56 protein-coding genes (2 of these 56 running past the window's edge) are annotated in these 57252 nt (G+C 57.8%); 46 read left to right on the forward strand and 10 right to left on the reverse strand.

Features of this window, described 5'->3' with window-relative positions; translation table 11 throughout:
* The 3 genes from secD to QN399_RS05350 form a co-directional block, all read left to right on the forward strand.
* Positions 1-746, forward strand: partial view of a protein translocase subunit SecD gene (gene secD, locus QN399_RS05340; RefSeq protein ID WP_322178123.1) — the 3' end only. The gene continues 1123 nt to the left of window position 1, outside the view; only the last 746 of its 1869 coding nucleotides appear in the window; the start codon falls outside the window, past its left edge; its stop codon occupies positions 744-746.
* Between the two features lie 9 nt (positions 747-755).
* A complete protein-coding gene (gene secF / locus QN399_RS05345; RefSeq protein ID WP_322178124.1) occupies positions 756-1667 on the forward strand; it encodes a protein translocase subunit SecF in 912 nt (303 codons plus the stop codon).
* A gap of 121 nt (positions 1668-1788) precedes the next feature.
* A complete protein-coding gene (locus QN399_RS05350) occupies positions 1789-2331 on the forward strand; it encodes a glycine zipper 2TM domain-containing protein (RefSeq protein WP_219061119.1) in 543 nt (180 codons plus the stop codon).
* A gap of 107 nt (positions 2332-2438) precedes the next feature.
* Here QN399_RS05350 and suhB read toward each other — a convergent pair whose 3' ends face one another.
* Positions 2439-3254: an inositol-phosphate phosphatase gene (gene suhB / locus QN399_RS05355; protein WP_322178125.1), complete on the reverse strand. Its 816-nt coding sequence runs from the start codon at positions 3252-3254 to the stop codon at positions 2439-2441.
* Between the two features lie 143 nt (positions 3255-3397).
* Between suhB and trmJ the strand changes: the two genes are divergently transcribed.
* The 21 genes from trmJ (at position 3398) to QN399_RS05460 (ending at position 22063) form a co-directional block, all read left to right on the forward strand.
* Positions 3398-4171 carry a tRNA (cytosine(32)/uridine(32)-2'-O)-methyltransferase TrmJ gene (gene trmJ / locus QN399_RS05360; RefSeq protein ID WP_322178126.1) on the forward strand — a complete coding sequence of 258 codons (774 nt, stop codon included), beginning with the start codon at positions 3398-3400 and terminating at the stop codon, positions 4169-4171.
* Positions 4171-4947 carry a serine O-acetyltransferase gene (gene cysE / locus QN399_RS05365; RefSeq protein ID WP_322178127.1) on the forward strand — a complete coding sequence of 259 codons (777 nt, stop codon included), beginning with the start codon at positions 4171-4173 and terminating at the stop codon, positions 4945-4947. Before trmJ ends, cysE begins: the two co-directional genes overlap by 1 nt.
* 177 nt (positions 4948-5124) lie before the next feature.
* The gene (gene iscR, locus QN399_RS05370; protein ID WP_322178128.1) at positions 5125-5616 is read left to right on the forward strand and encodes a Fe-S cluster assembly transcriptional regulator IscR; all 492 of its coding nucleotides are present in this window, start codon (positions 5125-5127) and stop codon (positions 5614-5616) included.
* A gap of 44 nt (positions 5617-5660) precedes the next feature.
* The gene (locus QN399_RS05375) at positions 5661-6875 is read left to right on the forward strand and encodes an IscS subfamily cysteine desulfurase (RefSeq protein ID WP_322178129.1); all 1215 of its coding nucleotides are present in this window, start codon (positions 5661-5663) and stop codon (positions 6873-6875) included.
* Positions 6876-6922: 47 nt separating this feature from the next.
* Complete coding sequence (iscU, locus tag QN399_RS05380; protein ID WP_219061125.1) at positions 6923-7309, forward strand: Fe-S cluster assembly scaffold IscU; 387 nt, start codon at positions 6923-6925, stop codon at positions 7307-7309.
* A gap of 44 nt (positions 7310-7353) precedes the next feature.
* Entirely contained in the window at positions 7354-7677 is a 324-nt protein-coding gene (iscA, locus tag QN399_RS05385) for an iron-sulfur cluster assembly protein IscA (RefSeq protein ID WP_322178130.1), read from the forward strand.
* 8 nt (positions 7678-7685) lie between these two features.
* Entirely contained in the window at positions 7686-8207 is a 522-nt protein-coding gene (hscB, locus tag QN399_RS05390) for a co-chaperone HscB (protein ID WP_330200665.1), read from the forward strand.
* A 42-nt stretch (positions 8208-8249) separates the two neighbouring features.
* Positions 8250-10112: a Fe-S protein assembly chaperone HscA gene (gene hscA, locus QN399_RS05395; protein ID WP_330200666.1), complete on the forward strand. Its 1863-nt coding sequence runs from the start codon at positions 8250-8252 to the stop codon at positions 10110-10112.
* A gap of 3 nt (positions 10113-10115) precedes the next feature.
* Positions 10116-10457 (forward strand): ISC system 2Fe-2S type ferredoxin, encoded by a 342-nt coding sequence (gene fdx / locus QN399_RS05400; RefSeq protein WP_219061129.1) that lies wholly within the window; start codon positions 10116-10118, stop codon positions 10455-10457.
* A 14-nt stretch (positions 10458-10471) separates the two neighbouring features.
* The gene (gene iscX / locus QN399_RS05405) at positions 10472-10672 is read left to right on the forward strand and encodes a Fe-S cluster assembly protein IscX (RefSeq protein ID WP_219061130.1); all 201 of its coding nucleotides are present in this window, start codon (positions 10472-10474) and stop codon (positions 10670-10672) included.
* Positions 10673-10760: 88 nt separating this feature from the next.
* Entirely contained in the window at positions 10761-11192 is a 432-nt protein-coding gene (ndk, locus tag QN399_RS05410) for a nucleoside-diphosphate kinase (RefSeq protein ID WP_219061131.1), read from the forward strand.
* Between the two features lie 23 nt (positions 11193-11215).
* Complete coding sequence (gene rlmN / locus QN399_RS05415; RefSeq protein ID WP_322178133.1) at positions 11216-12364, forward strand: 23S rRNA (adenine(2503)-C(2))-methyltransferase RlmN; 1149 nt, start codon at positions 11216-11218, stop codon at positions 12362-12364.
* Between the two features lie 14 nt (positions 12365-12378).
* Positions 12379-13137, forward strand: a complete 759-nt coding sequence (gene pilW, locus QN399_RS05420) for a type IV pilus biogenesis/stability protein PilW (protein ID WP_322178134.1) — start codon at positions 12379-12381, stop codon at positions 13135-13137.
* A complete protein-coding gene (locus tag QN399_RS05425; RefSeq protein ID WP_322178135.1) occupies positions 13137-14132 on the forward strand; it encodes a RodZ family helix-turn-helix domain-containing protein in 996 nt (331 codons plus the stop codon). The genes pilW and QN399_RS05425 overlap by 1 nt, the downstream gene beginning before the upstream one ends.
* Positions 14133-14135: 3 nt before the next feature.
* The gene (ispG, locus tag QN399_RS05430) at positions 14136-15245 is read left to right on the forward strand and encodes a flavodoxin-dependent (E)-4-hydroxy-3-methylbut-2-enyl-diphosphate synthase (protein ID WP_219061135.1); all 1110 of its coding nucleotides are present in this window, start codon (positions 14136-14138) and stop codon (positions 15243-15245) included.
* Between the two features lie 32 nt (positions 15246-15277).
* Complete coding sequence (gene hisS / locus QN399_RS05435) at positions 15278-16567, forward strand: histidine--tRNA ligase (RefSeq protein WP_219061136.1); 1290 nt, start codon at positions 15278-15280, stop codon at positions 16565-16567.
* A gap of 39 nt (positions 16568-16606) precedes the next feature.
* Entirely contained in the window at positions 16607-17248 is a 642-nt protein-coding gene (locus QN399_RS05440; RefSeq protein WP_322215218.1) for a tetratricopeptide repeat protein, read from the forward strand.
* On the forward strand, positions 17241-18392 hold the full coding sequence (bamB, locus tag QN399_RS05445) for an outer membrane protein assembly factor BamB (protein ID WP_322178137.1): 1152 nt from the start codon (positions 17241-17243) through the stop codon (positions 18390-18392). The genes QN399_RS05440 and bamB overlap by 8 nt, the downstream gene beginning before the upstream one ends.
* A 159-nt stretch (positions 18393-18551) precedes the next feature.
* Complete coding sequence (gene der, locus QN399_RS05450) at positions 18552-20015, forward strand: ribosome biogenesis GTPase Der (protein ID WP_219061138.1); 1464 nt, start codon at positions 18552-18554, stop codon at positions 20013-20015.
* Between the two features lie 120 nt (positions 20016-20135).
* Positions 20136-21284 carry a pyridoxal phosphate-dependent aminotransferase gene (locus QN399_RS05455; RefSeq protein ID WP_322178138.1) on the forward strand — a complete coding sequence of 383 codons (1149 nt, stop codon included), beginning with the start codon at positions 20136-20138 and terminating at the stop codon, positions 21282-21284.
* Positions 21272-22063: an amidohydrolase gene (locus tag QN399_RS05460; RefSeq protein WP_322178139.1), complete on the forward strand. Its 792-nt coding sequence runs from the start codon at positions 21272-21274 to the stop codon at positions 22061-22063. Before QN399_RS05455 ends, QN399_RS05460 begins: the two co-directional genes overlap by 13 nt.
* 261 nt (positions 22064-22324) lie before the next feature.
* Here QN399_RS05460 and leuA read toward each other — a convergent pair whose 3' ends face one another.
* The 3 genes from leuA to xseA form a co-directional block, all read right to left on the reverse strand.
* Complete coding sequence (gene leuA / locus QN399_RS05465; RefSeq protein WP_322178140.1) at positions 22325-23995, reverse strand: 2-isopropylmalate synthase; 1671 nt, start codon at positions 23993-23995, stop codon at positions 22325-22327.
* 304 nt (positions 23996-24299) lie between these two features.
* The gene (locus tag QN399_RS05470) at positions 24300-25142 is read right to left on the reverse strand and encodes a peptidoglycan DD-metalloendopeptidase family protein (protein ID WP_330200667.1); all 843 of its coding nucleotides are present in this window, start codon (positions 25140-25142) and stop codon (positions 24300-24302) included.
* A gap of 7 nt (positions 25143-25149) precedes the next feature.
* Positions 25150-26529 (reverse strand): exodeoxyribonuclease VII large subunit, encoded by a 1380-nt coding sequence (gene xseA, locus QN399_RS05475; protein WP_322217719.1) that lies wholly within the window; start codon positions 26527-26529, stop codon positions 25150-25152.
* Positions 26530-26643: 114 nt separating this feature from the next.
* Here xseA and QN399_RS05480 point away from each other — a divergent pair, with 114 nt between their 5' ends.
* The 6 genes from QN399_RS05480 (at position 26644) to tadA (ending at position 33292) form a co-directional block, all read left to right on the forward strand.
* Positions 26644-27423, forward strand: coding sequence for a sulfite exporter TauE/SafE family protein (locus QN399_RS05480; protein ID WP_322178142.1), 780 nt, complete (start codon positions 26644-26646; stop codon positions 27421-27423).
* A gap of 68 nt (positions 27424-27491) precedes the next feature.
* Positions 27492-28049, forward strand: coding sequence for a sugar ABC transporter ATPase (locus tag QN399_RS05485; RefSeq protein ID WP_322178143.1), 558 nt, complete (start codon positions 27492-27494; stop codon positions 28047-28049).
* Positions 28050-28133: 84 nt separating this feature from the next.
* Positions 28134-29603, forward strand: a complete 1470-nt coding sequence (gene guaB / locus QN399_RS05490) for an IMP dehydrogenase (RefSeq protein ID WP_219061145.1) — start codon at positions 28134-28136, stop codon at positions 29601-29603.
* Positions 29604-29684: 81 nt separating this feature from the next.
* Positions 29685-31262, forward strand: coding sequence for a glutamine-hydrolyzing GMP synthase (guaA, locus tag QN399_RS05495; protein ID WP_322178144.1), 1578 nt, complete (start codon positions 29685-29687; stop codon positions 31260-31262).
* A gap of 174 nt (positions 31263-31436) precedes the next feature.
* Entirely contained in the window at positions 31437-32810 is a 1374-nt protein-coding gene (locus tag QN399_RS05500) for a multicopper oxidase family protein (protein ID WP_330200668.1), read from the forward strand.
* Positions 32810-33292: a tRNA adenosine(34) deaminase TadA gene (gene tadA / locus QN399_RS05505; protein WP_322178146.1), complete on the forward strand. Its 483-nt coding sequence runs from the start codon at positions 32810-32812 to the stop codon at positions 33290-33292. The genes QN399_RS05500 and tadA overlap by 1 nt, the downstream gene beginning before the upstream one ends.
* A gap of 31 nt (positions 33293-33323) precedes the next feature.
* On the opposite strand, the gene mltF is transcribed toward tadA, so the two are convergent.
* The gene (mltF, locus tag QN399_RS05510; RefSeq protein WP_322178147.1) at positions 33324-34784 is read right to left on the reverse strand and encodes a membrane-bound lytic murein transglycosylase MltF; all 1461 of its coding nucleotides are present in this window, start codon (positions 34782-34784) and stop codon (positions 33324-33326) included.
* Positions 34785-34974: 190 nt separating this feature from the next.
* On the opposite strand from mltF, the gene purL reads away from it, so the two are divergent.
* The gene (gene purL / locus QN399_RS05515) at positions 34975-38871 is read left to right on the forward strand and encodes a phosphoribosylformylglycinamidine synthase (protein WP_330200669.1); all 3897 of its coding nucleotides are present in this window, start codon (positions 34975-34977) and stop codon (positions 38869-38871) included.
* A gap of 17 nt (positions 38872-38888) precedes the next feature.
* Positions 38889-39200, forward strand: a complete 312-nt coding sequence (locus QN399_RS05520) for a YqfO family protein (RefSeq protein ID WP_322183052.1) — start codon at positions 38889-38891, stop codon at positions 39198-39200.
* A 152-nt stretch (positions 39201-39352) separates the two neighbouring features.
* Here QN399_RS05520 and QN399_RS05525 read toward each other — a convergent pair whose 3' ends face one another.
* Positions 39353-39916, reverse strand: coding sequence for a L,D-transpeptidase family protein (locus tag QN399_RS05525; RefSeq protein WP_322178149.1), 564 nt, complete (start codon positions 39914-39916; stop codon positions 39353-39355).
* Between the two features lie 58 nt (positions 39917-39974).
* Entirely contained in the window at positions 39975-40526 is a 552-nt protein-coding gene (locus tag QN399_RS05530; protein WP_330200670.1) for an NUDIX hydrolase, read from the reverse strand.
* Between the two features lie 169 nt (positions 40527-40695).
* Between QN399_RS05530 and QN399_RS05535 the strand changes: the two genes are divergently transcribed.
* The 4 genes from QN399_RS05535 (at position 40696) to purT (ending at position 43382) form a co-directional block, all read left to right on the forward strand.
* A complete protein-coding gene (locus tag QN399_RS05535) occupies positions 40696-41295 on the forward strand; it encodes a CoA pyrophosphatase (protein ID WP_322178151.1) in 600 nt (199 codons plus the stop codon).
* Between the two features lie 37 nt (positions 41296-41332).
* Positions 41333-41857, forward strand: a complete 525-nt coding sequence (locus tag QN399_RS05540) for a gamma carbonic anhydrase family protein (protein ID WP_322178152.1) — start codon at positions 41333-41335, stop codon at positions 41855-41857.
* Entirely contained in the window at positions 41854-42069 is a 216-nt protein-coding gene (locus QN399_RS05545; protein WP_322183053.1) for a DUF1289 domain-containing protein, read from the forward strand. Before QN399_RS05540 ends, QN399_RS05545 begins: the two co-directional genes overlap by 4 nt.
* 131 nt (positions 42070-42200) lie before the next feature.
* Positions 42201-43382 carry a formate-dependent phosphoribosylglycinamide formyltransferase gene (purT, locus tag QN399_RS05550; RefSeq protein WP_322178153.1) on the forward strand — a complete coding sequence of 394 codons (1182 nt, stop codon included), beginning with the start codon at positions 42201-42203 and terminating at the stop codon, positions 43380-43382.
* Positions 43383-43430: 48 nt separating this feature from the next.
* Here purT and QN399_RS05555 read toward each other — a convergent pair whose 3' ends face one another.
* From QN399_RS05555 to QN399_RS05565, 3 genes are all read right to left on the reverse strand, one after another.
* Positions 43431-44750: an MFS transporter gene (locus QN399_RS05555; protein WP_322215225.1), complete on the reverse strand. Its 1320-nt coding sequence runs from the start codon at positions 44748-44750 to the stop codon at positions 43431-43433.
* Positions 44751-44853: 103 nt separating this feature from the next.
* A complete protein-coding gene (locus tag QN399_RS05560; RefSeq protein WP_330200671.1) occupies positions 44854-46101 on the reverse strand; it encodes a transporter associated domain-containing protein in 1248 nt (415 codons plus the stop codon).
* A 12-nt stretch (positions 46102-46113) separates the two neighbouring features.
* Positions 46114-46926: a cytochrome c biogenesis protein CcsA gene (locus tag QN399_RS05565; RefSeq protein ID WP_322178156.1), complete on the reverse strand. Its 813-nt coding sequence runs from the start codon at positions 46924-46926 to the stop codon at positions 46114-46116.
* Between the two features lie 234 nt (positions 46927-47160).
* Here QN399_RS05565 and ffh point away from each other — a divergent pair, with 234 nt between their 5' ends.
* The 10 genes from ffh to QN399_RS05615 all read left to right on the forward strand — a co-directional run.
* The gene (ffh, locus tag QN399_RS05570; protein WP_322178157.1) at positions 47161-48537 is read left to right on the forward strand and encodes a signal recognition particle protein; all 1377 of its coding nucleotides are present in this window, start codon (positions 47161-47163) and stop codon (positions 48535-48537) included.
* Positions 48538-48787: 250 nt separating this feature from the next.
* Positions 48788-49039, forward strand: a complete 252-nt coding sequence (rpsP, locus tag QN399_RS05575; protein ID WP_219061317.1) for a 30S ribosomal protein S16 — start codon at positions 48788-48790, stop codon at positions 49037-49039.
* Positions 49040-49044: 5 nt separating this feature from the next.
* Positions 49045-49581, forward strand: a complete 537-nt coding sequence (gene rimM, locus QN399_RS05580; RefSeq protein ID WP_219061159.1) for a ribosome maturation factor RimM — start codon at positions 49045-49047, stop codon at positions 49579-49581.
* 5 nt (positions 49582-49586) lie between these two features.
* Positions 49587-50339, forward strand: a complete 753-nt coding sequence (trmD, locus tag QN399_RS05585; protein WP_322178158.1) for a tRNA (guanosine(37)-N1)-methyltransferase TrmD — start codon at positions 49587-49589, stop codon at positions 50337-50339.
* Between the two features lie 43 nt (positions 50340-50382).
* On the forward strand, positions 50383-50733 hold the full coding sequence (gene rplS / locus QN399_RS05590) for a 50S ribosomal protein L19 (RefSeq protein ID WP_296248607.1): 351 nt from the start codon (positions 50383-50385) through the stop codon (positions 50731-50733).
* 144 nt (positions 50734-50877) lie between these two features.
* On the forward strand, positions 50878-51774 hold the full coding sequence (gene xerD / locus QN399_RS05595) for a site-specific tyrosine recombinase XerD (protein ID WP_322178159.1): 897 nt from the start codon (positions 50878-50880) through the stop codon (positions 51772-51774).
* A 166-nt stretch (positions 51775-51940) separates the two neighbouring features.
* A complete protein-coding gene (locus QN399_RS05600) occupies positions 51941-52681 on the forward strand; it encodes a DsbC family protein (RefSeq protein WP_322183055.1) in 741 nt (246 codons plus the stop codon).
* A gap of 139 nt (positions 52682-52820) precedes the next feature.
* On the forward strand, positions 52821-54125 hold the full coding sequence (locus QN399_RS05605) for a homoserine dehydrogenase (RefSeq protein ID WP_322178160.1): 1305 nt from the start codon (positions 52821-52823) through the stop codon (positions 54123-54125).
* Positions 54126-54171: 46 nt separating this feature from the next.
* Complete coding sequence (gene thrC / locus QN399_RS05610; protein ID WP_322178161.1) at positions 54172-55596, forward strand: threonine synthase; 1425 nt, start codon at positions 54172-54174, stop codon at positions 55594-55596.
* Positions 55597-55760: 164 nt separating this feature from the next.
* Positions 55761-57252, forward strand: partial view of a transporter substrate-binding domain-containing protein gene (locus tag QN399_RS05615; RefSeq protein ID WP_330200686.1) — the start only. It continues 2057 nt past the right edge of the window; the window shows 1492 of its 3549 coding nt (coding positions 1-1492); the start codon lies at positions 55761-55763; its stop codon lies beyond the right edge, outside the window.

Consider the following 57252-nt stretch of genomic DNA (forward strand, 5'->3'; position numbering starts at 1 on the left):
CGACCTACGTCAAGCAGATGGTCAACGGTGTCGAGAAAGACGTGCCGGTCCAGACCTTCAAGGAAGAGAAGAAGATCATCAGCCTGGCGACCATCCAGTCGCCGCTGGGTAGCCAGTTCCGTATCACTGGCCTGAACGGTCAGGGTGAGGCGTCCGAGCTTGCGCTGCTGTTGCGTGCCGGTGGTCTGGCTGCGCCGATGTACTTCGCTGAAGAACGTACCATCGGTCCGAGCCTGGGTGCTGACAACATCACCAAGGGTATCGATGCATCGCTGTGGGGCATGTTGTTTGTGTCGCTGTTCATCATGGCGATCTACCGTTTCTTCGGCGTCATCGCCACCGTCGCACTGGCCGTGAACATGGTCATGCTGCTGGCACTGATGTCCTTGCTGGGTGCAACGCTGACCCTGCCGGGTATCGCCGGTATCGTTCTGACGATGGGTATGGCGGTCGACGCCAACGTACTGATCTTCTCGCGGATACGTGAAGAGATCGCTGCGGGCATGACGGTGCAGCGGGCAATCAATGAAGGCTTCGGCCGGGCATTCACCGCGATCCTCGACGCCAACCTGACAACACTGTTGGTCGGCGGCATTCTCTTTGCGATGGGCACAGGCCCTGTCAAAGGCTTTGCGGTGACCATGTCGCTCGGGATCTTTACCTCGATGTTCACGGCCATCATGGTGACCCGCGCAATGGTCAACCTGATCTTCGGCGGACGTGACTTCAAGAAGTTGTGGATTTAAGGGGCTGCCATGTTACGTACGATTAACTTTATGGGCGTTCGCAATGTTGCGTTCGCCTTTACCATGTTCCTTACCGCGCTGGCGTTGTTTAGCTGCTTCCACAAAGGGCTTAACTACGGTCTGGACTTCACCGGCGGTACGCTCATCGAGCTGACTTACGAGCATCCGGCTGATCTTGGCAAGGTGCGTGAGGAACTGGTTACTGCCGGTTACCACGATGCCGTTGTGCAGAGCTTCGGTGCTACCACCGATTTGCTGGTGCGTATGCCGGGCGAAGATCCGCAGTTGGGTACTCAGGTTGCGGAAGCCTTGCGCAAAGGCGGCGCGGATAACCCGGTCACCGTCAAGCGCGTCGAGTTCGTTGGCCCGCAAGTCGGTGAAGAACTGCGCGATCAGGGCGGCCTCGGCATGCTGATGGCGCTGGGCGGGGTATTGATTTACCTGGCCTTTCGCTTCCAGTGGAAATTCGCGGTCGGTGCAATCGTCTCCCTGATTCACGACGTGATCGTCACCATCGGGATCCTGTCGTTCTTCCAGGTGACCTTTGACCTCACGGTGCTTGCGGCTGTGTTGGCGATCATCGGTTACTCGTTGAACGATACGATTGTGGTCTTCGACCGGGTCCGGGAAAACTTCCGGATACTGCGCAAGGCGTCGTTGATTGAAAACATCAACATCTCCACTACGCAAACCCTGTTGCGGACCATGGCGACCTCGATTTCCACCTTGCTGGCAATCGTGGCGTTGTGGGTTTTCGGTGGCGACAGCCTGCACGGGTTCTCCGTCGCATTGTTCATTGGTGTACTGGCGGGTACTTACTCCTCCATCTACATCGCTAACGTGGTGTTGATCTGGCTGAACCTGAGCACTGAGGATCTGATTCCTCCTGTTGTGGCTGACAAGGTTGATGAGCGTCCGTAAAGCCTGAATGCTTTACCGGTTTGGACCCAGAAGGGCGTGAGTGTTGAACTCACGCCCTTTTTCGTACTCCAAGGCTGGGAGTAGCGTGGGAAATTTCGCGCGAGGTTACCAGGAGGTTCAAGTGAACAAGTCGTTGCTAATTGGTGCGGTGTTGGGGGCTGTCGGCGTGACCGCTGGCGGTGCTGTCGCCACGTATAACTTGGTGAAAAGCGGCCCTGAGTATGCAGAGGTGTTGGGTGTGCAACCCATCAAGGAGCAGGTCAAGACCCCGCGTGAAGTGTGCAAAGACGTAGCGGTCACCCGTCAGGCGCCCGTCAAGGATCAGCATCAGATCATGGGTAGCGTGCTGGGTGCCGTGGCCGGTGGCTTGCTTGGCAATCAGGTGGGTGGCGGTAACGGCAAAAAAATCGCGACGGTCGCCGGTGCGGTGGGCGGTGGTTACGCGGGCAACAAAGTTCAGGAAGGTATGCAGAACAGAGATACATACACCACGACTCAGACCCGCTGCAATACGGTCAATGACATCAGCGACAAGGTCGTGGGTTATGACGTGAAATACAAACTGAACGACAAGGTCGGTCAGGTGCGTATGGACCGTGATCCGGGTAACCAGATTCCGGTCAACAAAGAAGGTCAGCTGGTATTGGGTCAAGGCGCTCAGTAAGACGCGTCAGAATCGGCATCAAAGAAAAGCACCTTCGGGTGCTTTTTTTGTTTGTGCGGGGCATAAAAAAACCGGCGAACGCCGGTTTTTATTGTCGACCCTGAGGCTTAGCGCTTCAGCGAGGCCGGCAGGTGCGGTGCGATCGAGGTCAGTACCGCTTTGAAGCACTTGGTGTTGCCTGCAACGATATGACCTTTTTCAAGGAACTCGTGACCGCCGGTGAAATCGCTCACCAGGCCGCCAGCTTCTTGAATCAGTAGTGCGCCCGCTGCCATGTCCCACTCGGACAGGCCCGACTCCCAGTACGCATCGAAACGACCGGCAGCTACATAGGCGAGGTCGAGGCTGGCGGCGCCTGCACGGCGAATGCCGGCGGTCTGACCGACCAGGCTGCGGAACATGCCCAGGTAGTTTTCCAGGTTGTCCATTTGCCCTTCGCGGAACGGAAAGCCGGTACCCAGCAGGGCGCCTTCGAGGCTTTTACGCTGGCTTACGCGCAGACGGCGACCGTTAAGCGCGGCACCACGGCCACGGCTGGCGGTGAATTCTTCCTGACGGACCGGGTCGAGAACCACGGCATGTTCAAGACGGCCGCGGTATTTGCAGGCGATGCTGACAGCGAAGTGTGGAACACCGCGTACGAAGTTGGTGGTGCCATCAAGCGGGTCGATGATCCACAGGTATTCTGTGCCTTCGCCGCTGCCTTCGTGCATGCCGCTTTCTTCGCCAAGGATGCCGTGGGTCGGATAAGCTTTGCGCAGGGCGGCAATGATGTTGTGCTCGGCAGCCCGATCGATTTCAGTGACGTAATCCTTCGCGTCTTTTTCGTCGACCTTGATGGTATCCAAGCGCTCGATGGAGCGGAAAATCAATTCACTGGCGCTGCGGGCGGCGCGCAGCGCGATATTCAGCATGGGCTGCATGGACGTTTCACCTAGGTCGTTAAAGAAAGCCGAACATTGTAGGGCGTAGCATCAATTATTTCCAGCCTGCATAGCGTCCATAGCGTTAATGGGGGTGGTTCTGTAAGATTTGCTCCCCTTTCTCCCGTCTGTGAGAACTTGCATTGCTGCAAAATATTCGTGTTGTCCTGGTCGGTACCAGTCACCCCGGTAATATCGGTGGAGCTGCTCGTGCCATGAAAAACATGGGGCTTTCACGCCTGGTGCTGGTCGATCCACTGGTTTTCCCTAACCATGAGGCTGATGCGCGGGCCTCTGGCGCAAGCGATATCCTGGAAAACGCGCAGGTCGTCGCGACCCTGGAAGACGCGCTGGTCGGCTGCAATCTGGTGCTGGGCACCAGTGCGCGTGATCGGCGAATCCCCTGGCCGCTGCTTGATCCGCGTGAGTGTGGGGTGATGGCGTCCGAGCAGGCGGCGCAGGGCGCGGAAGTGGCGCTGGTGTTCGGTCGTGAATATGCCGGCCTGACCAACGAAGAGCTGCAGCGATGTCACTATCACATCCACATCCCCTCGGACCCTGAGTTCAGTTCGCTCAATCTGGCGGCAGCGGTGCAGGTGCTGGCCTATGAGGTGCGGATGTCCTGGCTCGCAGCGCAAGGGCAGCCGACCAAGGTCGAAAAGGTCGAAGTGGCCTCTGCGCGCAGTGTGGAAGAAGTCACCATGGATGAGATGGAGCTGTTTTACGGCCATCTCCAGTCCACGCTGGTCGATATCGGTTTTCTCGACACGGAAAACCCGCGTCACCTGATGGCACGCTTGCGTCGCCTGTTCGGTCGTCGCGCGGTGTACCGGTCAGAGATGAATATTTTGCGGGGCATTCTTACCGAGACGCAGAAAGTGGCGCGCGGCGAGCCTCATAAACTGAAGGATCAATGATGTTCGAGCGTTTGCGAGAAGATATTCAAAGTGTGTTCCATCGCGATCCGGCTGCGCGCAACGCCTTTGAGGTGCTGACCTGCTATCCCGGCATGCACGCAATCTGGCTGCATCGTTTGTCGCATTACCTGTGGACCCTTGACTGGAAGTGGCTGGCGCGCGTGGTGTCCAATTTCGGTCGCTGGTTGACCGGCATTGAGATTCATCCGGGGGCAACGATTGGGCGGCGCTTCTTCATCGATCACGGAATGGGCATCGTGATCGGCGAAACCGCGGAAATCGGCGACGACGTGACGCTCTATCAGGGTGTCACCCTGGGTGGAACCAGCTGGAATAAAGGCAAGCGCCATCCGACGCTCGAGTCGGGCGTGGTTGTTGGGGCGGGTGCCAAGGTGTTGGGGCCGTTCACGGTCGGTGCGGGTGCCAAGGTTGGCTCCAATGCGGTGGTCACCAAGGCGGTGCCGGCCGGTGCCACTGTCGTGGGTATTCCAGGGCGGATCATCATAAAGTCCGACGGCGACGTGGAAGCCAAACGTAAAGCCATCGCCGAAAAGCTCGGTTTCGATGCCTATGGGGTCAGCGAAGATATGCCTGATCCGGTGGCGCGGGCGATCGGTCAGCTGCTCGACCATCTGCAAGCGGTCGATGCCAGGCTGGAAGGTATGTGCGGTGCCCTTAACGCGTTGGGCAGTGATTACTGCGCCAAAGAGCTGCCAGCGTTGCGCGACGAGGTGTTTGATTGTGTGAAAGATGGCGGCGAAACCAAGGCCGGCTGACGGGTGGGCCGGACTCGCCGGTACTAGACCTAAGGGGTGTGCCAATGCACCCCGGCGTTTGTTATGATGTCGCCGTTGTTTGCGGGTAATCCCGACTGATTTACTCGGTCTTATAGTTGACTTAAATACTCGGGAATAGCATACTCGCACTCATTCCGAACCTCCGTGGTACATGCCATGCGACTGACTACAAAAGGCCGATACGCTGTAACCGCCATGCTTGACCTGGCATTACATGCGCAGCACGGGCCAGTGTCTCTGGCCGATATCTCCGAGCGGCAAGGCATCTCCCTGTCTTATCTCGAGCAACTGTTCGCCAAGCTGCGTCGCAGTAATCTGGTGTCGAGCGTGCGGGGGCCTGGTGGTGGTTACCAACTGGCCCGTGACATGCAGGGCATTCAGGTCGCGCAGGTGATCGACGCGGTCAACGAGTCGGTCGATGCAACACGTTGCCAGGGTCTGGGTGATTGCCATGCGGGCGATACCTGCCTGACTCACCACTTGTGGTGTGACCTGAGTTCGCAGATTCACGATTTTCTTAGCGGTATAAGCCTGGCTGACCTTGTAACTCGCCGTGAGGTACAAGAGGTCGCTCAGCGCCAGGATTTGCGTCGAAATACATGCAGAACGCCCCAGCTGGATAAGATTGAAACGTCCGCCGTCGAATGAACGCAGATGAATGCGCGGCGCGCCTGCCTGATAGGAGATATTCAATGAAATTGCCGATTTACCTCGATTACTCCGCGACTACCCCGGTCGATCCGCGCGTCGCGCAGAAAATGAGTGAATGCCTGCTGGTTGACGGAAACTTCGGTAACCCGGCATCGCGTTCCCACGTCTTTGGCTGGAAAGCTGAAGAGGCAGTGGAGAACGCTCGCCGTCAGGTCGCTGATCTGGTGAACGCTGATCCGCGTGAAATCGTCTGGACCTCTGGTGCTACCGAGTCCGACAACCTTGCGATCAAAGGCGCTGCGCATTTTTACGCCAGCAAGGGTAAGCACCTGATCACCAACAAGATCGAACACAAAGCGGTCCTGGACACCATGCGCCAATTGGAGCGTGAAGGTTTCGAAGTGACGTATATCGAGCCTGGTGAAGACGGTCTGATCACGCCTGCAATGGTTGAAGCGGCTTTGCGCGAAGACACTATTCTGGTCTCGATCATGCACGTCAACAACGAAATCGGCACTATCAACGACATCGCAGCCATCGGTGAGCTGACCCGTTCGCGTGGTGTGTTGTTCCACGTCGATGCGGCCCAGTCCACAGGTAAAGTCGAGATCGACCTGGCCAACCTCAAGGTTGACCTGATGTCTTTCTCGGCCCACAAAACCTATGGTCCTAAAGGTATTGGTGCGCTCTACGTGAGCCGCAAACCGCGCGTTCGCATTGAAGCGACCATGCACGGTGGCGGACATGAGCGTGGCATGCGTTCGGGGACATTGGCGACTCACCAGATCGTTGGTATGGGCGAAGCGTTCCGTGTTGCCAAAGAAGACATGGCGTCTGAAAACGTACGCATCAAGGCCCTGAGCGCTCGCTTCCTCAAGCAGGTTGAAGGTCTGGAAGAGCTGTACATCAACGGCAGCATGATTTCCCGTGTACCGCACAACCTGAACCTGAGCTTCAACTACGTCGAAGGCGAGTCGTTGATCATGGCGCTCAAGGATCTGGCGGTTTCGTCCGGTTCCGCTTGCACCTCGGCTTCGCTGGAGCCGTCCTACGTCCTGCGCGCCCTGGGCCGCAACGATGAATTGGCGCACAGCTCGATTCGCTTCACCTTCGGCCGTTTCACCACCGAAGAAGAAATCGATTACGCCGCGCAGAAAGTCTGCGAGGCCGTTACCAAGCTGCGCGCTTTGTCGCCGCTGTGGGATATGTACAAAGACGGTATCGATATCTCCAAGATCGAGTGGGCTGCGCACTAATTAAGTCGCCTGCAAGAGCGGCTACCTGATGAGAGAGGATTAGCACCATGGCATACAGCGAAAAGGTCATTGACCACTACGAAAACCCGCGTAACGTCGGCAAAATGGACGCGGAAGATCCTGATGTTGGCACCGGTATGGTCGGCGCGCCGGCATGCGGCGACGTAATGCGCCTGCAAATCAAGGTCAACGAACACGGCATCATCGAAGACGCCAAGTTCAAGACCTACGGTTGCGGTTCGGCTATCGCCTCCAGCTCCCTGGCGACCGAGTGGATGAAAGGCAAGACTCTGGATGAAGCAGAGACCATCAAGAACACTCAACTGGCTGAAGAGCTGGCGTTGCCTCCAGTGAAGATCCACTGCTCGGTACTCGCAGAAGACGCTATCAAGGCGGCTGTTCGCGATTACAAGCAAAAGAAAGGCTTGCTCTGAACAGAGCCTTTTTTAACGAAGCTTGATTCAAGTAAGGAGTTTCGATGGCTATCAGCATGACAGAAGCTGCTGCTCAACACGTACGTCGCTCCCTCGAAGGTCGCGGCAAAGGTGACGGTGTTCGCCTAGGTGTTCGCACCACGGGCTGTTCCGGTCTGGCCTACGTGCTGGAGTTCGTCGATGAGGCGGGCAGCGAAGACACGGTGTTCGAGTTGCACGGCGTCAAAGTGATCATCGATCCGAAAAGCATGGTCTACCTCGACGGTACAGAGCTCGATTTCGTCAAGGAAGGGTTGAACGAAGGCTTCAAGTTCAACAACCCGAACGCGCGCGGTGAATGTGGCTGCGGCGAAAGCTTCAATATCTGAGGCTAATCGTGGGTATTCCTTGTCATTTCGCCTTATTCGAGCTCAAGCCAAGTTTCCGTTTGGATCTCGATCAGTTGGCGACGCGCTACCGTGAGTTGGCGCGTAGCGTACATCCAGACCGTTTTGCTGACGCTTCCGAGCGTGAGCAGCGGCTGGCGCTAGAACACTCTGCCAGTCTCAACGAGGCCTATCAGACGCTCAAGAACGCTCCGAAACGGGCGCGTTACTTGTTAACGCTGGGAGGCAACGAGTTGCCGTTGGAAGTCACCGTGCAAGACCCCGAGTTCCTCATGCAGCAGATGCAATGGCGTGAAGAGCTTGAGGATTTGCAGGAGGATGCCGACCTGGCGGGTGTTGCGGTATTCAAGCGCCGGCTCAAAGTCGCTCAGGATGAACTGAACGAAAGCTTCGCCGCCTGTTGGGATGATGCTGCACAACGTGAATTGGCCGAACGGCTGATGCGGCGTATGCAGTTCCTCGACAAGCTCACCTACGAAGTGCGCCAGCTTGAAGAGCGCCTCGACGATTAACCCCGTGCTGCCCTGGCCGCACGCCTGTGAATTTCGATAAGTATGGCCCTACTGCAGATCGCCGAACCCGGCCAAAGTCCCCAACCACATCAGCGCCGTCTGGCGGTTGGGATCGACTTGGGCACTACCAATTCGCTGGTCGCTGCATTGCGCAGTGGACTTTCCGAGCCGCTGGCCGATGGCGAAGGGCAGGTCATCTTGCCGTCCGTCGTTCGCTACCACGCTGATCGGGTCGAAGTAGGGCAGAGCGCCAAAAGCGCCGCCGCTATCGATCCGTTCAATACCGTGTTGTCCGTCAAACGACTGATGGGTCGTGGTCTGTCGGACGTCAAACAACTCGGTGAACAGCTGCCTTATCGGTTTGTGGGTGGCGAGTCGCACATGCCGTTCATCGACACCGTTCAGGGGCCTAAAAGCCCGGTGCAGGTGTCGGCTGAAATTCTCAAGGTCTTGCGTCAGCGGGCTGAAGAGACTTTGGGTGGCGAGTTGGTGGGGGCGGTTATTACCGTTCCGGCCTATTTCGACGACGCCCAGCGCCAGGCCACCAAGGATGCGGCTCGGTTGGCGGGGCTTAATGTTCTGCGTTTGCTCAATGAGCCTACCGCTGCGGCGGTGGCTTATGGTCTGGATCAACACGCTGAAGGCGTGGTTGCTATTTATGACCTGGGCGGCGGTACGTTCGATATTTCCATATTGCGTCTGACGGGCGGCGTTTTTGAGGTTTTGGCAACTGGTGGCGATACGGCACTGGGTGGTGATGACTTCGATCATGCGATCGCCAGTTGGATCGTGAGCGAAGCCGGTCTTTCTGCCGACCTCGATCCGTCTGCGCAGCGCAGCCTGCTGCAAACCGCTTGCGCGGCCAAAGAAGCGTTGACTGAAGTCGATTCGGTCGAAGTCGTGCATGGCGATTGGCATTCTGTGCTGACCCGGCAAGCTTTCGATGCGCTGCTTGAGCCCATGCTGGCGCGCAGCCTTAAAGCCTGCCGGCGCGCGGTCCGTGATGCCGGCATCGAGATTGAAGAAGTTGAAGCCGTGGTTATGGTCGGCGGTTCGACCCGTGTGCCGCGAGTGCGAGAGGCTGTCGCCGAACTGTTCGGTCGTCAACCACTGACCAAGATCGACCCGGATCAAGTGGTGGCCATTGGCGCTGCGATCCAGGCTGATACGCTGGCAGGCAACAAGCGTGACGGTGAAGAACTGTTGCTGCTTGATGTGATTCCGCTGTCTCTGGGTTTGGAAACCATGGGTGGTTTGATGGAGAAGGTGATTCCGCGAAACACCACCATTCCCGTCGCTCGCGCTCAGGATTTCACCACCTATAAAGACGGCCAGTCAGCCATGATGATTCATGTGCTGCAGGGCGAGCGGGAACTGATCAGCGATTGCCGCTCCCTGGCTCGGTTCGAGTTGCGAGGCATTCCACCGATGGTTGCTGGTGCCGCGAAAATTCGCGTCACGTTCCAGGTCGATGCGGATGGCTTGCTCAACGTTGCGGCCCGTGAACTGGGTTCGGGCATCGAGTCGAGTATCCAGGTCAAGCCATCCTATGGCCTGACCGACGGCGAAATTGCACGCATGCTCAAGGATTCGTTCCAGCATGCCAGTGATGACAAAGTCGCTCGTGTACTGCGCGAACAGCAAGTCGACGCCCAGCGTCTGCTTGAAGCGGTGCAGGGTGCGCTGGATGTGGACGGTGAGCGCTTGCTCGACGCTGAAGAGCGGATGGTGATCGAGTTGCAGATGAAAGAATTGAGTGAATTGATGCAGGGCACTGATGGTCCTGCCATCGAGCTGCAGACCAAGCGTCTGTCGCAGGTGACCGATGCATTTGCTGCCCGACGCCTGGATTCGACGGTGAAAGCCGCGCTGGCGGGACGCAACCTGAATGAAATTGAGGGATAACTGATGCCGCAGATCATTTTTCTGCCACATGCCGTGCTGTGCCCGGAAGGTCTGGTTGTCGAGGTCGCGCCCGGTACCTCCATTCTCGACGTGGCCCATGATAACCATATCGAGATCGAGAGCGCCTGTGGCGGCGTCTGCGCCTGCACCACGTGTCATTGCATCATTCGTGAGGGCTTTGACTCGCTGAATGAGGCTGACGAACTGGAGGAGGATTTGCTCGACAAGGCCTGGGGGCTGGAGGCGCAATCGCGCTTGTCCTGCCAGGCGATTGTCGGCAATGAAGACCTGACCATCGAAATACCTAAATACACGATCAACCATGCGGCTGAAGCGCCGCACTGATTCAAGGGGTTCTTATGAGTCTGAAATGGGTTGATGTGCAGGAAATCGCAATCCAGCTGGCTGAAAGCAAGCCGGATGTTGATCCAAGATCGCTTAACTTCGTCGATCTGCGTAAATGGGTGATGGAATTGCCCGAGTTCGACGATGCGCCGGATCGCAGTGGCGAAAAGGTTCTGGAGGCCATTCAGGCTCTCTGGATCGAAGAGCTCGACTGAGCCGCGCTGCAGGTTAGGCAATACCAAAGAACCCGCGTATAATTCGCGGGTTTAATTTTTCGAAAATTACCGTTTCTGGAGTTACACCATGGCTGTTCAACGTACTTTCTCCATCATCAAGCCTGACGCCGTTGCAAAAAACGTAATCGGCGAGATCGTCACTCGTTTTGAAAAAGCCGGCCTGCAAGTCGTTGCTTCGAAAATGAAGCAGCTGTCCAAGGCTGAAGCTGAAGGTTTCTACGCTGAGCACAGCGCTCGTGGTTTCTTCGGCGACCTGGTTGCGTTCATGATCTCTGGCCCGGTTGTGGTTCAGGTTCTGGAAGGCGAAAACGCCATCGCTAAAAACCGCGAACTGATGGGCGCTACCAACCCTAAAGAAGCAGCTGCCGGCACCATCCGTGCTGATTTCGCTGATTCCATCGACGCCAACGCTGTACACGGTTCCGATTCCGAAGCTGCTGCTGCACGTGAAATCGCTTACTTCTTCGCCGCTACCGAAGTAACCGCTCGTAAGGCCTAAGGCCATTGAGTGAGGGTGAAAACATGACAACATCGACTGGCAAAACAAACCTGTTGGGTCTGACTCAACCGGAAATGGAGAAGTTCTTCGACTCGATCGGGGAGAAGCGTTTCCGTGCCGGTCAGGTGATGAAGTGGATTCACCACCTTGGCGTCGATGATTTCGACGCCATGACGAATGTCAGCAAGGCCTTGCGCGAAAAGCTCAAGGTCTGCGCTGAAATTCGCGGTCCTGAAGTCGTCAGCGAGGACATCTCCACCGATGGCACCCGTAAATGGGTGGTGCGTGTGGCGTCCGGCAGCTGTGTCGAGACCGTTTACATCCCTCAAGGCAAACGCGGCACGTTGTGCGTTTCGTCCCAGGCGGGTTGTGCCCTGGATTGCAGTTTCTGCTCCACCGGCAAACAAGGTTTCAATAGCAACCTCACCGCCGCCGAAGTGATCGGTCAGGTGTGGATTGCCAACAAATCCTTTGGCAGCGTCCCGGCAACCGTCGACCGTGCCATCACCAACGTGGTGATGATGGGCATGGGTGAGCCGCTGCTGAACTTCGATAACGTAGTAGCCGCCATGCATCTGATGATGGATGACCTGGGCTATGGCATTTCCAAGCGCCGGGTGACGCTGTCCACCTCGGGCGTGGTACCGATGATCGACGAGCTGTCCAAGCACATCGACGTCTCACTGGCATTGTCGCTGCATGCACCCAACGATGCACTGCGCAACCAATTGGTACCGATCAACAAGAAGTACCCGCTCAAGGTCCTGCTCGAATCCTGCCAGCGTTATATGTCGACCCTGGGCGAAAAACGCGTACTGACCGTTGAGTACACGTTGCTCAAGGACATCAACGACAAGGTCGAGCACGCGGTCGAAATGGCTGAGCTGCTCAAGGACACGCCTTGCAAGATCAACCTGATCCCGTTCAACCCGTTTCCTCACTCGGGTTACGAGCGCCCAAGCAATAACGCGATCCGTCGTTTTCAGGATCAGTTGCATCAGGCCGGTTACAACGTCACTGTGCGCACCACGCGCGGCGAAGATATCGATGCAGCATGCGGTCAGTTGGTTGGCCAGGTTCTGGATCGCACTCGACGCAGTGAGCGTTATATTGCTGTGCGCGAGTTGAGTGCCGAGGCCGACCAGGCCCAAAGCGCTACGACTCGAACCTGACTGAGAGGACCTCTATGACCCTGCGCGCCGCGCTATTGCTGTGTTTCGTCAACGTGCTGGCTGGCTGCGTTTCGTCGGGCAGTGTCGATCCGATGAGCACCAGCAAGGGTCGTGACCAGGCGCGCGCCGCGTACGTGCAGCTGGGGCTTGGTTATCTGCAGCAGGGTTCCACCGAGCGCGCCAAGGTTCCTTTGAAAAAAGCCCTCGACCTGGACAGCTCCGATCCTGACGCGAATGCTGCGCTGGCATTGATCTTTCAGGCTGAAATGGAGCCGGAGCTGGCGGACAAGCAATACCTCAAGGCACTTTCGGCGCGTTCCAACGATGCGCGAATCCTGAATAATTACGGCAGTTTCCTGTACGAGCAAAAGCGTTACAAAGAAGCTTACGAGCGTTTTCAACAGGCCGCCGCTGATACCCTCTACCCGGAACGTTCACGGGTTTTCGAGAGTTTGGGGATGACCGCACTGAGGCTCAATCAGCGTGACGAAGCCACCGGCTACTTCACCAAAGCCCTGCGTCTGGATCGCCAACAGCCACGCGCATTGCTGGAAATGGCTGAGTTGTCGTTCGAAGACAGGCATTATGTGCCCTCGCGTGAGTATTACGACCGTTTTAGCCAACTGAGCGATCAAAATGCACGTAGTCTATTACTCGGTACGCGGTTGGCAAAAATCTACGATGATCGCGATAAAGCAGCCAGTTTTGGGCTGCAACTAAAAAGACTCTATCCCGGTAGCCCGGAATATCAGCAATACCTGTCGGAGCAATGATGAAAGCGGCGCATCCCGAAGTTGTAGCAGCCACTCGCGTGAACCCTGGCGAGACCTTGCGTCAGGGCCGAGAGAGCAAAAACTGGTCGCTGCCTGATGTGGCCTCGAGGCTGAACCTCACCGTCGCGTCCTTGGGCAACCTTGAAACTGGCGATTTTGAAAAGTTGCCTGGGCATACCTTCGCCCGGGGCTATATCCGTGCCTACGCGAAACTTCTTGGGCTCGATCAAAGTGCGTTGGTTCAGCAGTTCGATCAATACACCGGCACCGATGCCCATGGCAGTAATGTGCACAGCCTGGGTCGCATTGAAGAGCCGGTGCGGCTGTCGCACAATATTTTGCGCATTGTCAGCTTGCTGTTGCTCGTGGTTCTGGTCGGTGCCGGTTTCTTCTGGTGGCAGGATCAGACGTCGATGCGCGGCAAAGAGTCGACAGGGATCAGCCTTGAGCACGTCGAAGTCGAAAGTGCTGATGGCACGACCCAGATTCATCCTCTGGATGAACCTGAAGATCAAGCCGTGACCGAGTCTCAAGGGACGTCGTTACCTCTCGCCGCAGGTGAGCCTGCGGCTGAAACCGCAGCGACGACGCCTGCTGCTCCGTCCGCTCCGGCCGTTGGCACGCCTTCGGCCAACGTCCCGGTTACACCGCCTGCGGTGCCGGTGCGCACAACTCCGATGACACCAGTGGCGCCATCGACCGTTGCAGTAACGCCTGTTACGACACAAGCGGACCCTGCAGCTGTGGTAGCGGGTTCTGGTCACATCAAGCTGCAATACGTCTCCGATTGCTGGACGCAAGTGACCGATGCCAACGGCAAAGTGTTACTCAGCGGTGTGAAGCGCAAGGGCGAGAATCTGGATGTCACCGGCAAGCCGCCGCTCACGTTACGCCTGGGCTTTGCTCGCGGTGTTCAAGTGAGCTATAACGGCCAGCCTGTGGACATGGCACCTTTTACCAGTGGCGAAACCGCTCGCCTGAAGCTAGGGCAATAAGTCATGCACGGCGAATCACCGATCAAACGTCGCGAATCTCGTAAAATTTGGGTCGGCTCCGTCCCGGTGGGCGGTGATGCGCCCATCGCGGTGCAGAGCATGACCAACAGCGACACCAACGATGTCGCTGCCACGGTTGCGCAGATCAATCGTCTGGAAGCGGCTGGCGTCGATATCGTGCGGATTTCGGTTCCGGACATGGATGCTGCCGAGGCGTTTGGCCGGATCAAGCAATTGGTCAAGGTCCCCTTGGTTGCCGACATCCACTTCGACTACAAAATTGCATTGCGCGTCGCCGAGCTGGGCGTTGACTGCCTGCGGATCAACCCGGGCAACATCGGCCGCGAAGACCGTGTGCGCGCGGTGGTGAGTGCCGCCCGTGACCGTGGGATTTCGATCCGTATCGGGGTCAACGCGGGGTCGCTGGAAAAAGACCTGCAGAAAAAATATGGCGAGCCGACACCGGCTGCGCTGGTCGAGTCCGCGTTGCGGCATGTCGAGCATCTGGATCGTCTGGATTTCCAGGATTTCAAGGTGAGTGTCAAAGCCAGCGACGTGTTCATGGCGGTGGAAGCCTATCGCTTGCTCGCCAAGCAAATCATTCAGCCGTTGCACCTGGGCATTACCGAAGCCGGTGGCCTGCGTTCAGGCACGGTAAAATCAGCTGTTGGCCTCGGTATGCTGCTTGCCGAGGGGATTGGCGATACTATCCGCATCTCGTTGGCTGCTGACCCGGTCGAAGAGGTGAAAGTCGGTTACGACATTCTCAAATCGCTGCACCTTCGTTCCCGTGGCATTAACTTCATTGCCTGCCCGAGCTGTTCCCGGCAGAACTTCGATGTGGTCAAGACCATGAACGAACTGGAAGTGCGCCTTGAAGATTTGTTGGTACCGCTGGATGTCGCGGTGATCGGTTGTGTGGTCAACGGTCCTGGCGAAGCCAAGGAGGCGCATATCGGCCTCACTGGGGGAACGCCTAACCTGATTTACATCGACGGCAAGCCAGCGCAGAAGCTGACCAATGACAATCTGGTCGATGAGCTTGAACGCTTGATCCGTCAGAGAGCGGCCGAAAAGGTCGAAGCCGACGCAGCGCTCATCGCGCGCGGTTGATAGGCCAATACAGATTTCGCTAAGGATTTTTCGTGAGTAAGTCTCTGCAAGCCATTCGTGGCATGAACGACATCCTGCCCGACCAGACGCCCCTGTGGCGCTATTTCGAGGGCACGGTGTCGCGTCTGCTGGATAACTACGGTTATCGCCAGATTCGTATGCCAATCGTTGAGTTCACCGAGCTGTTCAAGCGCTCTATCGGTGAAGTGACCGACATCGTCGAAAAAGAGATGTACACCTTTGCCGATCGAAACGGTGACTCTCTGACCCTGCGCCCTGAAGGCACCGCAGCATGTGTGCGTGCAGTGCTTGAACACGGTATTACCGGTGGCGGCCAGGTTCAGAAGCTTTGGTACATCGGCCCTATGTTCCGCCACGAGCGGCCACAGAAAGGCCGTTATCGCCAGTTTCATCAAATCGGGGTGGAAGTCTTCAATCTTGATGGCCCGGACATTGACGCCGAGCTGATTGTTCTGACCTGGCGTCTATGGGGCCTGCTGGGCATTCGCGGCGCGGTCAAACTTGAGCTCAACAGCCTGGGCACCAGCGAAGCGCGCGGGCGTTATCGCGAGGCGCTGGTCGAGTTTCTGTCGGCACGCCTGAGCGAACTTGACGAAGACAGCCAGCGTCGTCTGAAAACCAACCCGCTTCGCGTTCTCGACACCAAGAGCCCTGAAACCCAGGCCGTTCTGGTGGACGCGCCGAAGCTGGCGGATTACCTCGACGACGAGTCGCGTATCCACTTCGACGGGCTCAAGGCACGTCTGGACGCAGCCGGTATTCCGTATGTGATCAATCCCAAGCTGGTGCGCGGGCTCGATTACTACAGCAAAACCGTTTTCGAATGGGTCACCGATCAGTTGGGCGCCCAAGGCACTGTGTGTGCCGGTGGTCGTTATGATGGCCTGGTCGAGCAAATGGGCGGCAAGCCTACGAGCGGCGTCGGTTTTGCCATGGGCATCGAGCGTCTGGTCCTGCTGCTGGAAACCCTGGAGCAGATCCCGGAAGAAATCTCGCGTCAGGTCGACGTCTATCTGTGTGCCTTCGGTGAAGCTGCCGAACTGGCTGCATTGACCCTGACCGAACGTTTGCGTGACCAGTTGCCGAACCTGCGTTTGCAGGTCAATGCCGGCGCTGGCAGTTTTAAAAGCCAGTTCAAAAAAGCCGACAAGAGCGGTGCACTGTACGCGCTGATCCTGGGCGACGATGAACTGGCCCAGCAAGTGGTAGGTTTCAAACCCCTGCGTGGCCAGGGCGAACAACAAAATATTGCCTGGGATGCTCTGTCTGAGCACCTGGCCGCCTGCGTTGTGCAGGGTTGAAGCTGATAAACAGCCGTTTTAGCGAATAGGAGTATTGGGGTGTCGCGTACCGAAGATGAAGAACTGGCCGTGATGAAGGACTGGTGGCAACGCAACGGCAAACCCCTGGTTACTGGCGGTTTGCTGGCGTTGATCGTGGTATTTGGCTGGCAAGCCTGGCACAGATATCAGGGCAACCAGTCGCAAGGCGCCTCGATGCTCTATCAGCAATTGCTGGAAACGGCCTTGACCCCGAGCGGTCAGCCTGACACGGCACGGGTCGCGGATATCGCGGGCAAGTTGAAAAGCGAATTCGGTGGCTCGGCTTACGCTCAATACGGCAGCCTGTTCGTGGCTAAAGTGGCGGTTGATACCGGCAAGCTCGATGATGCTGCCGCTGAACTCAACGCCATTACCGCCAAGCCGTTCAACGACACGCTGGGTGAAATTGCGCGTCAGCGTCTGGCTCGGGTGTTGGCTGCTCAGAACAAGACTGACGAAGCACTGAAACTGCTCGACGGTGATGCCGACAAAGCATTCCTGGCCAGCCGTGAAGAACTCAAGGGCGACCTGCTGGTACAGCTGGGCCGTGCCGACGAGGCGCATGCGGCCTATCAAAAAGCCAAATCTGCGCTGTCTGAAGAAGCGGCAGTGGGTGGCTTACAAATGAAACTCGACGACTTGGCGAAAGGGGATGCGTGACGTGATGCGTTGGAAACATGCAGCATTGCTGGCCCTGGCCATATTGGCCGCGGGTTGCAGTAGCAACAGCAAAAAGGAATTACCACCGGCCGAGCTGACCGACTTCAAAGAAGAAGTGGTTCTGCAAAAGCAATGGAGTCGCTCCATCGGTGATGGCCAGGGCAAGAACTACAGCATGTTGGTTCCAGCTGTCGAAGGTGAGAATATCTTCGCTGCGGACGTCACCGGTATTGTGATGTCTCTGGATCGCACGACGGGCGACGTGATCTGGAAGAAGGACCTTGAACTGCCTGTTTCCGGTGCCGTTGGCGTAGGCTCCGGTCTGGTGATGGTCGGTACGCTCAAAGGCGCAGTCATCGTTCTTGACGCTGCCACCGGCGAAGAAAAGTGGCGCGCTCGCGTGACCAGTGAAGTGCTGGCACCGCCTGCGACCAACGGTGACGTGGTCGTGGTTCAGACGCAGGATGACCGTGTGTTCGGCTTCGATGCTGCCACCGGCAACCAGCGCTGGATCTACGAAAGCACCCCTGCGGTCCTGACATTGCGCGGTACTGGCGCGCCGATCGTGACCAGCCACCTTGCCTTGGCCGGTCTGTCGACGGGTAAAGTCATTGCATTGAATACCTCGAACGGCGTGCCGATCTGGGAGCAACGCGTTGCTATTCCACAAGGTCGCTCGGAACTGGATCGTGTTGTCGATATCGACGGTGGTCTGCTGTTGTCTGGCAGTACGTTGTATGTCGCCACCTATCAGGGTCGTGTCGCCGGTCTGGATGTAGAGAGCGGTCGTGTGCTTTGGCAGCGTGATGCGTCAAGCTATGCCGGTGTCGCCCAAGGTTTTGGCAGCGTCTACGTGAGTCTGGCCAGTGGCACTGTCGAAGGCGTCGATGAGCGCTCCTCGACAGCGCTTTGGAGCAACGATGCATTGGCTCGTCGCCAGCTGGGTGCGCCGGAAGTGTTTTCCAGCTACGTAGCGGTCGGCGATATGGAAGGCTATCTGCACCTGCTGAGCCAGGTCGATGGCCGTTTCGTTGGTCGTGAGAAAATTGACGGCGATGGCCTGCGTGCCCGTCCGTTGGTTGTTGGCGACACGATTTATGTGTTTGGCAACAGCGGCAAGCTGGAAGCCCTGAAGATCAAGTAATGGTTGTCTACGCGTGAGGCCGCTCTCTATGTTTGAAACATAGGGCCTCTTGCAGCCTTGCCCCGGCAAGGCCTGCGGCACTTCTGGTGCCGCTCCGAACTCCGGCCGCTGCCATGCAGCGGCTTTTGTATTTTCTGAAATAACGAAGTGGAGAGCCGCATGGTTCCCGTAATCGCCCTGGTGGGTCGACCGAACGTCGGCAAGTCCACCTTATTCAACCGCCTGACCAGGACTCGCGACGCTATTGTCGGCGATTTGTCCGGTCTGACCCGTGATCGCCAGTACGGTGAGGCAAAGTGGCAAGGGCGTTCCTACATTCTGATCGACACCGGCGGTATCTCTGGTGATGAACACGGCATGGACGAAAAGATGGCCGAGCAGTCGCTGCTGGCCATCGAAGAAGCCGATGTTGTGTTGTTCCTGGTAGATGCCCGTGCCGGTTTCACGGCTGCTGACCAAATGATCGGCGAGCACTTGCGCAAGCGTGGCAAGCGTTCCTACGTGGTAGCCAACAAGGTCGACAACATCGATCCTGAAATGGCCCGCGCTGAATTCAGCCCGTTGGGTATGGGTGATGCGATCCCGGTTGCTGGTGCTCACGGTCGTGGCATCACTCAGATGCTGGAAATCGCCCTCAGCGAATTCCCGAAAGACCCTGAAGAAGAGATTGAGGCCGAAGATGTCGCCGAAGGCCAGGAAGCCAAGCGCATTCCAGGTCCTAGTGAAAAAGACGGGATCAAGATCGCGATCATCGGCCGTCCGAACGTTGGCAAATCGACGTTGGTCAACCGCATGCTCGGTGAAGACCGGGTTATCGTCTATGACGAGCCTGGCACCACCCGTGACAGCATCTACATTCCCTTCGAGCGTAACGACGAGAAGTACACGCTGATCGACACCGCGGGTGTGCGCAAGCGCGGCAAGGTCCACGAGGAAGTCGAAAAGTTCTCGGTGGTGAAAACCCTGCAGGCGATCAAAGACGCCAACGTGGTGATCTTCGTGATGGACGCCCGCGAAGGCGTGGTCGATCACGACCTCAACCTGCTGGGCTTTGTCCTGGAATCCGGTCGTGCGCTGGTTATCGCATTGAACAAGTGGGATGGCATGGATCCGAGCGAGCGCGAGTTCGTTAAGATTGAGCTGCAACGTCGCTTGTTCTTCGTCGACTTCGCCGATATCCACTTCATCTCGGCCTTGCATGGCACGGGTGTGGGTAACCTCTACCAATCGGTTCAGAACTCGTTCAAGTCCGCAGTCACCCGCTGGCCGACTAACCGCCTGACTCAGATTCTTGAAGACGCGGTCAGTGAACATGCACCGCCGATGGTTGGCAGCCGCCGCATCAAGCTTCGCTATGCTCACTTGGGCGGTGCTAACCCGCCGTTGATCGTGATTCACGGCAACCAAGTCGAGAAAGTACCCAAGTCCTATGTCCGTTATCTGGAAAACACCTACCGCCGCGTGTTGAAGCTGGTCGGTACGCCAATCCGGATCGAGTTCAAAGGCGGGGAGAACCCATACGAAGGCAACAAGAACACGCTGACAGACCGTCAGGTCAACAAGAAGCGTCGAATGATGTCTCACCACAAGAAAGCTGACAAAAAACGCAAAGATAAGCGTTGATCCGGTAACGGATATTCTTGAAAAGGGCGCCAATGGCGCCTTTTTTTATGCGCGTGGTATGGGCTATCCTGTTTGTTTCCCGTGCCGCCGTAGAGCCGGGTGTAAGCAAGGGAATGGCCCATGATCATCAGTAAGCTGCCGAATGTCGGCACGACCATTTTTACCGTGATGTCCCAGCTTGCCGCGCAGACCGGTGCAATTAACCTGTCCCAAGGTTTTCCGGATTTCGACGGCCCGCAAGCGCTTCGAGATGCTGTGAGCCGGCACATCGCTGATGGCCACAACCAATACGCGCCGATGACCGGCTTGCCTGCCCTGCGCCAGCAAGTGGCGGCCAAAATTGCCCGTAGCTATGGCCGTCAGGTGGATGCCGACACTGAAGTCACCATCACCCCCGGCGCGACCCAGGCCATTTTTTGCGCGATCCAGACGGTGATTCAGCCCGGCGACGAAGTGATCGTGTTCGACCCGTGCTACGACAGCTATGAACCTTCGGTCGAGCTGGCTGGCGGTCGCTGCGTGCATGTGCAGCTCGGTTTGGACGATTTCGCCATTGATTGGCAGAAGCTCGGTGAAGCCCTGACCCCGCGCACGCGGATGATCATCCTCAACAGCCCGCACAACCCGAGCGGCGCGTTGATCACCCGCGATGAGCTCGATCGGTTGGCGGCGTTGATCGCCAATCGCGATATTTATCTGGTCAGCGATGAAGTGTACGAGCACCTGGTGTTTGACGGCGTGCCGCACGCCAGCGTGCTGGCCCATGAAGAACTGTACCAGCGGGCGTTCGTGGTCAGTTCGTTCGGCAAGACCTATCACGTTACCGGTTGGAAAACCGGTTATGTGGTCGCGCCTCCGGCCTTGACTGCCGAGTTGCGCAAGATCCACCAGTACGTGAGCTTCTGTGGCGTAACGCCGCTGCAATACGCCTTGGCTGACTTCATGGCCGAGCACCCTGAGCATGTCGAGGAGCTGCCCGCGTTCTATCAGGCCAAGCGCGATCTGTTCTGCGACCAGCTTGAACCCTCACGCTTTAACTTCAGCCGCGTAGCGGGCACCTATTTTCAGCTGGTGGATTACTCGAACATTCGTCCGGATTTGAATGACGTCGATATGTCACTGTGGATGACCCGCGAGCATGGTGTGGCTTCTATTCCTATCTCGGTCTTCTACCAAAGCCCACCATCAGGGCAACGCCTGATTCGTTTGTGCTTTGCCAAACGCGAGGAGACGTTGCGTCAGGCAGCGGAAAAACTATGCGCGATTTAAGCGAACTGCCCAATCTCAATATAGCGTTGGTCCAGACCACTCTGGTGTGGCACGACCGCGAGGCCAACCATGAGCATTTCGAGCTGTTGCTGGATCAGGCTCGGGGCGCGGACCTGATTATCCTGCCAGAGATGTTCACCACCGGCTTCTCGATGCAGTCCGAAACCCTGTCCGAGCCGGAAAATGGCCCCACCGCCAAGTGGATGCTGGCCCAGGCCAAGCGACTGGATGCGGTCGTGACGGGCAGCCTGATCGTTCAGGCTGCTGACGGCAGCCATCGCAATCGCCTGCTATGGGCGCGCCCAGACGGTGAGCTGTTGCATTACGACAAGCGCCATCTGTTTCGCATGGCGGGCGAGCACAACCACTTCACTCCGGGTGAGCGTCAGGTTCAGTTTGAATTGAAAGGCTGGCGGATTCGGCCACTGATTTGCTACGACCTGCGTTTCCCGGTCTGGAGCCGTGATGCGCAAGACACTGATCTGCTGCTGTATGTCGCCAACTGGCCCGGCGCACGACGTCTGCACTGGAATCGCCTGCTACCGGCCCGCGCCATCGAAAACCTCTGCTACGTCGCCGCAGTCAATCGAGTCGGCACCGACGGTAAGGGCTTTACTTACACGGGTGATAGCCACGTTTTCGACTTTCAGGGTGAAAGCCTGTTTAGCGCCGGTGAGGCCGATGGGGTGTTTCAGGTCTGCCTGAGCGCTGCCGACCTGGCCGCCTACCGCAAACGCTTTCCGGCGAATCTGGATGCGGACACTTTCGAGCTGCATTGAATAATAATGTTTTTATTTGATGCGGTTTCCAGCCAAACGCTGATCTCCGCAGGAGCTGACTTGTCTGTGAAAGTCGCAACGCGGTGTGTCTGACAGGCCTCGTTGAATGGTCTTCGCAGACAGTTGCTCTTACAGTTTGAACTGCGCGATAGCGCGGCGTTGCAGGCGGGGCGACATCTCTCACAGGAAATGCGGGAAGCAGACACAAAAACGGCCCCGAAGCGTTCGCTTCGGGGCCGTTTTTTGTTTCAGGCGTTCAGATCAAGCCGCTTTGGCTTGGGCCTGGCTCAATGAGCGATTCAGTGCACTGAACAGTGCGCGGAAGCTGGCAGTGGTGATGTTCTCATCAATGCCAACACCGTGGACCGCACGATCACCGTTCACTCGCAGTTCGATGTAAGCCGCTGCCTTGGCCGTGGTCCCGGCGCCAATGGCGTGTTCGCTGTAGTCCATGATTTCCACGGAGTCCGGCAGGCTGGCGACCAGTGCTTCCAGAGCGCCTTTGCCCTTGCCACGCCAGTGCTGGGTCTCGCCATCGCAATGGACTTCGGCATCCACTGAGCTGTTGCCGTTTTCTTCCTGCAGCTTATGGCTGAGCAGGGCGTACGGCACGTTGGCTTGCAGGTATTCGCGGTGCAGCAAGCTGTAAATCTGCTGCGCGCTCATTTCCAGGCCCAGACGATCGGTTTCACCCTGAACTACCTGGCTGAACTCGATCTGCATCCGGCGTGGCAGGCAGATGCCATATTCCTGTTCCAGCAGGTAAGCGATGCCGCCTTTGCCGGATTGGCTGTTGACCCGAATCACCGCCTCGTAACTGCGACCGATATCGGCCGGGTCGATTGGCAGGTAAGGCACTTCCCACAACGCATCAGGCTTTTGCTGGCTGAAACCTTTGCGGATGGCGTCCTGGTGCGAGCCGGAGAACGCGGTGTGCACCAGATCGCCCACATACGGATGGCGTGGGTGAACCGGAATCTGGTTGCACTCCTCAACGACTTTGCGCACGCCGTCGATGTCAGAGAAGTCCAACTGAGGGTTGATGCCCTGGGTATAGAGGTTGAGTGCCACGGTGACCAGATCGACGTTACCGGTGCGCTCGCCGTTACCGAACAGGCAACCTTCAACGCGATCGGCGCCAGCCATCAAGCCCAGCTCAGTGGCCGCAACCCCGGTACCACGGTCGTTGTGGGTATGCAGGCTGATCAGCACGCTGTCACGGCGATTGATATTGCGGCCAAACCACTCGATCTGGTCGGCGTATATGTTTGGCGTAGCCACTTCAACGGTTGCTGGCAGGTTGAGGATGACTTTGTGCTCAGGTGTCGGGTTCCAGACCTCGATGACCGCGTCGCACACTTCCTTGGCGAACTCGAGTTCGGTCGCGCTGAAAGTCTCCGGCGAATATTCGAACGTCCACTGGGTTTCAGGCTGCTGGGCTGCGAACTTGACGAACAGCTTGGCTGCGCTGACCGCGATCTCTTTCACGCCGGCTTTGTCTTGGTTGAAGACGATGCGGCGGAACGAAGGCGAGGTCGCGTTATACAGGTGAACAATGGCTTTCTTTGCCCCGCGCAGGGATTCGAACGTGCGCGCGATCAAGTCTTCACGACCCTGGGTCAGCACCTGAATGGTGGTGTCATCCGGGATGTGGTTGCCTTCAATCAGAGTACGGACGAAGTCAAAGTCGGTTTGCGAGGCGGCCGGGAACGACGCTTCGATTTCTTTGACGCCGACGCTGACCAGGGTCTTCCAGAAACGCAGTTTCTTGACCGCATCCATCGGCTCGATCAGCGATTGGTTGCCGTCGCGAAGGTCAGAGCTGCACCAGATCGGCGCTGTTGTAATGGTCTTTGAAGGCCAGGTACGGTCAGGCAGGTCAATGGTTGGAAACGCGCGGTACTTGGTCGAGGGATCGTTGAGCATTGCCATGGGAGAAATCCTTATTGTGCTGGCCGGATAGAGGCGGCCTACCGTTGAAACGAAAGAAAGGGGCGAGGCACCGCGATCTAGCTTGGCAGTCGTGCACTGACCAGGCAAAGGCAGCGATGTTGGCGCAATAGAATGAGGGTGTGTGAGGTTTTCATGCCGTCAACCGTAACCATTGGGGTGAAAGTTGGCAAGCACTCGATAAAAATTGATATAAATCATCTGATTTAGCGTTTTTACGGGTTTTTATGGCTGAATCTTAAGTAAAAGACCGCGCAAATTGCGCGGTCTTCCACAGGGGCGCAACTCAGGGTTGAAATGCACCAATAAAAATCGCTGGATCAACCCGTGCATCGTTCAGGCTGACGTTCCAATGCATATGCGGCCCGGTGGCGCGGCCGGTTGAGCCGACTCTGCCTACCACGCCACCACGGCTTACTGCCTGACCAACCTTCACGTCGATTTTCGACATGTGGCAGAACATGCTGATGAAACCCTGGCCGTGGTCGACGAACACGGTATTGCCGTTAAAGAAGTAATTGCCGATCAGGATCACCTTGCCAGCGGCTGGCGATTTGATCGGGGTGCCCGCCGGTACAGCGAAATCCAGACCCGCGTGGGGATTGCGTTCCTCGCCATTAAAGAAACGGCGAACGCCGAACTTGCTCGAAAGGGGTCCACTCACCGGCTTTTCCAGCAGCAAGTTGCTCGGCGTCCCCGGCGTGAAGCTGCGGTAAGCGCGAATCTGCTCGGCCAGTTCGCCATCGATACGTTTCAGGTCGGCGGGGTTGGGATTGACCTGGCGCTGGTTTTTCAGGGTGATGCGTTGTTCTGGGTATTGCTTGTTGCCGACGGTGAAGTTCAGGGTGCGTGTGCTATTCGCGGTTTTGGCGGTGATCTGTTGGCTGCCGGGCTTGATCGTCAACGGCACACCCACAATCGCCAGCCAGCGCGCATCCTGTTCTTTGACCACCAACACCGACCTGCCTTGATAACTGGCTTGCGGCGCCTGAGCGCTGGTACCCAGATCGACGACCGCAACACCGCCCGGTACCGGCTTGTTCAGCAGGCGGGCGATGTAACTGTCGTTGCTGGCATGGGCGGGCAGGGCAAGACACAGTGCAAATAGTGGCGCAATAAAACGCAGCATCAATAGATCAATCCAGAAGAGAGAGGGTGACAGGCGCCAGATGGTTGTCTTCGACGCGCACCTGCAATTCACCTTCGCCAAGCCGGGCTTTCAAACGCTGGCCGTTATGGGTTTGTTCCGCGCTACGAATCGCATGACCACGTTCATCGAGCAGGATGCTGTAGCCACGGCTCAGCGTTGCCAGCGGGCTGACCACGTGCAGCGTCTGCATGTGGCTTTGCAGCTGCAGACGTCGGGTCTTGAGGATCTCGCGAATCGCTCGAGGCAAGCGTTGGGACAAGCTGTCCAGCCGTTGTTTCAACAGCGCAAGGGTACGACCTGGATGCTGGGCGGCGAGGCGGGCCTGCAGATGGGCCAGACGCGCAGCGCGTTTTTGCGTGTGCTGTTCGAAGGCGCGACGCAGGCGCATGTCCAGATCGTCCAGGCGTTGTGCTTGCTGGCGCAGGCGCTCGCCAGGATGACGCAAGCGTCGGGAAATGCCTTCCAGGCGCAGGCGCTCGCGCATCAAGCGATCCTGGATGCGGGTGACTAACCGCCGCTTCAGGTTATCGACCCGTCGATGCAGGTCACTGGCGTCCGGTGCGAGCAGCTCTGCCGCAGCCGATGGCGTCGGTGCCCGCACGTCGGCCACGAAATCGCTGATCGAGACGTCGGTCTCATGCCCGACCGCGCTGACAATCGGCGTCACACAGGCATCGATTGCCCGGGCCACCGCTTCTTCGTTGAAGCACCACAAGTCTTCCAGCGAGCCGCCGCCACGGGCCAGGATCAAGGCATCAAAACCTCGAGAGTCGGCCAGTTTCAAGGCGCGGACAATTTGCGCGATAGCATCACGACCTTGTACTGCGGTAGGGATCAACGTTAGTTGCACCTGCGGTGCACGACGGCGGAACACGCTGATGATGTCGCGAATCACTGCGCCGGTAGGCGAGCTGATGATGCCGATGCGACGCGGATGCAAAGGCAACGGCACTTTGCGTTCGGCGCTGAACAGGCCTTCGACGCTGAGTTTGTCTTTCAGTGCATCGAAGGCCAGACGCAGGGCACCTTCACCTGCGGGTTCGACGGTGTCGAGGATCAGCTGATAGTCGCCACGGCCTTCGAACAGCGAAACTTTGCCGCGCACTTTCACCGCCAGACCGTCTTTCAACACCTGACGAACCCGTGCGGCGCTTTGCCGGAACAGTGCGCAACGCACTTGGGCGCCACTGTCCTTGAGGGTGAAATACACATGGCCGGACGCCGGGCGGGACAGATTGGAGATTTCGCCTTCAACCCAGATATTACTGAACACATCCTCCAGCAGCACGCGTGCGCGGCCGTTGAGCTGGCTGACGGTGAGGACTTCCCGGTCGAGGCCGAGTCTTGCGAAGGGGTCTTTGATCATGGCGAGCATGATAAAGGCATGCCTTTATATAGGATAGGTAGTGGTGGTTTTATCTAGTCGAGCATACCGCTCGCTGGTTACAGTCGGCACGGATAACTTCATGGATGAATCTCGATGACCTTTGCCGATTTAACCGGGTTGTTCAATCAATTGGCGTTCACGCCCCTCGACTGGGTGCTGATCGAGCTGGGCGTGATAGGCGCGTACATCGTATTTGGTATCGCCGGGTTTGGTACGGCGTTGGTTGCTGGACCGGTGCTGATCAATTTCATGGCGTTGTCGCGGATCATTCCGTTGTTGGTATTGCTGGATTTCATCGCTGCGTTCGGCAATCTGCTGCCTTCGCGCCGATCGGTGGTCAAGGCTGAGCTCCTGCGCCTGCTGCCCTGCATGGCGGTGGGCTGCACCTTGGGCGTGGTGTTTCTGCTCAACCTTAAATCCGATGTCTTGCTGTTGCTGATGGGATTGTTCATTACCGCTTACGCGCTTTATAGCCTGGGGGTAAAAGTTCGTCCGACACAGCTCGCGGCGGGCTGGGCAATACCGATGGGCACCATTGGCGGCCTGTTCGGTGCGCTATTTGGCAGTGGTGGCTTTCTTTACGCGATTTACCTTAACAGCCGTTTGCCTTCCAAGGTGCAGGCGCGGGCGACCCAGGCCGCGTTGATCAGTTGCAGCACCATCGTCCGGTTGAGCCTGTTTATGCTGGCGGGGGTGTACGCCGAAATGCCGTTGCTGATGCTGGCCGCGTGTTTGTTTCCGGCGATGGTCGTGGGTTCGTGGATTGGCCGCTCACTGATCATGAAATTGTCGCGTGAGGCCTTTGTGCGTCTGGTCACGTGGCTGGTGCTGGCCAGTGGTATTGCATTGATCGGTCGCTACCTCTCCACATGAGCCAGCACTTGACCTGAAAGGGGGGGGGATTAAGCTGCCTTATTAAGTAGCAGCAATAGGCGTCATCCATGAATACCCAGAGCATCATCGTCCCGCAGATTTCCGACTTTCCGGCTCACGAGGCCCGAGCCCGGCTGATCCTGCGCTGGCTGATGAACAAGAACATCATCGAGCAAGAATTGACCACCTGCGGCCGCAGTTTCAGCAAGATGGCCTATGCCGTTGCGCCCGGTGCCCGTGATGTCGTCGAGAATCCTGATGCCCTGCCATTCGGGCAAGCGATCAACGGTCTGGAGATCGTCACCAAGCGTTGCATCTTTACTCCGCTGACCGATTTCGCTGAAGAGGCTGGCTGCCCTGAATGCAGAAAAGAAGTGGGTGAAGCACTGTTCGACAGTCTGGAAGAGTGGATGCCGGGGCACACCGATAACTTCATCTGCCCGGAATGCGGGCATGAAGACGACATCAATGGCTTTCTGTTCCTGCAAGCCTGCGGTTTTTCCAACCTGGGTTTTATCTTCAATAACTGGCTGGACGCCTCGTTCAAGCAGAGCTTTCTCGATGAATTCGCCGAGCGTCTGGATCGTCCGGTTTCGTTAGTCAACGTGCATTTGGACGCTGATTGATAATAGGCTGAGGTTTACATTGAGCAGGCAGGTCCGTATGGGTATAATGGCGCGCTTCCAATTTCCCGCTCGGGAGCCCCCGCGATGCTGCGTATCAGCCAAGAAGCTCTAACCTTCGACGACATTCTCCTAGTGCCCGGTTATTCCGAGGTGCTTCCTAACGAAGTTAGTTTGAAGACACGTTTGACACGTGGCATCGAGCTTAATATTCCGCTGGTCTCTGCCGCGATGGATACCGTGACTGAAGCCCGTCTGGCAATTGCCATGGCTCAGGAAGGTGGTATCGGTATTATCCACAAGAACATGACCATCGAGCAGCAAGCTGCCGAAGTGCGTAAGGTCAAGAAGTTCGAAGCCGGTGTAGTCAAGGACCCCATTACCATCGAGGCAGATGCCACGGTACGTGATCTGTTCGAACTGACGCATCTGCACAATATTTCCGGCGTACCGGTGATGCACAATGGCGACCTGGTCGGCATCGTGACGTCTCGGGATGTGCGCTTCGAAAACCGTCTGGATGTTCCTGTTCGGGAAGTGATGACGCCTAAAGAGCGTCTCGTCACTGTTCGTGAAGGCGCCGACAAGAACGAAGTGCGTGAGCTGCTGCACAGGCATCGTCTGGAAAAAGTCCTGATCGTCGACGACAAGTTCGCGCTCAAGGGCATGATGACCGTCAAGGACATCGAAAAAGCCAAGGCCTACCCATTGGCGAGCAAGGACGATCAAGGTCGTCTGCGTGTCGGCGCTGCGGTTGGTACCGGCAAGGACACTGCCGAACGCGTTGCAGCCCTGGTTTCCGCCGGCGTTGACGTGGTGGTGGTCGACACCGCTCACGGCCACTCCAAGGGCGTGATCGATCGCGTCCGTTGGGTCAAACAGAATTTCCCTGAAGTGCAGGTCATCGGCGGCAACATCGCTACCGGCGCTGCTGCCAAGGCGTTGGCTGAAGCGGGTGCCGATGCGGTCAAGGTCGGTATCGGTCCTGGCTCCATCTGCACCACGCGCATCGTTGCCGGTGTCGGCGTGCCGCAAATCAGCGCCATCGCCAACGTCGCCGCGGCCCTTGAAGGCACGGGCGTTCCGTTGATCGCCGATGGCGGCATCCGTTATTCGGGTGACCTGTCCAAAGCCATCGTGGCCGGTGCTTCCTGCGTGATGATGGGCTCGATGTTTGCCGGTACCGAAGAGGCGCCAGGTGAAATCGAACTGTTCCAGGGTCGCTCCTACAAGGCTTACCGCGGTATGGGTTCGTTGGGTGCGATGTCTCAGGCGCAGGGCTCATCTGACCGTTACTTCCAGGACTCTTCCGAGGGTGCCGAGAAGCTGGTGCCGGAAGGCATCGAAGGCCGGGTCGCTTACAAAGGCTCGCTGAGCGCTATCGTTCACCAATTGATGGGCGGCCTGCGTTCATCCATGGGTTACACCGGCAGCGCCACGATCGAAGAGATGCGCACCAAGCCAGAATTCGTGCGTATCACCGGTGCCGGCATGGCTGAGTCCCACGTCCACGACGTGCAGATCACCAAAGAAGCGCCGAACTACCGCGTAGGTTAAAAGCGCTATCCAGTGTCATCTAAATAATCGGGGCTGCTAGCAGCCCCGTGTTGTTTCCGAATTCCACCGAGAGAATGAGTCATGGCCCTCGACATTCACGCCCACCGCATCCTGATCCTCGACTTCGGTTCCCAGTACACCCAACTGATTGCCCGCCGCGTGCGTGAGATCGGCGTGTATTGCGAGCTGCATCCGTTCGACATGGACGACGAAGCGATTCGCGCATTCAACCCACGCGGGATCATTCTCGCCGGTGGCCCTGAGTCCGTACACGAAGCTGATAGCCCGCGTGCGCCAAAGGCCGTGTTTGACCTGAACGTGCCAGTCTTCGGAATTTGCTACGGCATGCAGACCATGGCTGAACAGCTGGGCGGTCGGGTGGAAGGTTCCGAGCTGCGCGAATTCGGTTACGCCCGAGTCGATGTGGTTGGCAAGAGCCGCCTCCTCGATGGTATTGAAGATCACGTTGATCCAGACGGTCTTTACGGCCTTGACGTGTGGATGAGCCACGGCGACAAAGTGACTGAAATCCCTGAAGGCTTTCACGTGCTGGCAAGCACCCCGAGTTGCTCGATTGCCGGCATGGCCGACGACTCGCGCGGCTACTACGGTGTGCAGTTCCACCCGGAAGTAACCCATACCAAGCAGGGCGGTCGCATCCTGTCGCGCTTCATTCTCGACATCTGCGGCTGCGAAGCGTTGTGGACGCCGTCGCACATCGCTGAAGACGCCATCGCGCATGTCCGTGCCCTGGTTGGCACCGATAACGTGCTGCTCGGTCTGTCCGGCGGTGTCGATTCTTCGGTGGTTGCGGCATTGCTGCACAAAGCCATCGGCGATCAACTGACCTGCGTATTCGTCGACAACGGCCTGCTGCGTCTGCACGAAGGCGAGCAAGTGATGGCCATGTTCGCCGAGAACATGGGTGTCAAAGTGATCCGCGCCAACGCTGCCGATCAGTTCCTCGACAATCTGGCGGGCGAGAGCGATCCAGAGAAGAAGCGCAAAATCATTGGTCGTACCTTCATCGATGTGTTCGATGCCGAATCCTGCAAGCTGGACAACATCAAGTACCTGGCTCAGGGCACCATCTACCCGGACGTGATCGAGTCGGCTGGCGCGAAAAGCGGCAAGGCTCATGTGATCAAGTCGCACCACAACGTGGGTGGCTTGCCGGACGAGATGAACCTGAAACTGGTCGAGCCGTTGCGCGAACTGTTCAAGGATGAAGTTCGCCGCCTGGGTCTCGAACTCGGCCTGCCGTACGACATGGTTTACCGTCACCCATTCCCGGGCCCGGGTCTCGGTGTACGGATTCTCGGTGAAGTGAAAAGGGAATACGCCGACCTGTTGCGTCGCGCTGACCACATTTTCATCGAAGAGCTGCGCAAGGCTGACTGGTATCACAAGGTCAGCCAGGCATTCGTGGTGTTCCAGCCGGTTAAATCGGTCGGTGTGGTGGGCGATGCCCGTCGTTACGCTTGGGTTGTCGCCCTGCGTGCAGTGGAAACCGTCGACTTCATGACCGCACGTTGGGCGCACCTGCCTTACGAGCTGCTGGAAACCGTCAGCGGCCGCATCATCAATGAAATCGAAGGCATCTCCCGCGTCACGTACGACGTGTCGAGCAAGCCGCCAGCGACTATTGAGTGGGAATGATCTGATCGCGGCGGCAGCTTTGCAGCGCTGAAATGATTCAATCTATAAGGGCAGCCTAGGCTGCCCTTATTTTTTTTCAAATGCAGGTGTATCGTATTCGCCCTTGGCATCTGTTCTCAGGTGTGTGCGGGCCATCCGGCTCCACTCTGTTTTATTCTTGAGGTGCTTGCGCTTATGTCCTTTACCCGTCGACAAATACTCGGAGGTCTGGCCGGTCTTGCCGTGGTTGGTTTGGGCGCAGGTGGCGCTTCGCGCTATTGGCTGGGGCGCAGGAATTCCGAGGCGGGCCACGACTACGAGCTGATTGCCGCGCCATTGGATCTGGAGCTGGTGTCTGGCCATCAGACGCCGGCCTGGGCATTCGGTGGCTCTGCGCCGGGCACTGAGTTGCGGGTGCGTCAGGGCGAGTGGCTGCGAGTACGGTTCATCAACAAGCTGCCGGTGCCGACCACGATTCACTGGCACGGGATCCGTTTGCCGCTGGAAATGGACGGCGTGCCGTACGTTTCGCAGCTGCCTGTGTTGCCGGGGGAGTATTTCGATTACAGGTTTCGCGTGCCGGACGCTGGCAGCTACTGGTATCACCCACATGTGAATAGCAGTGAAGAGTTGGGTCGCGGGCTGGTCGGGCCGTTGATCGTCGAAGAGCGTGAGCCGACCGGTTTCCTGCATGAGCGGACCCTGAGCCTGAAAAGCTGGCATGTTGACGAAGAGGGGGCGTTCACCGCTTTCAGTGTGCCTCGTGAAGCCGCGCGCGGCGGTACGGCGGGGCGATTATCGACTATTAATGGCGTGCCGCAGGCCGTCATTGACTTGCCTGCCGGGCAGATTGTCCGGGTCAGGCTACTCAATCTCGACAATACCCTGACTTATCGCCTGAACATGCCCGGTGTCGAGGCGCAGATCTACGCGCTGGACGGTAATCCGGTCAAGCCACGGCCGTTGGGTAAGGAATATTGGCTGGGGCCGGGCATGCGCATTTGTCTGGCGATCAAGGCGCCAGCGGCGGGTGAAGAGATTTCGCTGCGCAATGGTCCGGTACGTCTGGGAACCTTTCGTTCGGTTGCCAACAGCGACGCAGCTGGCGAATGGCCTCCGGCGTTGCCGGTCAATCCGGTTTCCGAACCTGACATGGCTAACGCCGAGAAGCTCAACTTCAATTTCGAATGGGTGGGCTCCGTGTCGGTGAACGTCGACAATGGTGCACCACCGAGCTTGTGGCAGATCAATGGCAAGGCATGGGATATCACCGACAAGACCTGCGCCGACCGGCCCATCGCCAAGCTGCAAAAGGGTAGAAGCTACATCTTCGAGTTGAAGAACATGACGCAGTATCAGCACCCGATCCACTTGCACGGCATGAGTTTCAAGGTCATCGGGTCGAACCGCAGGACGATCATTCCGTACTTCACCGACACCTACCTGCTCGGTAAAAACGAGCGGGCACGTGTCGCGCTGGTAGCCGATAATCCGGGCGTGTGGATGTTCCACTGCCATGTGATCGACCACATGGAAACCGGGCTAATGGCCGCAATAGAGGTGTCCTGATGAGGCAGTCGCAGATTATTGATCGCAGTCAGGATCAACATTTCATGCGTGAGGCAATGGCGCTGGCCTCGCAGGGCGCAGCTTTGGGTGAAGTGCCCGTGGGCGCAATAGTGGTGCAGAACGGCGAAATTATCGGACGCGGGTTCAATTGCCCTATCAGCGGCAGCGACCCCAGCGCCCACGCCGAGATGGTCGCCATTCGCTCCGCAGCTCAGGCGCTCAGTAATTATCGGCTACCGGGCAGCACCCTCTACGTCACCCTCGAACCGTGCAGCATGTGCGCGGGCCTGATTGTGCATTCACGCATCGCTCGTGTGGTGTACGGTGCGCTTGAACCCAAGGCCGGTATTGTTCAGAGTCAGGGGCAGTTTTTCAGTCAGGCCTTTCTCAACCATCGGGTGTTGTTCGAAGGGGGGGTGCTGGCGGAGGAATGCGGGAGGATGCTGAGTGAGTTCTTCAAGATGCGCCGGGCGAAGGGTTGAGTTCGCTGGCGCGATAGGCCTGAGCCGACGCTTAAAGCGTCGGGTTTTCTTCAGTCGGTTTGGTCTTGTCCACGCCCGGCACATGCAGGTTGCCGTCGGCGACCTGACTGCCTTCAAGCTGCGGCTGGGTGACCCATGTGAGGATGTCGTAATAGCGACGGATGTTGGCGACAAAGTGCACGGGTTCGCCGCCTCGGGCATAACCGTAACGGGTTTTGCTGAACCATTTTTTTTGCGCCAGACGCGGTAACATTTTTTTTACGTCCAGCCATTTATTTGGATTCAGGCCTTCGTTCTCGGCCAATTTGCGCGCATCGTCCAGATGACCGCTACCGACGTTATAGGCCGCAAGTGCTAACCATGTACGGTCAGGTTCCTGAATCTTGTCGTCCAACTGATCCTTCATGTAGGCAAAGTACTTTGAGCCGCCGTCGATGCTTTGCTTGGCATCCAACCGGTTGGACACACCCATGGCCTGCGCCGTGTTTTGGGTCAGCATCATCAAACCCCGTACGCCGGTTTTTGACGTGACGCTGGGCTGCCATAACGATTCCTGATAACCGATGGCAGCCAGCAATCGCCAATCCACCTGCTCTTCCTTGCCTGCCGACCGGAAATGTTTTTCATAGTGCGGCAAACGCTGCTGAAGGTGTTGGGCGAAGGTGTAGGCCCCCATGTATCCAAGGACGTCGACATGCCCGTAATAGCGATCTTTCAAGCGCTGTAGCGTGCCGTTCTTCTCGACTTTGTCGAGGAAGTTGTTGATCTCGTTCAGCAGGCTGTTGTCTTCGCCCAGCGCGACGGCCCAGCGCTGATCACGGCTATCGCCCAGGTCGAAGGCAACGCGCACGTTCGGGAAGTACACCTGATTCATTGCCAATTCATTGGAGTCGACCAGGGTCAGGTCAATTTGGCCCTCATCCACCATGCGCAGCAGATCGACCACTTCCACTGCGTCGGACTCTTCGTACTCCAGTGTCGGCATTTTCAGTTTCAGTGCGGCCAGCTGTTCGGCATGGCTGCTGCCCTTGAGCACCATGATCTTCTTTCCGATCAAATCGCCAGCGTCGGTCGGGCGCGACTGGCCGTTGCGGTAGATGATCTGGGGGGTGACTTGCAGGTACGGATGGGAAAAACGGGCTTGCAGCTTGCGTGTGTCGGTAGCGACCAGGCCCGCAGCAGCCAGCACTGGGCCTCCGGGCTTCTGCAACTGATCGAATAAATCATCAAGATTGTCGGCGGTTTCGATCTTCAGTTCGACCCCAAGATCCTTGGCGAAGCGCTTGACCAGCTCGTATTCGAAACCGGTTTCACCGTTGCGATCCTGGAAATAAGTGGCCGGGCTGTTACGAGTGACCACGCGCAGAATGCCGTCCTCCTTGACTCGCTCCAGTGTGTTGGGTTTATCAACACAGGCGCCGAGCATTAGGAAGAGTCCGGTTGCGATGAGCCATTTGGCACAGCGCGGGCGGAAAGCGGATTGGGAAAACATAGGTGCAGTATACGCAAAGGACCCCGACCGCCATATCTCGACAGTGAGGGCCTTGTCTGATAGAGCGGAGTCGTTCTCGGGTCACCGACATCAGGCGATGCTGGAAACCACCGTTCTGGGTGCTGAAAGGGGCGGTTTAGGCTAGAATGTATGGCCTCAAAGCACACCCCTTCCCGAGGCTGTCCCGAAGATGTTGATCCTGCGCGGTGCTCCTGCCCTTTCTGCCTTCCGCCACAGCAAATTACTTGAGCAGCTGAAACAAAAAGTTTCAGCTGTCAGTGGCTTGTACGCTGAATTCGCCCACTTCGCTGAGGTCACTGGCGTTCTGACCGATGAAGAACAGCAGGTCCTTGCCCGCCTTCTGAAATACGGCCCGAGTGTGCCGGTTCAAGAGCCGAGCGGCCGGCTGTTTCTGGTGTTGCCGCGTTTTGGCACTATCTCACCCTGGTCGAGCAAGGCCAGCGATATTGCCCGCAACTGCGGTCTGGCAAAAATTCAGCGCCTTGAGCGCGGTATCGCTTTCTATGTAGAAGGCCAGTTCAGCGACGTCGAGGCCGAGCTGATTGCTGGCGCTCTGCATGACCGCATGACGCAGCTGGTGTTGGGCACGCTGGAACAGGCCGCCGGTCTGTTCCGCCATGCCGAACCCAAGCCGCTGACGGCCATCGATGTTCTGGGTGGCGGTCGCGTGGCGCTGGAAAAAGCCAACATCGAGCTGGGCCTGGCCCTGGCCGATGATGAAATCGATTATTTGGTGACCAGCTTCGAGACATTGGGGCGCAATCCCCATGACATCGAATTGATGATGTTCGCCCAGGCCAACTCTGAGCATTGCCGCCACAAAATCTTCAATGCCAGCTGGGATATCGACGGCCAGAACCAGGAAAAAAGCCTGTTCGGCATGATCAAGAACACTTTCCAGATGCATGGCGAAGGTGTCCTCTCTGCCTATAAGGACAACGCTGCGGTCATCGAAGGCCCTGTGGCGGGTCGTTTCTTCCCGAACCCTGAAACCCGTCAGTACGGCGCGGTGCAGGAGCCGGTGCACATCTTGATGAAGGTCGAGACCCACAACCACCCAACCGCGATTGCTCCGTTCCCGGGTGCCTCTACCGGCTCCGGCGGCGAGATTCGTGACGAGGGTGCGACCGGTCGCGGCGCCAAGCCAAAAGCCGGCCTGACCGGTTTTACCGTGTCGAACCTGCTGATTCCCGGTTTTGAACAGCCGTGGGAAGTGCCTTACGGCAAACCCGAGCGCATCGTGACGGCGCTGGACATCATGCTTGAAGGCCCGCTGGGCGGCGCGGCGTTCAACAACGAATTTGGGCGTCCGGCCCTGACCGGTTACTTCCGCACCTTCGAACAATCGATCAGCACCCCGCACGGCGATGAAGTCCGTGGTTACCACAAGCCGATCATGCTGGCTGGCGGTATGGGCAACATCCGTGATGAACACGTACAGAAAGCCGAGATCACTATCGGCTCCAAGCTGATCGTGCTCGGTGGTCCGGCCATGTTGATTGGTCTGGGTGGCGGTGCAGCGTCATCGATGGCGACCGGCACCAGCTCGGCGGATCTGGATTTTGCTTCGGTTCAGCGTGAAAACCCTGAAATGGAGCGTCGCTGTCAGGAAGTGATCGACCGTTGCTGGCAGTTGGGCGATCAAAACCCGATCAGCTTTATCCATGACGTCGGCGCGGGCGGTCTGTCCAATGCCTTCCCTGAACTGGTCAACGATGGCGGACGAGGCGGTCGTTTCGAGCTGCGCAACATTCCAAATGACGAGCCGGGCATGGCCCCGCTGGAAATCTGGAGCAACGAATCACAAGAACGTTATGTGATGGCGGTTGGCGCTGCGGATTTCGAGCGCTTCAAAGCCATTTGCGAACGTGAGCGTTGCCCGTTTGCCGTCGTCGGTGAAGCCACTGCCGAGCCGCAACTGACGGTGACCGACAGCCACTTCGGCAACAGCCCGGTGGACATGCCGCTGGAAGTGCTGCTGGGCAAGGCGCCGCGCATGCACCGTTCGGCGACTCGCGAAAGCGAACTGGGCGATGATTTCGACCCGAGCACCCTGGATATCGACGAGTGTGTGCAGCGCGTTTTGCATCACCCGGCCGTCGCCAGCAAAAGCTTCCTGATCACCATCGGCGACCGGACCATCACCGGTCTGGTTGCTCGCGATCAAATGGTAGGTCCGTGGCAAGTGCCCGTGGCCGACTGTGCCGTGACTGCTACCAGTTTCGATGTGAACACCGGTGAAGCCATGGCCATGGGCGAGCGTACGCCGCTGGCGCTGCTGGACGCTCCGGCGTCCGGGCGTATGGCGATTGGCGAGACCCTGACCAACATCGTCGCTTCACGCATTGCGAAAATTTCCGACATCAAACTGTCGGCCAACTGGATGTCCGCTGCCGGTCACCCCGGTGAAGACGCCCGTTTGTATGACACAGTGAAAGCGGTTGGCATGGAGTTGTGCCCTGAACTGGGCATCACCATCCCGGTGGGCAAGGACTCAATGTCCATGAAAACCCAGTGGCGCGATGACGGCACCGAGAAGAGCGTGACGTCGCCGCTGTCGTTGATCGTGACCGGCTTTGCCCCGGTGGTCGACATCCGCCAGACCCTGACGCCAGAGCTGCGCATGGACAAGGGCGAAACCGATCTGATCCTGATTGATCTGGGTCGTGGTCAGAACCGCATGGGCGCCTCGATTCTCGCCCAGGTTCACGGCAAGTTGGGTCGTGTCGCACCCGACGTGGATGATGCTGAAGACCTCAAGGCGTTCTTCGCTGTGATCCAGGGTCTGAATGCTGACGGCCACTTGCTGGCTTATCACGACCGTTCCGACGGTGGTCTGTTGGTTACCACTCTGGAAATGGCCTTCGCCGGCCACTGCGGTTTGAACCTGTACCTGGACAGCCTGGCAGAAACCTCCGCCGAACTGGCAGCCATCCTGTTCAACGAAGAGCTGGGCGCAGTGATTCAGGTTCACCAGGATGATACGCCGGTGGTGCTTGCACAGTTCAGCGCGGCCGGGCTTCAGGATTGCGTCGCGGTCATCGGTCAGCCGGTGAACAACGATGAAGTGGCGGTCAGCTTCAACGGTGATCCGGTGTTTGCCGGTCAACGTCGTTCGCTGCAACGTCAGTGGGCCGAGACCAGTTATCAAATCCAGCGTCTGCGTGACAACGTCGAATGCGCCGAGCAAGAGTTCGACGTACTGCTTGAAGAAGACAACCCTGGCCTGAGTATCAAGCTGGGCTTCGATGTGAACGAAAACATCAGCGCGCCGTACATCAAGAAAGGCATTCGTCCGCAAGTGGCGGTTCTGCGTGAGCAGGGCGTCAACGGTCAGGTCGAGATGGCGGCGGCGTTCGATCGCGCCGGCTTCAACGCCATCGACGTACACATGAGCGATATTCTTGCCGGTAGCGTTGATCTGAATGAGTTCAAAGGTCTGGTGGCCTGCGGTGGTTTCTCCTACGGCGACGTGCTCGGCGCGGGCGAAGGCTGGGCCAAGTCGGCCCTGTTCAACAGCCGCGCGCGGGATGCTTTCCAGAACTTCTTCGAGCGTCATGACAGCTTCACCCTTGGCGTGTGTAACGGTTGCCAGATGTTGTCCAACCTTCGCGAACTGGTTCCAGGCAGCGAGTTCTGGCCTCACTTCGTGCGCAACCGCTCTGAGCAGTTCGAAGCACGGGTAGCGATGGTTCAGGTTCAGGAATCAGCGTCGATCTTCCTACAGGGTATGGCCGGTTCGCGCATGCCGATCGCCATTGCTCACGGTGAGGGTCTGGCTGAGTTCCGCAACGAAAACGCGTTGCTCGAAGCTGATGTGTCCGGATGTGTAGCCATGCGGTTTGTCGACAACCATGGCAAGGTCACCGAAACCTACCCTGCCAACCCGAACGGTTCGCCGCGCGGGATTACGGGTCTCACCAGCCGTGACGGTCGCGTCACCATCATGATGCCGCACCCTGAGCGTGTGTTCCGTGCCGTACAGAACTCCTGGTGTCCGGAAGAGTGGGATGAAGACGGCGCCTGGATGCGCATGTTCCGTAATGCGCGGGTATGGGTGAACTGACAGACAACGGTCGAGCCATGTACAAGCTCAGCTTCTTCGTTCCACCGAGCCATGTAGAGGTGGTCAAGAGTGCCGTATTCGCCGCAGGTGCCGGGCGAATCGGGGCTTACGACAACTGCTCATGGCAGGTGCTGGGTCAAGGCCAGTTTCGCCCGCTGGACGGCAGTCAGCCGTTTATTGGGCAGGCAGGCGAGATCGAGCAGGTGGAGGAATGGAAGGTCGAGTTGGTAGTGGCTGACGAGTTGATCGCTCAGGCAGTGATGGCTCTAAAGCAGAGCCATCCCTATGAAACGCCAGCTTACGAAGTATGGAAGCTGGCGGATTTCTGAATCAGCCGGACCAGATTCATGTTGCCTCTGGCCGGCAGACAGTAGGCGCTGACCGGGCTGCGATGGAGTACAAAGCGGTCCTGCAGTGCCTACAGAATGGCGGAGTACTGAGCCGGGAGGTATCAGGGAGGACGCCGCGTCAATCAGAATAGTCAGGGGCGGATCTCGACCATGGTGCCGTCTTTGACCAGATCCCAGAGCTCGCGCATGTCGGTATTTTTCATGGCGATGCAGCCGTCGGTCCAGTCCAGGGTCTGGAAATACCACTCCGGGTAATCATCGTTGACCGGCGTGCCGTGGATCATGATCATGCTGCCCGGGCTGACGCCATCGCGTCGGGCGCGCGCCGAGTCGCTGATGTTCGGGTAGGAGATATGCATCGACAGGTTGTAACTGTCGCTGACCTTGCGCCAGTCCAGCCAGTAAAGACCTTCCGGGGTGCGCTTGTCGCCTTCTCGAAGCTTTTGCCCCTTGGGCACTTTACCCAGCGAAATGCGGTAGGTCTTGAGCGCCGCGCCGTCGCTGATCAACTGCAGTTGATGTGCCGATTTCAGAATCAGTATTTTATCGATGTTTTGAGCAGCGATGCTGTGCGTGTTGATGACTGCTCCACCAATGAACCTCTGTTCACTGCCCTTGGGCAGTCTGGTTTCGGTGAATGCAGCTTGAGACAGCGGAACGACGCAACTACATAAAAGGGCAAGCAACCAACGCATCGAAACGGTATCCCTGAGCAATGTATGGGCAGCGCTACACGCGCTGCCCGCGGAGTAATTAGGTCTTTTTTATCTGCTGCAACGGTGCCAGAGACTCAGTTCGCACTGGGTAGACCTGCTGGATCCGGTCGGCAAAGAAGCATTCTAAGGTACGTTTTACCGTCATGAAAGCCAGCTCGGACCATGGAATGTCAGCCTCGTCGAAAAGCCGCACCTCCAGGCTCTCTACCCCGGCGGCAAACTCCAGATCTACCAGCTCGGCGCGATAAAACACGTGTACCTGACTGATGTGCGGTACATCGACCAGCATGTACAGGCTCAGGCCACGCAGCGTGGCGCAGGCTTCTTCCGCCGTTTCGCGGCGGGCGGCCTGTTCGACCGTTTCCCCGTTTTCCATGAAACCGGCTGGTAAGGTCCAGTACCCCATGCGCGGCTCGATGGCGCGACGGCATAGAAGCACCTGCGAGCCCCAGATTGGCAGGCTCCCGGCGACGATATTAGGGTTCTGATAATGGACGGTCTGGCAATGCTCGCAGACGTAACGTAAGCGGCTATCGCCTTCGGGGATGCGCTGAATGACCGGGTTGCCGCACTGGCTGCAGAATTTCATGCTGAACGTCGATTCCTGAAATCAGTCGCTATCTTGGCGTGCCGCACCGGGGTCGGCAAGCTGAGCTTACACAAGCAGGTCCAATCAGTTGCCGGGTTGTCCTACGAGGGGTTGGGCGTATCGCCGCTTTGGTGCATTATGCCAGTTAGGCAACAGATCGAGATTTCCCATGCTGGACGAGCTACTTCGCCGTGTAAGCAGTCATACGCCGCGTACTCTGGAAACGGATCGACGTTTCCCCGAGGCCGCTGTCCTAGTGCCCATCACTCGGAGTGATGAGCCGGAGTTGATCCTGACCCTGCGCGCCAGCGGGCTTTCGACCCATGGCGGCGAAGTCGCCTTCCCTGGTGGGCGGCGTGATCCCGAAGACCCGGACCTGATTTTTACGGCCTTGCGTGAGGCCGAGGAAGAAATCGGTCTGCCGCCTGGTCTGGTCGAGGTGATCGGCCCGCTCAGTCCGTTGATCTCTTTGCACGGAATCAGGGTCACGCCTTACGTAGGCATCATCCCTGACTTTGTCGAATACCAGGCCAACGATGCCGAGATTGCGGCTGTCTTCAGCGTGCCTCTGGCGTTCTTTCGCGAGGACCCGCGTGAGCATACTCACCGTATCGATTACCAGGGTCGTAGTTGGTATGTGCCCAGCTATCGTTTCGGTGAATTCAAAATATGGGGTCTGACAGCGATCATGATCGTCGAACTGGTCAATGTGCTGTACGACGCCGACATCAGCCTGCACACGCCGCCTGAGCGTTTTATCAATATTTGATACTTACCCACGGCCTGCGGGCCATGAGGAAACCACTATGAAATATCGCTTGGGAGATTCCCATGTCGACACTCATCCGCAAAGCTGGGTTGCGCCTACTGCCACCCTGATTGGCAAGGTCAAGCTCGAAGCCGGTGCCAGCGTTTGGTTTGGCGCCGTATTGCGTGGCGACAACGAGCTGATCCATATCGGTGAGAACAGCAACGTACAAGATGGCACGGTGATGCACACCGACATGGGGTCGCCGCTGATCATCGGCAAAAATGTCACCATCGGCCATAACGTCATGCTGCATGGCTGCACCGTGGGCGATTGCAGCTTGATCGGCATCAATTCGGTCATCCTTAACGGTGCCAAGATCGGCAACTATTGCATCATCGGCGCCAACTCGCTGATTGGCGAGGGCAAGGAGATCCCCGACGGCTCACTGGTCATGGGCTCGCCCGGCAAAGTGGTGCGTGAACTGACGGACGCGCAGAAAAAAATGCTTGAAGCCAGTGCTGCGCATTACGTGCACAACGCCCAGCGCTATGCGCGTGATCTGGCCCCGCAGGAAGACTGATGAGTGTCGAGCGACCGGTTGCTTCGCCGTGTGTGAATATTTGCGCGCTGGACGAGGCGGACATCTGTCTGGGCTGCCAGCGCACCGTTGAGGAAATTACCCGCTGGAGTCGCATGGACAATACTGAGCGCCGCGTGGTGCTTGGACGCTGTCATGAGCGAGCGCGGGACAGTGGCATGCTGTGGACGGTGGGTGTGAAAACCACTCCTTGATTCTGGCGCCTCACTTTTTCGGGACGAGGCCCAAGTGATCGGCTTCGTGGTAAATTGCGCGCCTTTCTTCTCCCCATGAGTCGCCCACCAATGGCGGGCTGGCTCGATGATCTGCTCCACGAGGACCTGAGATGACTCAAATCGGAACGCCACTGTCGCCTACCGCGACGCGCGTATTGCTCTGCGGTTGCGGCGAGCTTGGCAAGGAGGTGGTGATCGAACTGCAACGCCTGGGCGTCGAAGTGATCGCTGTTGACCGTTATGCCAACGCGCCAGCCATGCAGGTCGCGCATCGTAGTCATGTAATCAACATGCTCGACGGTGCCGCCTTGCGCGCAGTGATCGAGGCCGAGAAGCCGCATTATATCGTCCCGGAAATCGAAGCCATTGCGACCGCGACCCTGGTCGAGCTGGAGTCCGAAGGTTTTACCGTGATCCCCACTGCCCGGGCAGCTCTGTTGACGATGAACCGCGAAGGCATTCGTCGTCTGGCCGCTGAAGAACTGGATCTGCCGACTTCGCCGTATCATTTCGCCGACACCTTTGAAGACTACCGTCAGGCGGTTGAGAACCTCGGTTTCCCGTGTGTGGTCAAGCCGGTGATGAGTTCATCGGGTAAAGGCCAAAGCCTGCTCAAAAGCACTGACGACGTGCAAGGTGCCTGGGATTACGCGCAGGAAGGCGGCCGTGCCGGTAAGGGTCGTGTAATCATCGAGGGGTTCATCGATTTCGATTACGAAATCACCCTGCTGACCGTGCGCCATATTGGCGGCACTACCTTCTGTGCGCCGGTCGGGCATCGTCAGGAGAAGGGCGACTATCAGGAATCCTGGCAGCCGCAGGTCATGAGCCCGGTTGCTTTGGCTGAGTCCGAGCGGGTTGCACGCGCCGTGACCGAGGCCTTGGGTGGCCGTGGTCTGTTTGGCGTCGAGTTGTTCATCAAGGGTGATCAGGTCTGGTTCAGCGAAGTCTCTCCGCGTCCACATGACACCGGTCTGGTGACCCTGATCTCTCAGGACCTGTCGCAGTTCGCGCTGCATGCGCGGGCGATCCTCGGCCTGCCGATCCCCTTGATCCGTCAGTTCGGACCCTCGGCTTCGGCAGTGATTCTGGTGGAAGGCAAATCCACGCAAACCAGTTTCGCCAACCTGGGTGCTGCCTTGAGCGAGCCCGACACCGCGTTACGCCTGTTCGGCAAACCGGAAGTCAATGGTCAGCGGCGCATGGGTGTGGCCCTGGCTCGCGACGAGACCATCGAAGCCGCCCGCGCCAAAGCGACGCGTGCGTCCAAAGCGGTGAAGGTTCAGCTATAACTGCAACTGCAACTGCAACTGCAACTGCGAATTGCCTGACGCTGTGCGTCAGGCAATTCGGTCCAGATCGTTTTCCCGCGTCTCTTTCAGGCATAGCACAGCGATCAAGCTGAGCAAAGCTGCTGCCGACACATACCCGCCAACCCAGCTCAAGCCGCCCATCGCCACCAGTTTCTGGGCGAAGAAGGGCGCCACTGACGCCCCCACGATACCGCCCAGGTTGTACGCCGCAGATGCGCCGGTATAACGCACACGCGTCGGAAACAGTTCAGGCAGCATCGCGCCCATTGGGGCGAAGGTCACGCCCATCAGGAACAGTTCGATGCAAAGGAACAGCGCAACGGCCCATGTAGTGCCGTAAGTCAGCAAGGGTTCCATGGTGAAGCCAGACAGGATCGCCAGCACACCGCCAATGATCAGCACCGGTTTGCGCCCGAAACGGTCGCTGGCCCAGGCCGCCAGGGGTGTGGCTGCGGCCATGAACAGTACGGCAAAGCACAGCAGGCCAAGGAACGTCTCGCGACTGTAACCGAGGGTCGATACGCCGTAGCTCAGGGAGAACACAGTCGAGATATAGAACAGCGCGTAGCACACCACCATTGATGCCGCGCCCAGCAGCATAGGGCGCCAGTATTGGCTAAGGAGTTCCGCCAAGGGCATCTTGACCCGCTCGTGTCGGGCGATGGCGTTGGCGAAGATCGGCGTTTCCTCAAGCTTGAGCCTTACGTACAGGCCGACCATCACCAGTAACGCGCTGAGCAAAAACGGAACGCGCCAGCCCCAGGAGCGGAACTGTTCGTCATTCAGCGTCATGGCCAGGGTCAGGAATAACCCGTTAGCCGCCAGGAACCCAATCGATGGACCCAGTTGCGGGAACATGCCAAACCAGGCGCGCTTGCCCTTGGGGGCGTTTTCGGTAGCGAGCAATGCCGCGCCGCCCCATTCGCCGCCCAGCCCCAGCCCTTGGCCGAAACGCAATACGCACAACAGAATCGGGGCCCAGGCGCCAATCGTGGCATAGCCCGGCAGCACGCCAATCAGGGTGGTGCAGATGCCCATCAGCAAGAGCGAGGCCACCAATGTCGATTTGCGGCCGACACGGTCGCCAAAATGGCCGAATAAGGCCGAGCCCAGCGGCCGCGCAAGAAAGGCGATGCCGAAGGTCAGAAACGCCGACATCATTTGTGCGGTGCCCGACGTCTGCGGGAAGAATACCGGGCCGATGACCAGCGCGGCAGCTGTGGCGTACACGTAAAAATCGTAGAACTCGATGGCGGTGCCAATGAAGCTGGCAACGGCCACGCGCCGGACCGAGTTGGCCGGTTTGGTCGCTGCGGCATCGTGCTCGAAAGTGGTGCTATTGGTCATCCGAATGTCCCTGTTGGATTTTTGTTTTTATGATGTCGCCAAGGTTCAGCGAGTGGCGCTTTTTCGGGTGCGGCGGTGAACAGTCGGCGTGATCGGGAAGCGCTTAAACGGCGGCGCGAGTGCTGCTGTTCTGCCACATCAGGACTCGGGTGACCCGCTTGTCTTCGGTTTCGAGAATTTCCAGACGGTATGGCCCGATTTTCACGCATACCGAGCTGTCTGGAATGGTTTCCAGTGCTTCGGTGACCAGGCCATTGAGGGTTTTTGGGCCATCGGAAGGCAAGTGCCAGCCGAGACTTTTGTTCAATTCGCGAATCGACGCAGCGCCATCAATCACCAGGCGACCGTCGGTTTGCGGGTGGATATGCGGATTGTCGAAGCTCTGTTCGTTTTCAAACTCACCGACGATTTCTTCAAGGATGTCTTCCAGGCTGACAATGCCAAGCACTTCGCCGTACTCGTCGACGACCACGCCCAGGCGGCGCTGTTGCTTGTGAAAATTCAGCAGTTGCAGTTGCAGCGGGGTGCTTTCCGGGACGAAATAAGGATCGTAGCAAGCCTCGATCAGGTCTTCTTTGGTCAGGTCGGCATGCGGCAGCAAATGGCTGATCTGGCGTGTATTGAGTACACCTTCCACTTGGTTGATATCGTTGTGGTACACCGGCAGCCGCGTATGGCGGGAGATGATCAGTTGTTCGATGATGCGCTGGATCGGGTCATCCAGATTGATGCCGTCGACTTCGCTACGCGGTACCAGAATGTCGTTCACGGTAATGCTGTCCAGCGCGTGAATGCCCGATAGTACATGTGAGCGGCTGGGCTGGTTATCCTGCTGGCCGTCATGGAGCAAGACCGTCAGCGGTACTTCATTGTCCTTTTTGCGGGCGTTCGGTTTGTCGCGGATACCGAAGGGTCGCAGTAGCGTGCAGGCGATGGCGGAGAACAGCCAGGCCAAGGGAGAGAGTAGCTTCATGGGCAAGCGCAGAGTGCTGTTACCCAGCATCAATATCGCTTCCGGGTAACGTGCCGCCAGGGTGCGCGGTATGAATTCGGCAAAGATCAACAGCACACTGCTGACGCCGATCCACGCCAGCGTAGGCCCGTTGTTGTACCAGAAGTGCAGCGCCAACAGCATGCTGATGATGGTGATCAGTACTTTGATCAGGGTATTGCTCAGGATCAGGCTGCCCAGCTCAAACGCCAGTTTGGGCATGGAGGTGTCAGTAGCGCGACCGTTCGGACGCACAGCCTTGAGGTACTGGTGTGCGGCGTCTACCGCAGTGAGCAGGCCGGACCAAAGAATCAGCAGGGTCAATACACCAAACATCGGGCCGATGGGCAGGTTATTCATGATCAACGCCCGTCAGATGTGCAGAATGAATTCGCGTACCAGCTTGCTGCCGAAATACGCCAGCATCAGCAGGCAGAAACCGCCTAGGGTCCAGCGAATTGCCTTGTGTCCGCGCCAGCCGAGACGGTTGCGTCCCCACAGCAGCACGCTGAAAACCACCCAGGCCAGGCAGGCGAGGAGTGTTTTGTGCACCAAGTGCTGGGCGAACAGATTTTCGACAAACAGCCAGCCCGAGATCAGTGACAGCGAGAGCAGGCCCCATCCTGCCCAGAGGAAACCAAACAGCAGACTTTCCATGGTTTGCAGTGGCGGGAAGTTCTTGATCAGTCCGGACGGACGTTTGTGTTTGAGTTGGTGATCTTGCACCAGTACCAGCAAGGCCTGAAACACCGCGATGGTGAACATGCCGTATGCCAGGATCGACAGCAGAATGTGGGCCAGAATGCCCGGTGCTTCATCGATGGGCTGGACCGTACCGGTGGGCGCGAACTGTGCTAGCAGCACCGTCGCCAGCCCGAGCGGGAACAGCAGCACCAGCAGGTTCTCCACGGGTATTCGCGCACAGGCGAGCATGGTCAGGGCAATAACAGCGACCGCGATCAGGCTCGCGGCACTGAAAAAGTCCAGGCCCAGGCCGACGGGTGTAATCAGCTGGGTGTAAAGACTGAGCCCGTGAGCGATTACAGCGAAGCCGCCGAGCAGGCAAAGTAGACGTTTATCCACCTTTGCACCTTGGCGCAGGCGGATGCTTTGATAAAGGGTCGCAGCGGCATATAAGCAGGCGGCGGCGAGACTGGGAAGCAAGCTGGGTGACAAGGGAAGCATAAATCCTGTTAGGCAAGCCCGAAAGACGCTGAGTTTGGCATAGAACCGACATTTCACGAAAGACTACAGAAGCAGACTCGATGGTGTCCGTCCAGCAGAGTCTTCGCTATAATCCGTCACCTGCTCAAGTCGCAGGCTCGTCGAACACTGTTTTTAGCCGTTGTTTTCAACAACGGGCCACCACGAGCCGGACCGCACCAACCGGGGTTCAACTAGAGCCTGAAAGGATCGCGCATGTTTGAAAACCTTACAGACCGCCTCTCGCAGACGCTTCGCCATGTTACCGGCAAGGCGAAGCTGACCGAGGACAATATCAAAGACACCCTGCGTGAAGTGCGCATGGCTTTGCTTGAAGCCGACGTTGCCTTGCCGGTGGTTAAAGACTTCGTCAATAAGGTCAAGGACCGCGCTGTCGGTACCGAGGTGTCGCGCAGCCTGACGCCGGGCCAGGCGTTCGTGAAGATCGTCCAGGCCGAACTCGAAGAGTTGATGGGGGCGGCCAACGAAGATCTGGTCCTCAACGTCACACCACCGGCCGTGGTCTTGATGGCGGGCTTGCAGGGCGCGGGTAAAACCACCACCGCCGGCAAGCTGGCGCGCTTTCTCAAAGAGCGCAGAAAGAAAAGCGTGATGGTGGTCTCGGTGGACGTTTATCGTCCTGCGGCCATCAAACAGTTGGAAACCCTGGCCAACGACATCGGCGTGACGTTCTTTCCGTCCGATATCAGCCAGAAGCCGGTAGAGATCGCGCTGGCGGCCATCAAAGAGGCCACGCTCAAATTCATCGACGTGGTGATCGTCGATACCGCCGGTCGCTTGCACATCGATGTCGAGATGATGGGCGAGATCCAGGCGTTGCACGCGGCAACCAAGCCAGCTGAAACGCTGTTCGTGGTTGACGCCATGACCGGTCAGGATGCGGCCAATACCGCCAAGGCCTTTGGCGATGCGTTGCCGTTGACCGGTGTGATCCTCACCAAAGTCGATGGTGATGCTCGTGGCGGCGCGGCGCTGTCGGTGCGTGCGATCACCGGCAAACCGATCAAGTTCATCGGTATGGGCGAGAAAAGCGACGCCCTCGAACCGTTCCACCCGGACCGGATCGCCTCGCGCATCCTCGGTATGGGCGATGTGCTGAGCCTGATCGAACAGGCCGAACAGACTCTCGACAAAGACAAAGCCGATAAACTGGCGAAAAAACTGAAGAAGGGCAAAGGCTTCGACCTCGAAGACTTCCGCGATCAGTTGCAACAAATGAAAAACATGGGCGGCCTTGGCGGGCTCATGGACAAGCTGCCGAACATGGGCGGGGTGAATCTGGCGCAGATGGGCAATGCTCAGAACGCCGCTGAAAAGCAATTCAAGCAGATGGAAGCCATCATCAACTCGATGACCCCGGCCGAACGCCGTGACCCGGACCTGATCAGCGGTTCGCGCAAGCGCCGGATCTCCATGGGTTCAGGCACTCAGGTGCAGGATATCGGGCGTCTGATCAAGCAGCACAAGCAGATGCAGAAGATGATGAAAAAATTCTCCGCCAAAGGCGGTATGGCAAAAATGATGCGCGGCATGGGCGGAATGTTGCCCGGCGGCGGCATGCCGAAGATGTGATTGCATAGCGCGGGAGACTCTTTTCGCGCATCCCTACACGGAGGGTGACCTCCAGTAACCTTGCTTTTTGCAGGGTTGATAAGCCGCTGTTCGCAGCGGCTCCATAGCAGATCTGGATGGCATGCCGATAGGCGCCGGAAAAAGACATTTGCAAATGTCCGGATATTCCTTAGAATATGCGGCCTTTCGGGCACCTATGCCCGCTGTGCATCTTAAGATTTGCAGCACCGACTACAGGAACGATGTCCACATGCTAACCATCCGTCTCGCCCTTGGCGGCTCCAAAAAGCGCCCGTTTTACCACCTCACCGTGACCGACAGCCGCAACCCGCGCGATGGTTCACACAAAGAACAAGTTGGTTTCTTCAACCCGGTTGCCCGTGGTCAAGAAGTCCGTTTGTCCGTGAACGAAGAACGCGTGACTTACTGGTTGAGCGTTGGTGCACAACCTTCTGAGCGTGTTGCTCAGTTGTTGAAGGAAAATGCTAAGGCTGCGGCCTGAGCAATATGAACGCGACGCCTGCAGTAGCCGAAGATTTGATCGTTATCGGCAAGATTTATTCTATTCATGGCGTTCGCGGCGAAGTGAAGGTTTATTCCTTTACTGATCCGATTGGAAACCTGTTGGATTACAAGACCTGGACGCTTCGGCGCGAAGGCGATGTGCGACAGGTAGAGCTGGTCAGCGGACGCTTGCAAAACAAGTTCCTGGTCGTAAAGCTCAAAGGTCTCGATGACCGTGAGGAAGCTCGTCTTCTGTCCGGTTTTGAGGTCTGCGTGCCGCGCAACCTGTTCCCTGATCTGACCGACGGCGAGTACTACTGGTACCAGCTGGAGGGTCTTAAGGTCATCGACCACCTAGGGCAATTGCTCGGGAAAATCGATCACCTTCTGGAAACTGGCTCGAACGATGTAATGGTGGTCAAGCCTTGTGCAGGCAGTCTGGATGATCGCGAACGCTTGTTGCCCTATACAGAGCAATGCGTGTTGGCAGTCGACCTGGGTGCTGGCGAGATGAAGGTGGATTGGGATGCGGACTTCTAAGCGACATGGCTAGCCTACGCGTAGAAGTGATCAGTCTGTTCCCCGAGATGTTTTCCGCCATCAGCGACTACGGCATTACCAGCCGTGCGGTGAAACAAGGGCTTTTACAGCTGACTTGTTGGAATCCGCGGGACTACACCACAGATCGACATCACACTGTGGATGATCGCCCATTTGGCGGTGGTCCGGGCATGGTGATGAAGATCAAGCCTCTTGAAGACGCTCTGGTTCAGGCCAGGCAGGCAGCAGGGGATGCGGCGAAGGTTATTTACCTGTCGCCACAAGGCCGCCAACTGACTCAGTCGGCGGTACGCGAACTGGCGCTAGGGGAAGCATTTATCCTCATCGCGGGTCGTTATGAAGGCATTGACGAGCGTTTCATTGAAGCTCATGTCGATGAAGAGTGGTCGATTGGTGACTATGTACTTTCCGGTGGCGAGCTGCCGGCGATGGTCCTGATAGACGCGGTTACGCGGCTGCTGCCTGGAGCTTTAGGGCATGCGGACTCCGCGGAGGAAGATTCCTTCACGGATGGTCTGCTGGATTGCCCGCATTACACCCGACCGGAGGTGTATGCGGATCAGCGTGTTCCCGACGTGTTGCTAAGTGGCAATCACGCGCACATCCGGCGTTGGCGTTTACAGCAGTCCCTTGGGCGGACCTATGAACGACGCGCCGATCTTCTGGAAAGCCGCTCGCTTTCTGGAGAAGAGAAGAAGCTGCTGGCGGAGTATCTCCGCGAGCGGGACGATAGTTAACGTATCGATGGTAGATCCTGATGATCTACCTTAGGAGCACAGCATGACTAACAAAATCATTCTGCAACTCGAAGCTGAGCAGATGACTAAAGAGATCCCTCCCTTTGCCCCGGGCGACACTGTTGTCGTTCAGGTGAAAGTGAAGGAAGGCGACCGTTCGCGTCTGCAAGCGTTCGAAGGCGTTGTGATTGCCAAGCGTAACCGTGGTGTGAACAGTGCTTTCACTGTTCGTAAAATCTCCAACGGTGTTGGCGTAGAGCGTACTTTCCAGACTTACAGCCCGCAAATCGACAGCATGGCTGTGAAACGTCGCGGTGACGTTCGCAAAGCCAAACTGTACTACCTGCGTGACCTGTCCGGTAAAGCAGCTCGCATCAAAGAAAAACTGTCTTAAGTTCAGTCTTTCCGATGCAAAAAAAAGCAGCCTAAGGGCTGCTTTTTTGTTGCCCGGTTTTTAATCTCCATCGGGCAACGCTCGCCGCGCCATGACCCGGTGTGGAACACTGCCACCGACTTTATTACAGAAGCCCCGAATATCATGCCTGCTATTGATCACCCGCTGATTGACCGTTTTCTCGACGCGTTATGGCTGGAGAAAGGCCTGTCGGATAACACCCGCGAGGCTTATCGCAGCGATCTGGCTTTGTTCAATGGCTGGTTGCAGGAGCAAGATGTTGAATTGAGTAGCGCGGGTCGGGAGCTGATTCTCGATCACTTGGCCTGGCGCCTGGACAAAGCGTACAAGCCTCGTTCGACAGCGCGCTTTCTGTCCGGCCTGCGCGGGTTTTATCGGTTTTTGCTGCGGGAAAAGTTGATCCTGGTCGATCCGACCCTTCAAGTGGACATGCCGCAACTGGGCAGACCCTTACCTAAGTCATTGTCCGAGGCCGACGTTGAGGCGCTGTTGGCCGCGCCGGATCTTGGCGAGGCCATCGGTCAGCGTGATCGGGCGATGCTTGAGGTGCTGTACGCCTGCGGCTTGCGCGTCACTGAACTGATCAGCTTGACCCTTGAGCAAGTCAACTTGCGCCAAGGCGTCGTGCGGGTCATGGGCAAGGGCAGCAAGGAACGACTGGTGCCGATGGGGGAGGAGGCGATTGTCTGGATCGAACGCTACATGCGTGATGCGCGGTGGGAGCTGTTGAACGGACGGCCCAGTGACGTGCTGTTCCCAAGTCAGCGCGGTGAGCAGATGACCCGCCAGACGTTCTGGCATCGTATCAAGCACCAGGCCAAGGTCGCCGGAATCGGCAAGTCCCTTTCGCCGCATACCTTGCGCCATGCCTTCGCTACCCACCTGCTCAATCACGGCGCTGACCTGCGAGTGGTGCAGATGTTGTTGGGGCACAGTGATTTGTCCACGACGCAGATATACACTCATGTAGCCCGCGCAAGATTGCAGGAAATACATGCAAAGCATCACCCTCGTGGCTGATTTCCAGGCCTGCCGGGAGGTGTCCTGCGTCACTCTCAGTCGGCCTGACAGCCCTTATGTGATAGGCTTTGCCGGTTTCGAAAATTGGGCAGCACTAAAACGCCTGCGGTCCCCCATGACCGCCGTTTTCAGCAGCGCCCATCTGTCCACCGTTCAAGGAGTCCCCATGCGCGTGACCCGGATTTTCGCCGCCGCAGTTATTGCGTTGGCCAGTACGCTCAGTATGTTCGCTCAGGCGGATGATGCCGCCGATAAAGCCATCCGCAAGGCCCTTGAAACGCTGCAGCTCGAGCTGCCAGTCGACAGCATCGCCAGTAGCCCGCTGAGCGGTCTGTATGAAGTCAAACTCAAAGGCGGTCGCGTGCTGTATGCCAGCGCTGACGGCCAGTTCGTGATGCAGGGGTATCTGTTTCAGATCAAGGACGGTAAACCGGTCAACCTGACCGAGAAGACCGAACGCTTGGCCATTTCGAAAACCATCAACGGCATTCCTACCGGTGACATGGTGGTCTATCCGGCCATCGGCGAAACCAAATCGCACATCACCGTGTTTACGGATACCACCTGCCCGTATTGCCACAAGCTGCACGCTGAAGTCCCCGAGCTGAACCGTATGGGGATTGAAGTGCGCTACGTTGCCTTCCCGCGTCAGGGCCTGGGTTCGCCGGGCGATGAGCAACTGCAGGCGGTCTGGTGCTCCAAGGACCGCAAAGGCGCCATGGACCGTATGGTCACCGGCAAGAATATCGAAGCACCGAAATGCGCCAACCCAGTGTCCGGGCAATTTGCCATAGGGCAATCGATTGGTGTCAATGGCACGCCAGCCATCGTGCTGGCGGACGGTCAGGTGATTCCGGGCTATCAGCCGGCCAAACAAGTGGCCAAGCTGGCATTGAGCGCCCAATAATCCTGTTTCGCCAGGGTTAGCTTTTGACGATCATGGAGCCGCGGGTTTACCGTCGCTTTATTAAACAGCGAGCCACCTCACAGCAGGTGGCTGTTTTCCACGGCCGGCCTCGCGTCGGCCGTTTTATGGGGACTTCATAGTGAAACCGGTCAAAGTAGGCATCTGTGGGCTGGGTACTGTCGGTGGCGGTACCTTCAACGTACTTCAGCGTAACGCCGAGGAGATTTCCCGCCGCGCCGGCCGTGAAATCGAAGTAGCGCAAATTGCCATGCGTACGCCAAATCCCCTCTGCCAGATTACCGGTACCCCCATTACCCACGACGTTTTTGCCGTCGCGACCAACCCTGAAATCGATATCGTCATCGAGCTGATCGGTGGCTACACCGTTGCCCGCGATCTGGTCCTGCTGGCCATCGAGAACGGCAAGCATGTTGTCACTGCCAACAAGGCACTGATCGCCGTGCACGGTAACGAAATCTTCGCCAAAGCCCGTGAGAAGGGGGTGATCGTTGCGTTCGAAGCCGCTGTCGCCGGTGGCATTCCAGTGATCAAGGCGATCCGTGAAGGCCTGTCGGCCAACCGCATCAACTGGGTCGCCGGGATTATCAACGGCACCGGCAACTTCATCCTCACCGAGATGCGCGAAAAGGGCCGTACCTTTGCTGACGTGCTGGCCGAAGCCCAGGCTCTGGGTTACGCCGAAGCCGATCCGACTTTCGACGTCGAAGGTATCGATGCTGCGCACAAACTGACCATTCTTGCGTCGATTGCCTTTGGCATCCCGCTGCAGTTCGACAAGGCCTACACCGAAGGCATCACCAAGCTGACCACTGCTGACGTGAACTACGCCGAAGCGTTGGGCTACCGTATCAAACACCTGGGCGTGGCACGTCGCACGGCTGCGGGCATCGAGCTGCGGGTTCACCCGACCTTGATCCCGTCCGATCGCCTGATCGCCAACGTCAATGGCGTGATGAACGCAGTGATGGTCAATGGTGATGCCGCGGGTTCGACCCTGTTCTACGGTGCGGGTGCCGGCATGGAGCCTACAGCGTCCTCAGTGGTCGCCGATCTGATCGACGTGGTTCGTGCCATGACCTCGGATCCAGAGAACCGTGTTCCGCACCTGGCCTTCCAGCCAGACTCGTTGTCCGACCACCCGATTCTGCCGATCGAAGCCTGCGAAAGCGCTTACTACTTGCGGATTCAGGCCAAGGATCACCCGGGTGTTCTGGCGCAAGTGGCGAGCATTCTGTCCGAGCGTGGGATCAATATCGAATCGATCATGCAGAAAGAAGTCGAAGAACAGGACGGTCTGGTACCGATGATTCTGCTGACTCACAGCGTCCTCGAACAACGTATGAACGACGCGATCACAGCCCTTGAAGCCTTGCAGGATGTGGTCGGCAGCGTGGTGCGTATTCGTGTTGAACAGCTGAACTAACCGCGGCTATCGAATCAAGCAGCTCTTGTTTTAGAGAGGAACAATCATGCGTTACATCAGTACCCGCGGCCAAGCGCCAGCCCTGAACTTCGAAGACGTGCTGCTCGCGGGTCTTGCCAGTGATGGCGGCCTGTATGTGCCGGAAAACCTGCCGCGCTTTACCCTGGAAGAAATCGCCTCCTGGGCGGGTCTGCCGTATCACGAGTTGGCGTTCCGGGTCATGCGCCCCTTCGTCACCGGCAGCATCCCGGATGCCGACTTCAAAAAGATTCTGGAAGAAACCTATTCGTCGGGAGAGGGGGGCGTATTCGCCCACAGCGGCATTGCGCCGCTGCGCCCGTTGAATGGCAATGAGTGGGTGCTTGAGTTGTTCCATGGTCCCACCCTGGCCTTCAAGGACTTCGCCCTGCAACTGCTTGGGCGTCTGCTCGATTATGTGTTGGCCAAGCGTGGCGAACGCGTAGTGATTCTGGGCGCGACCTCCGGTGATACGGGCTCGGCCGCCATCGAAGGCTGCCGTCGTTGCGACAACGTCGACATCTTCATCCTGCATCCGAACAATCGTGTCTCGGAAGTTCAGCGTCGGCAGATGACTACCATCTTCGGTGAGAACATCCACAACATTGCCGTCGAAGGCAACTTCGATGACTGCCAGGAGATGGTCAAAGACAGCTTCGCCGATCAGGACTTTCTCAAGGGCACGCGTCTGGTTGCGGTCAACTCGATCAACTGGGCGCGGATCATGGCTCAGATCGTGTACTACTTTCATGCGGCCCTGCAGCTCGGCGGGCCGGCGCGTTCGGTTGCGTTCTCGGTTCCAACCGGTAACTTCGGCGATATTTTCGCCGGTTACCTGGCGCGCAACATGGGCTTGCCGATCAGCCAGCTGATTGTCGCCACCAACCGCAATGACATTCTGCACCGCTTCATGAGCGGCAATCAGTACTCCAAGGAAACCCTGCACGCGACCCTGTCGCCGTCCATGGACATCATGGTGTCGTCGAACTTCGAGCGTTTGCTGTTCGATATGCATGGGCGCAATGGCGCCGCCATCGCTGGCTTGATGGACACCTTCAAGCAGACCGGTACGTTTAGCGTCGATGAAGATCGCTGGACCGAAACCCGCAAGCTGTTCGATTCTCTGGCAGTCAGCGATGAGCAGACCTGCGAGACCATCGCCGAAGTCTTCGCGCAGACGGGCGAAGTGCTCGATCCGCACACCGCCATTGGGGTCAAGGCCGCCCGCGATTGCCGTCGCAGCCTGGATACGCCGATGGTGATTCTGGGGACCGCGCATCCGGTCAAGTTCCCGGATGCAGTGGAGAAAGCCGGTGTAGGAAAAGCCCTTGAGCTGCCTGCACATTTGGCTGATTTGTTTGAGCGAAACGAGAAGTGCACCGTTCTGCCAAATGACCTTAAAGCCATACAGGCCTTCGTCAGCCTGCACGGTAATCGCGGCAAACCGCTCTGACGGTATCGTTGTGTAACAAGATCAGGCCCGCCATTTGGCGGGCTTTTTTGTTTTTGCGTGCCACACTCCGGGGGTTTTGGATCCCTACGGACGGGAAGACTGCGGTGAAGAAAGTCAGCAGGCACGGTATGAGTGCCACAAACAAAAGCGTTTTGCACACAGCCTTGCTGTGGATGCTGTTATTCCTGAGTCAGGCCGCGCCCGCTGCGCAAAGTTTGCCTTTCAGTCTGGTGGCACCCTTTGTAAGCCTGCCGCCCATGCTCCTGGAACCTCAGGATCAACAATGGCTCGATCAGCATCGCCCCCTTCGCGTGGGCATCTCGATTGCCGATTACGAGCCGATCGACATCACCAGTGATCGCAATCGCTATCAGGGCATTAGCGCCGACTACCTGAGCCTAATTGGCAGCACGCTGTCGGTGCCCATGCAAGTAGTAGGTTTCGCCCGACGCGAAGAGGCCATTCTCGCCCTGCGTAACGACACCATCGATATTCTTACCAGTGCCAATGGCTTCGAGCGAGGCGTGAAGGAATTGGCGTTTTCCGCCGACTACATGCCCGACCGCTCGGTGATCGTCGGACGCGGGAGTGACGTGACCCTGCCGTCCGGGCTGAAGGGTAAAAAAGTGGTATTGCTCGATGGCTACGCCGATGCGCGGGTGGTCCATGCGGTTTATCCCGACAGCGAAATTATCCTCGCGCCTAATCTCTACAGTGCTCTTGAGGCCTTGAGCCAAGGTGAAGTCGATGCGTTTATCGGCAACGAGGTCATCGTGCGCTCCTACAGTGCCTTGCGCCCCTATCTGGGGTTACAGATCAAATCCGAAAGCGCACTGCCGCCGGTTGGGTTCTCGTTCGCTACTCGCAAAGAAGACGGGACCCTGCTTTCGATGATTGACCGTGCGCTCAAGCGTATCGACCCGTCGGTCAGGCGCGAGGTAGTCGTGCGCTGGACCACGGGCCTTGGCTCGGACATCGCCCGGCAACGCATCAAGTTGACGACCGCCGAGCAAGGCTGGGTCCGCAAACATCCGCGTGTCACGGTGGCTTCTGGCCAACATCCGCCGTACTTGTACCAAGACAAGAACGGCCAGTGGGTTGGCCTGAATGTGGACGTGCTGGCGCGTATTTCGCGCATGACCGGCCTGCAGTTCGTGCACAAGGAATCGTCTTCGACGGAAGAAACCATGCACTTGCTGCGCACCGGTCAGGCCGACATGAATACGACCTTGGGGGAGAACGCTGAACGCAAGAAGTTCCTCGGCTTCACCTACTCGTATGGTGGTAATGCCTGGGTTTTCGTCGTGCGCAGCAAGGACCCGTCGCCGCTGACCCTGAATGATCTGTCAGGACGGGTTCTGGCGCTGCCCGCCAAACATGCGCTGGAAGACTTTATCCGGCGCAGTCATCCAGATATCAAGCTTCGATCGGTCAAGACCTACGAGCAAGCCCGTCAGTTGGTCGAAGACGGTCAGGCCGATGCAACCATCCAGAATGAGGCAGGGGCCTATCTGTTCCCGCCGGGGGTGCTGAAAGTCGGTCGTAGTGTTGAGGGGCAATGGTCACCTGATCGTTTTTCAGTGGTCGAGACTCAACCGGAGCTGTTGAGCATCCTGAACAAGGCCCTGGAAGAATTTCCCGTGGGCGAGTTACGGG

It is taken from the genome of Pseudomonas sp. 10C3, from assembly GCF_036346185.1.
GTDB lineage: Bacteria > Pseudomonadota > Gammaproteobacteria > Pseudomonadales > Pseudomonadaceae > Aquipseudomonas.

Coding starts and splice junctions, on each gene's coding strand:
- secF (WP_322178124.1), top strand. CDS start 756: ATGTTACGTACGATTAACTTTATGGGCGTTCGCAATGTTGCGTTCGCC.
- suhB (WP_322178125.1), bottom strand. CDS start 3,254: ATGCAGCCCATGCTGAATATCGCGCTGCGCGCCGCCCGCAGCGCCAGT.
- cysE (WP_322178127.1), top strand. CDS start 4,171: ATGTTCGAGCGTTTGCGAGAAGATATTCAAAGTGTGTTCCATCGCGAT.
- iscR (WP_322178128.1), top strand. CDS start 5,125: ATGCGACTGACTACAAAAGGCCGATACGCTGTAACCGCCATGCTTGAC.
- QN399_RS05375 (WP_322178129.1), top strand. CDS start 5,661: ATGAAATTGCCGATTTACCTCGATTACTCCGCGACTACCCCGGTCGAT.
- iscU (WP_219061125.1), top strand. CDS start 6,923: ATGGCATACAGCGAAAAGGTCATTGACCACTACGAAAACCCGCGTAAC.
- iscA (WP_322178130.1), top strand. CDS start 7,354: ATGGCTATCAGCATGACAGAAGCTGCTGCTCAACACGTACGTCGCTCC.
- hscA (WP_330200666.1), top strand. CDS start 8,250: ATGGCCCTACTGCAGATCGCCGAACCCGGCCAAAGTCCCCAACCACAT.
- fdx (WP_219061129.1), top strand. CDS start 10,116: ATGCCGCAGATCATTTTTCTGCCACATGCCGTGCTGTGCCCGGAAGGT.
- iscX (WP_219061130.1), top strand. CDS start 10,472: ATGAGTCTGAAATGGGTTGATGTGCAGGAAATCGCAATCCAGCTGGCT.
- ndk (WP_219061131.1), top strand. CDS start 10,761: ATGGCTGTTCAACGTACTTTCTCCATCATCAAGCCTGACGCCGTTGCA.
- rlmN (WP_322178133.1), top strand. CDS start 11,216: ATGACAACATCGACTGGCAAAACAAACCTGTTGGGTCTGACTCAACCG.
- pilW (WP_322178134.1), top strand. CDS start 12,379: ATGACCCTGCGCGCCGCGCTATTGCTGTGTTTCGTCAACGTGCTGGCT.
- QN399_RS05425 (WP_322178135.1), top strand. CDS start 13,137: ATGAAAGCGGCGCATCCCGAAGTTGTAGCAGCCACTCGCGTGAACCCT.
- ispG (WP_219061135.1), top strand. CDS start 14,136: ATGCACGGCGAATCACCGATCAAACGTCGCGAATCTCGTAAAATTTGG.
- bamB (WP_322178137.1), top strand. CDS start 17,241: ATGCGTGACGTGATGCGTTGGAAACATGCAGCATTGCTGGCCCTGGCC.
- der (WP_219061138.1), top strand. CDS start 18,552: ATGGTTCCCGTAATCGCCCTGGTGGGTCGACCGAACGTCGGCAAGTCC.
- QN399_RS05455 (WP_322178138.1), top strand. CDS start 20,136: ATGATCATCAGTAAGCTGCCGAATGTCGGCACGACCATTTTTACCGTG.
- QN399_RS05460 (WP_322178139.1), top strand. CDS start 21,272: ATGCGCGATTTAAGCGAACTGCCCAATCTCAATATAGCGTTGGTCCAG.
- leuA (WP_322178140.1), bottom strand. CDS start 23,995: ATGGCAATGCTCAACGATCCCTCGACCAAGTACCGCGCGTTTCCAACC.
- QN399_RS05470 (WP_330200667.1), bottom strand. CDS start 25,142: ATGCTGCGTTTTATTGCGCCACTATTTGCACTGTGTCTTGCCCTGCCC.
- xseA (WP_322217719.1), bottom strand. CDS start 26,529: ATGATCAAAGACCCCTTCGCAAGACTCGGCCTCGACCGGGAAGTCCTC.
- QN399_RS05480 (WP_322178142.1), top strand. CDS start 26,644: ATGACCTTTGCCGATTTAACCGGGTTGTTCAATCAATTGGCGTTCACG.
- QN399_RS05485 (WP_322178143.1), top strand. CDS start 27,492: ATGAATACCCAGAGCATCATCGTCCCGCAGATTTCCGACTTTCCGGCT.
- guaB (WP_219061145.1), top strand. CDS start 28,134: ATGCTGCGTATCAGCCAAGAAGCTCTAACCTTCGACGACATTCTCCTA.
- guaA (WP_322178144.1), top strand. CDS start 29,685: ATGGCCCTCGACATTCACGCCCACCGCATCCTGATCCTCGACTTCGGT.
- QN399_RS05500 (WP_330200668.1), top strand. CDS start 31,437: ATGTCCTTTACCCGTCGACAAATACTCGGAGGTCTGGCCGGTCTTGCC.
- tadA (WP_322178146.1), top strand. CDS start 32,810: ATGAGGCAGTCGCAGATTATTGATCGCAGTCAGGATCAACATTTCATG.
- mltF (WP_322178147.1), bottom strand. CDS start 34,784: ATGTTTTCCCAATCCGCTTTCCGCCCGCGCTGTGCCAAATGGCTCATC.
- purL (WP_330200669.1), top strand. CDS start 34,975: ATGTTGATCCTGCGCGGTGCTCCTGCCCTTTCTGCCTTCCGCCACAGC.
- QN399_RS05520 (WP_322183052.1), top strand. CDS start 38,889: ATGTACAAGCTCAGCTTCTTCGTTCCACCGAGCCATGTAGAGGTGGTC.
- QN399_RS05525 (WP_322178149.1), bottom strand. CDS start 39,916: ATGCGTTGGTTGCTTGCCCTTTTATGTAGTTGCGTCGTTCCGCTGTCT.
- QN399_RS05530 (WP_330200670.1), bottom strand. CDS start 40,526: ATGAAATTCTGCAGCCAGTGCGGCAACCCGGTCATTCAGCGCATCCCC.
- QN399_RS05535 (WP_322178151.1), top strand. CDS start 40,696: ATGCTGGACGAGCTACTTCGCCGTGTAAGCAGTCATACGCCGCGTACT.
- QN399_RS05540 (WP_322178152.1), top strand. CDS start 41,333: ATGAAATATCGCTTGGGAGATTCCCATGTCGACACTCATCCGCAAAGC.
- purT (WP_322178153.1), top strand. CDS start 42,201: ATGACTCAAATCGGAACGCCACTGTCGCCTACCGCGACGCGCGTATTG.
- QN399_RS05555 (WP_322215225.1), bottom strand. CDS start 44,750: ATGACCAATAGCACCACTTTCGAGCACGATGCCGCAGCGACCAAACCG.
- QN399_RS05560 (WP_330200671.1), bottom strand. CDS start 46,101: ATGAATAACCTGCCCATCGGCCCGATGTTTGGTGTATTGACCCTGCTG.
- QN399_RS05565 (WP_322178156.1), bottom strand. CDS start 46,926: ATGCTTCCCTTGTCACCCAGCTTGCTTCCCAGTCTCGCCGCCGCCTGC.
- ffh (WP_322178157.1), top strand. CDS start 47,161: ATGTTTGAAAACCTTACAGACCGCCTCTCGCAGACGCTTCGCCATGTT.
- rpsP (WP_219061317.1), top strand. CDS start 48,788: ATGCTAACCATCCGTCTCGCCCTTGGCGGCTCCAAAAAGCGCCCGTTT.
- rimM (WP_219061159.1), top strand. CDS start 49,045: ATGAACGCGACGCCTGCAGTAGCCGAAGATTTGATCGTTATCGGCAAG.
- trmD (WP_322178158.1), top strand. CDS start 49,587: ATGGCTAGCCTACGCGTAGAAGTGATCAGTCTGTTCCCCGAGATGTTT.
- rplS (WP_296248607.1), top strand. CDS start 50,383: ATGACTAACAAAATCATTCTGCAACTCGAAGCTGAGCAGATGACTAAA.
- xerD (WP_322178159.1), top strand. CDS start 50,878: ATGCCTGCTATTGATCACCCGCTGATTGACCGTTTTCTCGACGCGTTA.
- QN399_RS05600 (WP_322183055.1), top strand. CDS start 51,941: ATGCGCGTGACCCGGATTTTCGCCGCCGCAGTTATTGCGTTGGCCAGT.
- thrC (WP_322178161.1), top strand. CDS start 54,172: ATGCGTTACATCAGTACCCGCGGCCAAGCGCCAGCCCTGAACTTCGAA.